Source organism: Mycobacterium sp. (genome assembly GCF_029961025.1).
Taxonomy (GTDB): Bacteria; Actinomycetota; Actinomycetes; order Mycobacteriales; family Mycobacteriaceae; genus Mycobacterium.
The window spans coordinates 457,240-514,910 of sequence record NZ_JASBVP010000007.1; the positions used below are offsets into that span (position 1 = coordinate 457,240).

52 protein-coding genes, 2 tRNA genes and 1 pseudogene (2 of these 55 only partly in view) are annotated in these 57,671 nt (G+C 68.1%); 38 read left to right on the plus strand and 17 right to left on the minus strand.

What is annotated here, in order from left to right:
- From purH to QJR12_RS11840, 4 genes are all read left to right on the plus strand, one after another.
- Positions 1 to 225: the 3' portion of a bifunctional phosphoribosylaminoimidazolecarboxamide formyltransferase/IMP cyclohydrolase gene (purH, locus tag QJR12_RS11825; RefSeq protein WP_300582254.1), read on the plus strand. The gene continues 1,359 nt to the left of window position 1, outside the view; the window shows 225 of its 1,584 coding nt (coding positions 1,360-1,584); the start codon falls outside the window, past its left edge; the stop codon is at positions 223 to 225.
- A 271-nt stretch (positions 226 to 496) separates the two neighbouring features.
- Positions 497 to 1,882, plus strand: coding sequence for an ATP-binding protein (locus QJR12_RS11830; RefSeq protein ID WP_300582257.1), 1,386 nt, complete (start codon positions 497 to 499; stop codon positions 1,880 to 1,882).
- Positions 1,875 to 3,851, plus strand: a complete 1,977-nt coding sequence (locus tag QJR12_RS11835) for a VWA domain-containing protein (protein ID WP_300582259.1) — start codon at positions 1,875 to 1,877, stop codon at positions 3,849 to 3,851. Before QJR12_RS11830 ends, QJR12_RS11835 begins: the two co-directional genes overlap by 8 nt.
- 201 nt (positions 3,852 to 4,052) lie before the next feature.
- Positions 4,053 to 4,511 (plus strand): hypothetical protein, encoded by a 459-nt coding sequence (locus QJR12_RS11840; protein ID WP_300582261.1) that lies wholly within the window; start codon positions 4,053 to 4,055, stop codon positions 4,509 to 4,511.
- Positions 4,512 to 4,757: 246 nt separating this feature from the next.
- Here QJR12_RS11840 and QJR12_RS11845 read toward each other — a convergent pair whose 3' ends face one another.
- From QJR12_RS11845 to QJR12_RS11875, 7 genes are all read right to left on the minus strand, one after another.
- The gene (locus tag QJR12_RS11845; RefSeq protein ID WP_300582264.1) at positions 4,758 to 5,351 is read right to left on the minus strand and encodes a DUF1707 domain-containing protein; all 594 of its coding nucleotides are present in this window, start codon (positions 5,349 to 5,351) and stop codon (positions 4,758 to 4,760) included.
- Positions 5,352 to 5,503: 152 nt separating this feature from the next.
- The gene (locus QJR12_RS11850) at positions 5,504 to 6,295 is read right to left on the minus strand and encodes an enoyl-CoA hydratase family protein (protein ID WP_300582267.1); all 792 of its coding nucleotides are present in this window, start codon (positions 6,293 to 6,295) and stop codon (positions 5,504 to 5,506) included.
- Positions 6,295 to 7,461, minus strand: coding sequence for an acyl-CoA dehydrogenase (locus QJR12_RS11855; protein WP_300582475.1), 1,167 nt, complete (start codon positions 7,459 to 7,461; stop codon positions 6,295 to 6,297). Before QJR12_RS11855 ends, QJR12_RS11850 begins: the two co-directional genes overlap by 1 nt.
- 11 nt (positions 7,462 to 7,472) lie before the next feature.
- On the minus strand, positions 7,473 to 9,464 hold the full coding sequence (locus tag QJR12_RS11860; protein ID WP_300582270.1) for a biotin carboxylase N-terminal domain-containing protein: 1,992 nt from the start codon (positions 9,462 to 9,464) through the stop codon (positions 7,473 to 7,475).
- A 7-nt stretch (positions 9,465 to 9,471) separates the two neighbouring features.
- On the minus strand, positions 9,472 to 11,067 hold the full coding sequence (locus QJR12_RS11865; RefSeq protein WP_300582272.1) for a carboxyl transferase domain-containing protein: 1,596 nt from the start codon (positions 11,065 to 11,067) through the stop codon (positions 9,472 to 9,474).
- Between the two features lie 49 nt (positions 11,068 to 11,116).
- Positions 11,117 to 12,265 (minus strand): acyl-CoA dehydrogenase family protein, encoded by a 1,149-nt coding sequence (locus tag QJR12_RS11870; RefSeq protein ID WP_300582274.1) that lies wholly within the window; start codon positions 12,263 to 12,265, stop codon positions 11,117 to 11,119.
- Positions 12,262 to 13,965 carry an acyclic terpene utilization AtuA family protein gene (locus QJR12_RS11875; protein ID WP_300582478.1) on the minus strand — a complete coding sequence of 568 codons (1,704 nt, stop codon included), beginning with the start codon at positions 13,963 to 13,965 and terminating at the stop codon, positions 12,262 to 12,264. Before QJR12_RS11875 ends, QJR12_RS11870 begins: the two co-directional genes overlap by 4 nt.
- A gap of 276 nt (positions 13,966 to 14,241) precedes the next feature.
- Between QJR12_RS11875 and rpmF the strand changes: the two genes are divergently transcribed.
- From rpmF to QJR12_RS11905, 6 genes and pseudogenes are all read left to right on the plus strand, one after another.
- Complete coding sequence (gene rpmF, locus QJR12_RS11880) at positions 14,242 to 14,415, plus strand: 50S ribosomal protein L32 (RefSeq protein ID WP_300582277.1); 174 nt, start codon at positions 14,242 to 14,244, stop codon at positions 14,413 to 14,415.
- A gap of 72 nt (positions 14,416 to 14,487) precedes the next feature.
- On the plus strand, positions 14,488 to 15,174 hold the full coding sequence (locus QJR12_RS11885) for a response regulator transcription factor (RefSeq protein WP_300582480.1): 687 nt from the start codon (positions 14,488 to 14,490) through the stop codon (positions 15,172 to 15,174).
- A complete protein-coding gene (locus QJR12_RS11890) occupies positions 15,174 to 16,721 on the plus strand; it encodes a HAMP domain-containing sensor histidine kinase (protein WP_300582280.1) in 1,548 nt (515 codons plus the stop codon). The genes QJR12_RS11885 and QJR12_RS11890 overlap by 1 nt, the downstream gene beginning before the upstream one ends.
- A gap of 79 nt (positions 16,722 to 16,800) precedes the next feature.
- The gene (locus QJR12_RS11895) at positions 16,801 to 18,126 is read left to right on the plus strand and encodes a trypsin-like peptidase domain-containing protein (protein ID WP_300582282.1); all 1,326 of its coding nucleotides are present in this window, start codon (positions 16,801 to 16,803) and stop codon (positions 18,124 to 18,126) included.
- Positions 18,126 to 18,667: pseudogene (locus tag QJR12_RS11900) on the plus strand (MogA/MoaB family molybdenum cofactor biosynthesis protein). The gene QJR12_RS11895 and the pseudogene QJR12_RS11900 overlap by 1 nt, the downstream one beginning before the upstream one ends.
- Before the next feature lie 161 nt (positions 18,668 to 18,828).
- Positions 18,829 to 19,254, plus strand: a complete 426-nt coding sequence (locus QJR12_RS11905; protein WP_300582284.1) for an MscL family protein — start codon at positions 18,829 to 18,831, stop codon at positions 19,252 to 19,254.
- A 60-nt stretch (positions 19,255 to 19,314) separates the two neighbouring features.
- On the opposite strand, the gene QJR12_RS11910 is transcribed toward QJR12_RS11905, so the two are convergent.
- From QJR12_RS11910 to QJR12_RS11920, 3 genes are all read right to left on the minus strand, one after another.
- Entirely contained in the window at positions 19,315 to 19,968 is a 654-nt protein-coding gene (locus tag QJR12_RS11910) for an SAF domain-containing protein (protein WP_300582287.1), read from the minus strand.
- A 69-nt stretch (positions 19,969 to 20,037) separates the two neighbouring features.
- Positions 20,038 to 20,349 carry an FmdB family zinc ribbon protein gene (locus tag QJR12_RS11915; RefSeq protein ID WP_300582289.1) on the minus strand — a complete coding sequence of 104 codons (312 nt, stop codon included), beginning with the start codon at positions 20,347 to 20,349 and terminating at the stop codon, positions 20,038 to 20,040.
- 73 nt (positions 20,350 to 20,422) lie between these two features.
- Positions 20,423 to 21,019 (minus strand): 5-formyltetrahydrofolate cyclo-ligase, encoded by a 597-nt coding sequence (locus tag QJR12_RS11920; protein WP_300582292.1) that lies wholly within the window; start codon positions 21,017 to 21,019, stop codon positions 20,423 to 20,425.
- A gap of 74 nt (positions 21,020 to 21,093) precedes the next feature.
- Between QJR12_RS11920 and QJR12_RS11925 the strand changes: the two genes are divergently transcribed.
- From QJR12_RS11925 to QJR12_RS11960, 8 genes are all read left to right on the plus strand, one after another.
- Complete coding sequence (locus tag QJR12_RS11925; protein ID WP_300582294.1) at positions 21,094 to 22,005, plus strand: UTP--glucose-1-phosphate uridylyltransferase; 912 nt, start codon at positions 21,094 to 21,096, stop codon at positions 22,003 to 22,005.
- A gap of 59 nt (positions 22,006 to 22,064) precedes the next feature.
- Positions 22,065 to 23,324 (plus strand): gephyrin-like molybdotransferase Glp, encoded by a 1,260-nt coding sequence (gene glp / locus QJR12_RS11930; RefSeq protein WP_300582297.1) that lies wholly within the window; start codon positions 22,065 to 22,067, stop codon positions 23,322 to 23,324.
- Positions 23,325 to 23,345: 21 nt separating this feature from the next.
- Entirely contained in the window at positions 23,346 to 23,999 is a 654-nt protein-coding gene (locus tag QJR12_RS11935) for a GNAT family protein (RefSeq protein WP_300582299.1), read from the plus strand.
- Between the two features lie 216 nt (positions 24,000 to 24,215).
- Positions 24,216 to 25,094, plus strand: coding sequence for a gephyrin-like molybdotransferase receptor GlpR (gene glpR, locus QJR12_RS11940; RefSeq protein WP_300582302.1), 879 nt, complete (start codon positions 24,216 to 24,218; stop codon positions 25,092 to 25,094).
- 69 nt (positions 25,095 to 25,163) lie between these two features.
- Positions 25,164 to 25,236 (plus strand) — tRNA-Ala (locus tag QJR12_RS11945).
- 288 nt (positions 25,237 to 25,524) lie between these two features.
- Positions 25,525 to 26,517 (plus strand): GNAT family N-acetyltransferase, encoded by a 993-nt coding sequence (locus QJR12_RS11950; protein ID WP_300582304.1) that lies wholly within the window; start codon positions 25,525 to 25,527, stop codon positions 26,515 to 26,517.
- A gap of 1 nt (position 26,518) precedes the next feature.
- The gene (locus QJR12_RS11955; protein ID WP_300582307.1) at positions 26,519 to 27,217 is read left to right on the plus strand and encodes a DUF5642 family protein; all 699 of its coding nucleotides are present in this window, start codon (positions 26,519 to 26,521) and stop codon (positions 27,215 to 27,217) included.
- Positions 27,218 to 27,245: 28 nt separating this feature from the next.
- Complete coding sequence (locus QJR12_RS11960; protein WP_300582310.1) at positions 27,246 to 27,896, plus strand: DUF5642 family protein; 651 nt, start codon at positions 27,246 to 27,248, stop codon at positions 27,894 to 27,896.
- Positions 27,897 to 27,932: 36 nt separating this feature from the next.
- Here the strand turns inward: QJR12_RS11960 and QJR12_RS11965 are convergent, their stop codons facing one another.
- On the minus strand, positions 27,933 to 28,529 hold the full coding sequence (locus QJR12_RS11965) for an alpha-ketoglutarate-dependent dioxygenase AlkB (protein ID WP_300582312.1): 597 nt from the start codon (positions 28,527 to 28,529) through the stop codon (positions 27,933 to 27,935).
- Positions 28,530 to 28,586: 57 nt separating this feature from the next.
- Here QJR12_RS11965 and arcA point away from each other — a divergent pair, with 57 nt between their 5' ends.
- Positions 28,587 to 29,792: an arginine deiminase gene (arcA, locus tag QJR12_RS11970; protein ID WP_300582314.1), complete on the plus strand. Its 1,206-nt coding sequence runs from the start codon at positions 28,587 to 28,589 to the stop codon at positions 29,790 to 29,792.
- 61 nt (positions 29,793 to 29,853) lie between these two features.
- Here arcA and QJR12_RS11975 read toward each other — a convergent pair whose 3' ends face one another.
- On the minus strand, positions 29,854 to 31,413 hold the full coding sequence (locus QJR12_RS11975) for a dolichyl-phosphate-mannose--protein mannosyltransferase (RefSeq protein WP_300582316.1): 1,560 nt from the start codon (positions 31,411 to 31,413) through the stop codon (positions 29,854 to 29,856).
- 76 nt (positions 31,414 to 31,489) lie between these two features.
- Between QJR12_RS11975 and rsmI the strand changes: the two genes are divergently transcribed.
- Positions 31,490 to 32,323: a 16S rRNA (cytidine(1402)-2'-O)-methyltransferase gene (gene rsmI / locus QJR12_RS11980; protein ID WP_300582318.1), complete on the plus strand. Its 834-nt coding sequence runs from the start codon at positions 31,490 to 31,492 to the stop codon at positions 32,321 to 32,323.
- On the opposite strand, the gene QJR12_RS11985 is transcribed toward rsmI, so the two are convergent.
- Together QJR12_RS11985 and metG are read right to left on the minus strand one after the other, a co-directional pair.
- On the minus strand, positions 32,279 to 33,562 hold the full coding sequence (locus QJR12_RS11985; protein ID WP_300582320.1) for an aminodeoxychorismate synthase component I: 1,284 nt from the start codon (positions 33,560 to 33,562) through the stop codon (positions 32,279 to 32,281). The genes rsmI and QJR12_RS11985 overlap by 45 nt on opposite strands.
- Positions 33,563 to 33,710: 148 nt before the next feature.
- Complete coding sequence (gene metG / locus QJR12_RS11990) at positions 33,711 to 35,255, minus strand: methionine--tRNA ligase (protein WP_300582483.1); 1,545 nt, start codon at positions 35,253 to 35,255, stop codon at positions 33,711 to 33,713.
- Positions 35,256 to 35,281: 26 nt separating this feature from the next.
- Here metG and QJR12_RS11995 point away from each other — a divergent pair, with 26 nt between their 5' ends.
- The 4 genes from QJR12_RS11995 (at position 35,282) to QJR12_RS12010 (ending at position 39,396) form a co-directional block, all read left to right on the plus strand.
- On the plus strand, positions 35,282 to 36,130 hold the full coding sequence (locus QJR12_RS11995) for a TatD family hydrolase (RefSeq protein WP_300582323.1): 849 nt from the start codon (positions 35,282 to 35,284) through the stop codon (positions 36,128 to 36,130).
- Positions 36,131 to 36,286: 156 nt separating this feature from the next.
- A complete protein-coding gene (locus QJR12_RS12000) occupies positions 36,287 to 37,414 on the plus strand; it encodes a resuscitation-promoting factor (RefSeq protein WP_300582325.1) in 1,128 nt (375 codons plus the stop codon).
- The gene (rsmA, locus tag QJR12_RS12005) at positions 37,387 to 38,328 is read left to right on the plus strand and encodes a 16S rRNA (adenine(1518)-N(6)/adenine(1519)-N(6))-dimethyltransferase RsmA (protein ID WP_300582328.1); all 942 of its coding nucleotides are present in this window, start codon (positions 37,387 to 37,389) and stop codon (positions 38,326 to 38,328) included. The genes QJR12_RS12000 and rsmA overlap by 28 nt, the downstream gene beginning before the upstream one ends.
- Positions 38,329 to 38,436: 108 nt before the next feature.
- Positions 38,437 to 39,396 carry a 4-(cytidine 5'-diphospho)-2-C-methyl-D-erythritol kinase gene (locus QJR12_RS12010; RefSeq protein WP_300582331.1) on the plus strand — a complete coding sequence of 320 codons (960 nt, stop codon included), beginning with the start codon at positions 38,437 to 38,439 and terminating at the stop codon, positions 39,394 to 39,396.
- A 73-nt stretch (positions 39,397 to 39,469) separates the two neighbouring features.
- Here the strand turns inward: QJR12_RS12010 and QJR12_RS12015 are convergent, their stop codons facing one another.
- The gene (locus tag QJR12_RS12015; protein ID WP_300582486.1) at positions 39,470 to 40,063 is read right to left on the minus strand and encodes a TetR/AcrR family transcriptional regulator; all 594 of its coding nucleotides are present in this window, start codon (positions 40,061 to 40,063) and stop codon (positions 39,470 to 39,472) included.
- A gap of 293 nt (positions 40,064 to 40,356) precedes the next feature.
- Here QJR12_RS12015 and QJR12_RS12020 point away from each other — a divergent pair.
- From QJR12_RS12020 to pth, 7 genes are all read left to right on the plus strand, one after another.
- Positions 40,357 to 40,428, plus strand: a tRNA-Gln gene (locus tag QJR12_RS12020).
- Between the two features lie 38 nt (positions 40,429 to 40,466).
- Positions 40,467 to 41,957 (plus strand): bifunctional UDP-N-acetylglucosamine diphosphorylase/glucosamine-1-phosphate N-acetyltransferase GlmU, encoded by a 1,491-nt coding sequence (gene glmU, locus QJR12_RS12025; protein ID WP_300582334.1) that lies wholly within the window; start codon positions 40,467 to 40,469, stop codon positions 41,955 to 41,957.
- 89 nt (positions 41,958 to 42,046) lie between these two features.
- Positions 42,047 to 43,027: a ribose-phosphate diphosphokinase gene (locus QJR12_RS12030; RefSeq protein WP_300582337.1), complete on the plus strand. Its 981-nt coding sequence runs from the start codon at positions 42,047 to 42,049 to the stop codon at positions 43,025 to 43,027.
- Entirely contained in the window at positions 43,028 to 43,384 is a 357-nt protein-coding gene (gene arsC, locus QJR12_RS12035) for an arsenate reductase (glutaredoxin) (protein WP_300582339.1), read from the plus strand.
- Positions 43,385 to 43,470: 86 nt separating this feature from the next.
- On the plus strand, positions 43,471 to 44,118 hold the full coding sequence (locus QJR12_RS12040) for an LpqN/LpqT family lipoprotein (RefSeq protein WP_300582488.1): 648 nt from the start codon (positions 43,471 to 43,473) through the stop codon (positions 44,116 to 44,118).
- A 227-nt stretch (positions 44,119 to 44,345) separates the two neighbouring features.
- The gene (locus QJR12_RS12045; RefSeq protein ID WP_300582342.1) at positions 44,346 to 45,008 is read left to right on the plus strand and encodes a 50S ribosomal protein L25/general stress protein Ctc; all 663 of its coding nucleotides are present in this window, start codon (positions 44,346 to 44,348) and stop codon (positions 45,006 to 45,008) included.
- 12 nt (positions 45,009 to 45,020) lie between these two features.
- The gene (pth, locus tag QJR12_RS12050; protein WP_300582344.1) at positions 45,021 to 45,596 is read left to right on the plus strand and encodes an aminoacyl-tRNA hydrolase; all 576 of its coding nucleotides are present in this window, start codon (positions 45,021 to 45,023) and stop codon (positions 45,594 to 45,596) included.
- A gap of 39 nt (positions 45,597 to 45,635) precedes the next feature.
- Here the strand turns inward: pth and QJR12_RS12055 are convergent, their stop codons facing one another.
- Positions 45,636 to 47,270: a fatty acyl-AMP ligase gene (locus QJR12_RS12055; RefSeq protein WP_300582347.1), complete on the minus strand. Its 1,635-nt coding sequence runs from the start codon at positions 47,268 to 47,270 to the stop codon at positions 45,636 to 45,638.
- A 371-nt stretch (positions 47,271 to 47,641) separates the two neighbouring features.
- On the opposite strand from QJR12_RS12055, the gene mfd reads away from it, so the two are divergent.
- The 7 genes from mfd to QJR12_RS12090 all read left to right on the plus strand — a co-directional run bounded on the left by mfd (position 47,642) and on the right by QJR12_RS12090 (position 56,950).
- On the plus strand, positions 47,642 to 51,385 hold the full coding sequence (gene mfd, locus QJR12_RS12060) for a transcription-repair coupling factor (protein ID WP_300582350.1): 3,744 nt from the start codon (positions 47,642 to 47,644) through the stop codon (positions 51,383 to 51,385).
- A complete protein-coding gene (locus tag QJR12_RS12065; RefSeq protein ID WP_300582353.1) occupies positions 51,382 to 52,401 on the plus strand; it encodes a nucleoside triphosphate pyrophosphohydrolase in 1,020 nt (339 codons plus the stop codon). The genes mfd and QJR12_RS12065 overlap by 4 nt, the downstream gene beginning before the upstream one ends.
- 222 nt (positions 52,402 to 52,623) lie before the next feature.
- Positions 52,624 to 53,355, plus strand: a complete 732-nt coding sequence (locus QJR12_RS12070) for a lytic murein transglycosylase (protein ID WP_300582356.1) — start codon at positions 52,624 to 52,626, stop codon at positions 53,353 to 53,355.
- 160 nt (positions 53,356 to 53,515) lie between these two features.
- Positions 53,516 to 54,814 carry a phosphopyruvate hydratase gene (gene eno, locus QJR12_RS12075; protein WP_300582357.1) on the plus strand — a complete coding sequence of 433 codons (1,299 nt, stop codon included), beginning with the start codon at positions 53,516 to 53,518 and terminating at the stop codon, positions 54,812 to 54,814.
- 18 nt (positions 54,815 to 54,832) lie between these two features.
- On the plus strand, positions 54,833 to 55,486 hold the full coding sequence (locus QJR12_RS12080) for a septum formation initiator family protein (RefSeq protein WP_300582359.1): 654 nt from the start codon (positions 54,833 to 54,835) through the stop codon (positions 55,484 to 55,486).
- The gene (locus tag QJR12_RS12085; RefSeq protein WP_300582361.1) at positions 55,479 to 55,982 is read left to right on the plus strand and encodes a DUF501 domain-containing protein; all 504 of its coding nucleotides are present in this window, start codon (positions 55,479 to 55,481) and stop codon (positions 55,980 to 55,982) included. Before QJR12_RS12080 ends, QJR12_RS12085 begins: the two co-directional genes overlap by 8 nt.
- A gap of 23 nt (positions 55,983 to 56,005) precedes the next feature.
- Positions 56,006 to 56,950, plus strand: a complete 945-nt coding sequence (locus tag QJR12_RS12090; RefSeq protein ID WP_300582490.1) for a Ppx/GppA phosphatase family protein — start codon at positions 56,006 to 56,008, stop codon at positions 56,948 to 56,950.
- 35 nt (positions 56,951 to 56,985) lie between these two features.
- On the opposite strand, the gene QJR12_RS12095 is transcribed toward QJR12_RS12090, so the two are convergent.
- A protein-coding gene (locus QJR12_RS12095) for a PPE domain-containing protein (RefSeq protein ID WP_300582364.1) crosses the window boundary here: on the minus strand, positions 56,986 to 57,671 show its final stretch. It continues 730 nt past the right edge of the window; the window shows 686 of its 1,416 coding nt (coding positions 731-1,416); its start codon lies off the right edge, out of view; the stop codon is at positions 56,986 to 56,988.

The following is a 57,671-nucleotide window of genomic DNA, read 5'->3' on the forward strand; positions in this document are numbered from 1 at the left end:
GCCGCCAGGCTGGCCGTCGAACGTGGCGGTGGCCGGGTCCGTGGCGCGGTGGCCGCGTCGGACGGCTTTTTCCCGTTCCCCGACGGGGTGGCGACGCTGGCCGCCGCCGGGGTCAGAGCGATCGTGCACCCTGGCGGCTCGGTCCGCGACGATGAGGTGACCGCGGCAGCGGCCGAAGCCGGCATAACGCTCTACCTGACCGGCTCCCGGCATTTTGCCCACTAGCCCGCCACCAGCCCCGCGATCAGCCCGCCACCAGACCGCCACCAGCCCGCCACCAGCCCGCGAAAGTGCGACTGCCGACGGGGTCACTCGAGAAATGCGTCGCCAAACGCACTTTCGCGACAAGACGCGATGCCGGCGCGAGCCGGGGTTGTTGCCGACGCCGGGTGGCGTTAACGGTACCTGTGGTATCGGATACCTTCGGGGTCGGTCGGCGACGGTGGGAACGACCCACCGACGGCATGACGTGCCCGCGTGAGCGTCGTAGCGTGGAGTGGTGCTTGCACCGAGTCATCTGCCCCGCACGGTCGGCGAGCTGCGCGCTTCCGGTCACCGTGAGCGGGGCGTCAAACAGGAAATCCGGGAGAACCTGCTCACCGCCCTGGCCGAAGGGGCGGACATCTGGCCGGGGATCCTAGGGTTTGACGACACCGTGATCCCCCAGCTGGAGCGGGCACTGATCGCCGGCCACGACGTCGTCCTGCTCGGTGAGCGCGGCCAGGGCAAGACCCGGTTGCTGCGGGCGCTGGTCGGCCTGCTCGACGAGTGGACGCCGGTCATCGGCGGCGCCGAGCTCGGTGAGCACCCCTACTCGCCGATCACGCCGGAATCGATCCGGCGCGCCGCGGAGCTCGGCGATGACCTGCCCGTGGCGTGGCGGCACCGCAGCGAGCGCTACACCGAGAAGCTGGCCACACCCGACACCAGCGTCGCCGATCTGGTCGGCGACATCGACCCGATCAAGGTCGCCGAGGGCCGCAGCCTGGGGGATCCCGAGACCATCGCCTACGGGCTCATCCCGCGGGCACACCGCGGCATCGTGGCGGTCAACGAACTGCCCGACCTGGCCGAGCGGATCCAGGTGTCGATGCTCAACGTCATGGAGGAGCGCGACATCCAGGTTCGCGGTTACACGCTGCGCCTGCCGCTGGACGTGTTGGTGGTGGCCAGCGCAAACCCCGAGGACTACACCAACCGTGGCCGCATCATCACCCCGCTCAAAGACCGCTTCGGTGCCGAGATCCGCACGCACTATCCGCTGGAGCTCGAGGCCGAAATGGGCGTCATCACCCAAGAGGCGCACTTAACCGCGCAGCTGCCCGACCACATAGTGCAGATCATCGCCCGATTCGCGCGCTACCTGCGGGAGTCCCGCTCGATCGATCAGCGGTCGGGGGTGTCGGCCCGGTTTGGAATCGCGGCCGCGGAAACGGTCGCCGCCGCCGCGCGCCATCGCAGCGCGGTGCTGGGGGAAACGGATCCGGTGGCCCGGGTGGTCGATCTGGCGACGGTGATCGACGTGTTACGCGGCAAGTTGGAATTCGAATCCGGCGAGGAAGGCCGTGAGCAGGCCGTACTGGAGCACCTGTTGCGCCGCGCCACCGCCGATACCGCCTCGAAACTGCTCGGCGGCATCGACGTCGCGCCGTTGGTGGCCGCTGTGGAAGGTGGATCCGCGGTGACGACGGGTGAGCGGGTGTCGGCCAAGGATGTGCTGGCGGCATTACCCAGGTTGCCGGTCGTCGACAAGATCGCGAAAAAGCTGGGCGCGGCGTCCGACGGGGAACGCGCCGCGGCGCTGGAGCTGGCGCTTGAGGCACTGTACTTGACGAGACGAATCGACAAGGTGTGCGAGGCGGGCGAAACCGTCTATGGCTAAAGGGCGTTCGACGCGCTATAAGGCATACACCGGTGGTCCGGACCCGCTGGCTCCACCGGTGGATTTGCGCGAGGCCCTGGAGCGGATCGGGCGGGACGTCATGGCGGGCACTTCGCCGCGCCGGGCGCTGTCCGAGCTGCTGCGCCGGGGTACCACGACCCTGCCCGGAACCGACCGGCTGGCAGCCGAAGCCAACCGGCGTCGACGAGAGTTATTGCGCCGCAATAAGCTAGATGGAACGCTGCAGGAGATTAAAAAGCTTCTCGATGAAGCGTTGCTGGCCGAACGCAAAGCGCTGGCCCGTGCCCTCGACGACGACGCGCGGTTTTCGGAGCTGAGGCTTGATGCGTTGTCCGCGTCGCCGGCCAAGGCCATCCAAGAACTTTCCGATTACCACTGGCGCAGCAGCGAGGCTCGGGAGAAATACCAGCAGATCAAGGATCTGCTCGGCCGCGAGATGCTCGAGCAACGGTTCGCCGGCATGAAAAAGGCACTGGAGAACGCCACCGACGATGATCGCCGGCGCGTCACCGAGATGCTGGACGACCTCAACGATCTACTGGAAAAGCACGCCCATGGCAGGGACACCCAGCAGGATTTCGACAACTTCATGGATAAGCACGGGGCGTTTTTCCCGGAGAACCCCCGCAACGTCGAAGAGCTGCTGGATTCGCTGGCTAAAAGGGCCGCTGCCGCGCAACGGTTCCGCAACAGCCTGAGCCCGGATCAGCGTGCCGAACTGGATGCATTGGCCCAGCAGGCATTCGGTTCTCCTGCGCTGATGCAGGCGCTGAATCGCCTGGACGCACAGCTGCAAGCCGCGCGCCCGGGAGAGAACTGGTATGGGAGTGAGCAGTTTTCGGGCGATAGCCCGCTGGGAATGGGGGAGGGTGCGCAAGTGCTGGCCGATATCGCCGAACTGGAGCAGCTGGCCGAGCAGCTCTCGCAGAGCTACCCGGGGGCGAGCCTGGACGACCTCGACCTGGATGCGCTAGCGCGCCAACTTGGTGATCAGGCGGTTATCGACGCTCAAATGCTGGCCGAGTTGGAACGCGCGCTGCTCGGCCAGGGATTTTTAGACCACACTCCTGACGGTCGGTGGCGGCTCTCACCGAAGGCGATGCGCCGGCTGGGTGAGACGGCGCTTTGTGATGTGGCACAACAACTTTCCGGTCGCCGTGGTGAACGCGACCATCAGCGTGCCGGAGCGGCCGGCGAGCTGACCGGCGCCACCCGGCCCTGGCGGTTCGGTGATACCGAGCCGTGGAGCGTCAGCCGCACACTGACCAACGCCGTGCTGCGGCGTGCGGGAACCGCACGCACCGACGGCGCAGTGAAGATAACCGTTGATGACGTGGAGGTTTCCGAGACCGAGACGCGCACCCAAGCCGCAGTCGCGCTACTGGTGGACACATCGTTTTCGATGGTGATGGAGAACCGCTGGCTGCCGATGAAACGGACTGCGCTGGCACTCAACCATTTAGTGAGTACCCGATTTCGCTCGGATGTGTTGCAGATCATCACGTTCGGCCGCTACGCGCGAACGGTGACGGCCGCGGAGCTGTTGGCTCTAGACGGCGTCTATGAGCAGGGCACCAACCTGCACCACGCGTTGGCGCTGGCCGGCCGGCATCTGCGCCGGCACCCCAACGCGCAGCCCGTGGTGCTGGTCGTCACCGACGGTGAGCCCACGGCGCACCTGGAAGACCTCGAGGGTGGCGATTTGACGGTATTTTTCGATTACCCGCCGCATCCGCGGACCATCGCCCACACGGTGCGCGGCTTCGACGAGGTGGCCCGCCTCGGCGCCCAGGTGACCATCTTCCGCCTGGGCGATGATCCGGGGCTGGCGCGGTTCATCGACGAGGTCGCCCGCCGGGTCGAGGGCCGGGTGGTGGTGCCCGATCTCGACGGCCTGGGAGCGGCGGTGGTCGGCGACTACCTGCGTTCCCGACGGCGGCGACGGTAGCGATGCGGCATCGGTGGTTTGTGCGGCCGGGTCACGTCCGGGGTGCTGCCGGCACCGTCGGTGAGGGCGCGCCGGCGTGCGCTTACCCGCGATGTTGCGGCCCTGTGCCGTCCCGCTGACATAGAATCGGCATCCCCGGGATAATGTCGGGCAATCCCCATAAGGCTATGAGGGCGCTCTGGAGTTCGAAGGGTAATTTCGATGGAACCCCAGCTGGATGCGTTGCGACTGGAGCTGGCCGGAGCGCTTTTCGACAACGTGGCAAGGCAATTCGAGATCTTCACACAAGACCCTCGGCTGTGGCGGGTGACCGAACGGGATGCCGCTCGCCTTCGGACCGCTGCGCAGGTTCTCACGTGGCTGGCGGAGGAGTTCCGGCGATGCGCGATCAGGTTGCGGGCAACGGACGAGCTGAACGCGGGGATGTTTCGGGGACAGCCGCCCATCCCGGATGATCCGGCGCCCTTTGAGGCGTCGCTGAAACGGCCGCCGCCGCCGCCGCTTCCCGACCCGCCGATCAGCATCGACCCCGCCCGGCTGGATTGGCCACGCGAACGGCTCACCGAGGCCCGCGACGTCCTTCGCTACGGCAGCGGCCCGACCACCCGCGCCGCCGCCGAACATGCCGAGCAACTTCGCACCTGGTGCGGTGGCTACTAAATCTAAATCCGCATTCCCGTAGCCGCAGTGTCGTAGCCCCAGTGCCGTAGCCGACGGGAAGGGCCGTGACCCCCGTGACCCCCGCCCCCGGTGCTCGCGCAGCGGGCCGTGGCCCCGCCCGGTCGGGGAGCCGCTTCCGCAGCCACTGCTGCGCCGTGGGCGCGGATTCTCCGAAATAATGGTCGCGCTTGTTCCTGCCGGCCGCATATCCCCGAATGACGGCCAGTTACCCTGAAGGTCCTGCAGCTAGCGCCCGGTCCGGCGCTTTTTCCGTTTGATACCCACGCTGCCCCACAGCGAGAAACCCCGGATCTTCACCGTGGGCGCGCCCGGCGTGCCCTCACCGGGGACGGTGTGGTCGAAACCGCCCATCACGCCGTGGCCGTGAATTTCGACGTTGACCTCCGGCGGCAGCAGGATGGTCTGCCCGCCCATGATCGAATACGCGTGAATCTCTACCTCGGTGGAGGTGAAATCGGCGTACCGGAGATCGATCACCCCGCCGCCCCACAGCGCGAAGGCGGTCAGCTTTTGCGGAACGTTCCATCGCCCGCGCCGCTCGAACGCGCCCATGATCCCCATCAGCAGGGTCGAGGGCGCCGGTTTGCAGACGCCGCCCCGGCGCGGGCTGACCGCTGAACCGGGTAAATCGGCTTGAAGCCGTTCCAACTCTTGATACGTGGTGGCCGCGTAGGCCTTGGTGAGCCGCTCCTCGTACTCGCTCATCGGCAGGCGGCCGTGCGCAGCGGCGTCGGTGAGCAACTGCGCTACCCGGATACGATCGGTGTCCGCGGCGCGCGACCACTCATCACGTGCGTTTGGCTGCGCTGAATCGCTCATCACACCCGAGACTACGACGAACAAATTTCGGGATGATGCTAGTTGGTCAAACTGGCTCGTCGCTGCCGGGCTTGGCCCAACCACCGGCTCCTTCTCAGCCCGCTCCGCGGGCTGCATCGTCGCCGAGCGGGGTGGGCCGGCCCGGCTCCTTCTCAGCCCGCTCCGCGGGCTGCATCGTCGCCGAGCCAACGCGGGGGGCGTTTCTGCAGGAAGGCGAGCATGCCTTCCCGAGCCTCGTCGGAGACGAACAGCCGCGCCGAGTCCGCGGCGAGCCGGTCGGCATCGCGGTCGAACCCGGTCAGTACCGCCGCGGTGGTCAGCGCCTTGCACGCGGCCAGACCCTGCGGTGAGCCGCGCCGCAGGTCGGCGAGCAGCGAAGCGACTTCGGCGTCGACGTCGTCGGCGGCCACCGTGACCAACCCGATCGCGGCGGCTTCGGCGGCCCCGAACGTCTCGCCCGTCAGGTAATAGCGGGCCGCGGCGCGGGCGGACATTTTCGGCAGTAACGTCAGCGAGATGATCGCCGGCGCCACCCCGATCCGCGCCTCGGTCAGCGCGAAGGTGCTGCGCGGGCCGGCGACCGCGATATCGCAGGCACCGACCAGGCCCAGACCGCCGGCCCGGACATGGCCATCGATCGCCGCGATCACCGGCAGCGGTAACTCGACGATGGCGCGCAGCAGCGCGGCCAGCTCCCGACCCCTTGCCTCGGCCATCTCGAACGCATCGCCGCCGCTGGCCTCGCCCAGGTCCGCTCCGGCGCAAAACGTGCCGCCGGTGTGGCCGAGCACCACGGCCCGCACGCCGGGATCGGCCGCCGCGTCCCGCAACCCCTGGTGCAGCTGACCGACCAGGGTGCTGGAAAGCGCGTTGCGGTTGTGCGGAGAGTCCAGCGTCAGCCGGGCAACCGAACCGGCGCCGGCGTATTTGACAAGCGTCTGCATCAGTAGGACCGCGGTAGGCCCAGCGATGTCTGCGCGACGAAGTTGAGGATCATCTCGCGGCTTACCGGCGCGATCCGCGACAACCGGGACGCGGCCAACGCCGCGGCGATGCCATACTCCTTGGTCAGCCCGTTGCCACCCAACGACTGCACCGCCTGATCGACCGCGCGCGCCGATGCCTCGCCCGCGGCGTACTTCGCCATGTTGGCCGCCTCCGCCGCACCGGCCTCATCGCCGTGGTCGTAGAGCGTCGCCGCCTTCTGCATCATCAACTTGGCCAACTCGATTTCGACGTAATTCTGCGCCAACGGATGTGAGAGGCCCTGATGGGCGCCGATCGGGGTGTCCCACACCTTGCGGTTTTTGACGTAGTCGACCGCCTTGCCAAGCGCAAAGCGGCCCATGCCCACCGCACTGGCCGCGCCCATGATGCGTTCGGGATTAAGACCGGCGAACAGTTGCGCTATCGCGGCGTGCTCGGAGCCCACCAGCGCGTCGGCCGGCAGCCGCACGTCGTCGAGGAACACCTGGAACTGGCGCTCCGGGCTGATCAGCTCCATCTCGATCGGGGTGTAGGTGAATCCCGGCGCGTCGGTGGGCACGACGAACAGCGCCGGACGCAGCTTGCCGGTCTTGGCTTCTTCGGTGCGGCCCACCACCAGCACGGCCTGCGCCTGGTCGACACCGGAGATGAAAACCTTCTGCCCGCGAATGATCCAGCCACCGCCCACGCGGCGCGCCGTGGTGGTGATTCGGTGGGAATTCGACCCGGCGTCGGGCTCGGTGATAGCGAACGCCATGATCAGCGAGCCGTCGGCGATGCCGGGCAGCCAGCGGTCTTTCTGCTCGTCGGTGCCGAACCTGGCGATGATGGTGCCGTTGATGGCGGGCGACACCACCATCATCAACAGCCCGCATCCGGCCGCCGACATCTCCTCCATCACCAGCGACAGCTCATACATCCCGGCGCCGCCCCCTCCATATCTCTCGGGAAGGTTGACGCCGATGAATCCGAGTTTTCCTGCCTCAGCCCATAGTTCGTCGGTGTGTTGGTGTGCCCGGGCCTTCTGCAGGTAGTAGTCTGCGCCGTAGTTGGCCGCCAGCGCGGCCACCGCGCTGCGCAACGCCCGGCGCTCTGGGCTTTCGATGAAGCCGTTCTGGGTCATCGCGTTTTGGGTCATGACGGATCCCCTTCTGCAGTAGGCGCTTCCACCCGTGCTAAAACGATGCCGGCCTCGACCTGTGCGCCGGGGGTGACGTTGAGTTGCACCAGTACCCCGTCGGCCGGCGCGGTGATGGTGTGCTCCATTTTCATCGCTTCCAGCCAGACCAGCGGTTGCCCGGCGGTGACGTGCTCACCGAGCCGTGCACCGACCCGGGTGACGCTACCGGGAATCGGTGCCACCAACGACCCCCGCTCGGGTGCCGAACCCGGCTCGGAAAAGCGTGGCAACGCGACCAGATGAACCGACCCGTTGGGCGAGTCGACATAGATGTCGTCACCGTAGCGCGCGACGGCGAAGCGCCGTGCCACCCCGTCGGCGTCGGCGAGCACCACCGCGTCGGCGGCAAGCGACACCAGTTGCACCGCCTCGTCGCCGGGCAGCATCACCGCGTTTCCGCTGAAGCGATATTCCACCCGCTGCTGGCGGCCGCCATCCTCACGGTAGGTCTTGACCTGATAACCCGACGCCAGGTTGCGCCAGCCGCTGGGTATGGAGCCCAGAACCGGTGCGCCAGCGCGGTTGTGCGCGGCGTCTGCCAGCGCGGCAGCGATCGCCGATAACCGAACCGTGCCGGCGTCGGCCAGCGGCGCTGACAGTCGGGTCAAATCATGGGTGTCGAAAAACGCGGTGTCGGTGGCGCCGTCGAGGAACGCCGGGTGCCGCAGCACGTTCACCAGGAGGTCGCGGTTGGTGCGTATCCCGTGCAGGCGGCTGCGGGCCAGGGCATCGGCGAGCACCATCGCGGATTGCCGGCGGGTCGGGGCGTAGGAGATCACCTTCGCCAGCATCGGGTCGTAGTGGATGGGCACGGTGCAGCCGTCGACAACGCCGGAGTCCAGCCGGATTCCGGCCCGCCGTCCCAGGGTTTCAAAGCACGCCCGCACCCCCGGGACGTCGATGGTGCGCACCAGGCCGGGTTGCGGCTGCCAGCCGTGAGCCGGATCCTCTGCGTACAACCGCGCCTCGATCGAATGGCCCAGGGCGGCAGGGGGTTCAGCAGCCAACCGGGCACCGTCGGCGATCGCCAGCTGCAGCTCGACAAGGTCGAGCCCGGTGGTCTCCTCGGTGACCGGGTGCTCGACCTGCAGCCGAGTGTTCATCTCCAGAAAATAAAGCTCCCCCTCCTCAGAAGACGGGTCGGCGAGAAACTCCACCGTTCCGGCGCCCGTATAGCCGATCGCCGCGGCGGCCAGCCGGGCCGCGTCGAACAGCTTGGCACGCATCCCCGGTGTGCGTTCCACCAGCGGAGACGGGGATTCTTCGATGATCTTCTGATGGCGGCGCTGAATCGAGCATTCGCGTTCGCCGACGGCCCAGACGGTGCCGTGGAGGTCGGCGAGCACTTGGACTTCGATATGGCGGCCGGCGGCAACGTAACGCTCGCAAAACACGGTCGGATCACCGAACGTCGACCCTGCTTCACGACGGGCAGCCTCGACTTCTGCTGGCAGGAATGACAATTCATGGACCACACGCATTCCACGTCCACCGCCGCCGGCCGCCGCTTTGACGATCACCGGCAGCTGTTCCGAGGTGACGGTGTCCGGATCAAGGTCACCGAGCACCGGCACGCCGGCGGCGGCCATCATCTTCTTGGATTCGATCTTGGAGCCCATCGCGCGTACTGCGCTCGCCGGCGGTCCGACCCATGTCAGGCCGGCGTCTTGCACGGCAGCAGCGAAATCAGCGTTTTCGGAGAGGAACCCGTAGCCGGGATGCACGGCATCGGCACCCGCGGCACGGGCAGCGGCGATGATCGCCCCGGCGTTGAGATAGTCGGTGGTCTTGGGGAGCCGCACCCGAGCGTCGGCCTCCGCGACGTGTGGCGCGCCGGCATCCGGATCGGTGTACACGGCGACGGTGCCCAGACCCAGCCGCCGGCAGGTGGCAAAGACCCGCCGGGCGATCTCGCCGCGGTTGGCCACCAGCACCCGAGTGATCAACGCGCCCTCACATCCGGAACACGCCGAAATTCGACGTTCCCTTGATCGGGGCATTAGCGATGGCGGACAGGCACATTCCTAGCACAGTTCGGGTGTCGCGCGGATCGATCACCCCGTCGTCATATAGCCGTCCGGACAAAAACAGCGGCAGCGACTCGGCCTCGATTTGTGCTTCGATCGCCGCGCGCATCGCCGCGTCGGCCCGTTCGTCGAACTGCTGGCCGCGCGCCTCGGCGGCGGCGCGGCTGACAATCGAGATCACCCCCGCCAACTGGGCGCCGCCCATCACCGCGGCCTTGGCGGAGGGCCAGGCGAACAAAAACCGCGGATCGTAGGCTCGTCCGCACATGCCGTAGTGCCCGGCGCCGTAAGACGCGCCGATCAGCAGCGAGATATGCGGCACGGTGGAGTTGGAAACGGCGTTGATCATCATCGACCCGTGCTTGATCATGCCGCGCTCTTCGTAGCGCTTGCCGACCATATACCCGGTGGTGTTGTGCAGGAACAGCAACGGCGTGTCGTAACGGTTGGCCAACTGAATGAACTGGGTTGCCTTCTGGGATTCCTCGCTGAACAAGATGCCGCGAGCGTTCGCCAAAATCCCCAGTGGATAGCCGTGCAGTGTCGCCCAGCCGGTCACCAGTGACGAGCCGTAACGCGGTTTGAACTCGTCGAACTCGGAGCCGTCGACGATGCGCGCGATGACCTCCCGCGGGTCGAACGGGATACGCAGGTCCGCGGGCACGATGCCGATCAACTCCTCGGCGGCATACCGCGGGTCGACGACCGGACCCGGCTGCGGCCCCAGTTTCTTCCAGTTCAGCCGTGCCACAATTCGCCGGCCGATACGGATCGCGTCGGGCTCGTCGACGGCGAAGTAGTCGGCCAGGCCGGAGATGCGGGCATGCATCTCGGCGCCTCCCAGGGATTCGTCGTCCGACTCCTCTCCGGTGGCCATCTTCACCAGCGGCGGGCCGGCCAGAAACACCTTCGAGCGTTCCTTGATCATCACCACGTGATCGCACATTCCGGGCACGTACGCCCCGCCCGCGGTGGAGTTGCCGAACACCAGTGCAATGGTGGGGATCCCGGCCGCCGACAGCCGGGTCAGGTCGCGAAACATTTGCCCCCCGGGGATAAAGACGTCTTTCTGGGTGGGCAAATCGGCGCCGCCGGACTCCACCAGTGAAATCACCGGTAACCGGTTCTGGAACGCGATCTGGTTAGCGCGCAGGATCTTTCGCAGCGTCCAGGGGTTGCTGGTGCCGCCTTTGACCGTGGGATCATTGGCGACGAGCAGGCATTCCACTCCGGACACCACCCCGATTCCCACCACCACGCTGGCGCCAACCTGAAACTCGCTGCCCCAGGCTGCCAGCGGACACAATTCCAGAAACGGTGAATCCGGGTCGACAAGCAGCTCGATGCGCTCCCGGGCGGTCAGCTTGCCGCGGGCGTGGTGCCGCTGCACATACGTCGGACCGCCGCCGGCCAATGCCTTGGCCAGCTCGGCGTTGACCTCGTCGAGTTTGGCGCTCAACGCGGCCGCTGCCTCCCGGTAGGCCGCGGAGGCGGGATCCAGGCTGGATCGCAGGAGCGTCACGAGCACCGCCGACGATGTCGGGCCAAGCGATCAGGCAAAGCTGGTGTGCTCATGACCGAAACCCCAGCGTCTTGGCGGCCAGCGCGGTCAGGATCTCGGTGGTCCCACCGCCAATGCCCAAAATCCGCATGTCGCGGTATTGGCGCTCGACTTCGCATTCGGACATGTAGCCCATGCCGCCAAACAACTGAACGGCTTGGTTGACCACCCACTCGCCGGCTTCCACGGCGGTGTTTTTGGCAAAGCACACCGGTGCGATCAGATGGGTCTCGCCGGCCAGTTGACGCTCCACCACGCTGCGCACATAGACCCGGGCGACGTCGATGCGCCGGGCCATCTCGGTCAGCGTGTTTTGCACCGCCTGCCGGGAGATCAGCGGGCGGCCGAACGTTTCCCGGTCCCGGCACCACGCTGCGGTGAGGTCCAGGCAGCGCTGGGCACTCGAATACGCTTGCACGGCAAGGCCGATGCGTTCCGAGACGAAGGCTTGCGCGATTTGGGCGAAGCCGCTGTTCTCGGCGCCGACCAGATTGGCAACGGGTACCCGTACATCGGTGTAGGACAACTCGGCGGTGTCCGAGGAGCGCCAGCCCATCTTGTCCAGCTTGCGGGTGACCGCAAAACCCGGTGTGCCTTTCTCGACGACCAGCAGCGACACGCCCGCCGCGCCGGGGCCTCCGGTGCGCACGGCGGTGACCACGTAGTCGGCGCGCACCCCGGAGGTGATGTAGGTCTTAGCACCGTTGACGAGGTAGTGGTCACCGCTTAAGACGGCGGTTGTTCGCAGGTGGCCCACGTCCGAGCCGCCGGCGGGTTCGGTGATGGCCAGCGCGCCGATCTTCTCACCGGCCAGCGTCGGCCGCACGAAGGTGTCGATGAGCCGCCGATTGCCCGAGGCCGCCATGTGCGGCACCGCGATCCCGCAGGTGAACAGCGACGCGTAAACGCCCCCCGGGGTGCCGGCCTGGTGCAGCTCCTCGCAGATGATCACCGAGTCGGCACCGTCACCGCCCCCGCCGCCGACCGCTTCGGGGAATCCCGCGCCCAGCAGGCCGGCCTGCCCGGCCCTGCGGTGCAACTCGCGGGGCAACTCCCCGGTGCGCTCCCACTCCTCGACGTTGGGCAGGATCTCGCGCTCGGCGAACGCGCGCACCGCCTTTCGCAGCTGGTCACGCTCGGGCGTGGTCCAGATGCTCACCGCAGGAGCCTTTCCGGAACGTCGACGCAGCGGCTGCGCAGCCATTCGCCCAGCCCCTTGGCCTGGGGGTCGAACCGTGCCTGGTAGCCGACCCCCAGGCCCAAGATGCCGTCGATGACGAAGTTCACCGCGCGCAGGTTGGGCAGCACGTGGCGGGTGATCGGCAGCTCGGCGGTCTCGGGCAGCAGGTCCCTGAGCAACTCGACCGTGAGCGTGTGCGCCAGCCAGCGCCACTGCTCCTCGGTGCGCACCCACACCCCGAGGTTGGCCGATCCGCCCTTGTCTCCGCTGCGGGCGCCCGCGACCCGGCCCAGCGGCATCCGTCGGACCGGCCCGGCGGGCAGCGGCTCGGGCAGCGGTGGCGGCGCAACCGGCGCCAGTTCGAGGGTGTCGGTGGCGGCGGGGATCTCGGTGCGGGTGCCGTCGGCGTGTACGGCGATGTGCGGCACTTGTGCGGCGTCGACGTAGCCGGCAGTGAACACCCCGTAGACCTGGGCATCACCCGGCGGGGCGGTGAGGTGAAAGCCCGGGTAACTGGCCAAAGCGAGTTCGACTGCAGCCGAGGAGAATTGCCGTCCGACATTGGCGGGGTCAGGGTCGCGGGCCACGCAGTGCAGCAACGCGCTGGCGGTTTCTTCGGTACCGGAGTCGGGGTGGTCGGTGCGGGCCAGGGTCCACTGCAACTCGGCGGGCTTAACGCTCAGCGATGTCTCCAGCTGGCGACGCACCAGCGCGGCCTTGGCCTCGATGTCCAGACCGGTCAGCACGAACGTCATCGCGTTGCGGAACCCGCCGACGCTATTCAGCGACACCTTCAGCGTCGGTGGTGGCGGTTCCCCGGTTACCCCGCTGATGCGCACCCGATCGGGGCCGGCGCTAAAGAGCTCGATGCTGTCCATCCGGGCGGTGACGTCCGGGTTGGGGTAGCGGGCGCCGGTGATTTCGTAGAGCAATTGCGCGGTGACGGTGTCCACGCTGACCTGCCCGCCGGTGCCGGGGTGCTTGGTGATCACCGACGAGCCGTCGGGGTGAATCTCGGCCAGCGGAAAACCGGGGTGAAGCAGACCGGGGATCGCCGGGATTTCCGTGAAAAACGCATAGTTCCCGCCGGTGGCCTGGGCACCGCACTCGATGACGTGTCCCGCGACCACCGCACCGGCAAGCCGGTCGTAGTCGGTGCGGGCCCAGCCGAAGTGTGCGGCGGCCGGCCCGACGGTCACCGAAGCATCGGTGACCCGGCCGGTGATCACCACGTCGGCCCCGCGGTTGAGGCAGTCGACGATGCCCCAGGCACCCAGGTAGGCGTTGGCCGCCAGCGGGCAGCCCAGTCCCAGCTCGGCGGCCCGCGCGTGCAGGTCGTCGCCCTCGACGTGAGCGACCCGCGCCGGGATGCCCAAGCGCTCGGCCAGGGCGCGTACCGCATCGGCCAGGCCCGAGGGGTTCAGGCCGCCGGCATTGGCGACGATGCGTACCCCCCGGTCGTGGGCCAGCCCCAGGCACTCCTCGAGTTGGCTCAAAAACGTCTTCACATAACCGCGGCCGGGGTGCTTGGCCCGGTCACGGCCGAGGATCAGCATGGTCAACTCGGCCAGGTAGTCGCCGGTGAGGTAGTCCAACTCGCCGCCGGTGAGCATCTCGCGCATCGCCGACAGCCGGTCGCCGTAGAACCCCGAGCAGTTCCCGATGCGAACCGCAGACACCACGTCGTGCCCTCCCTTCGGGCCGCCGCCGCGCGACCTGTCAACCAACTGGTAGGTTAGCGGGTATCCTCGCGGCCCGTCAGGGATGTCCGGCGCACCTGCGGCGCCGTCGGGGGGTGCCACCACCACCGCTGTCGGCGGCTGTGCAGCGGCGCCGCATTTTGGCGGCCCTCGCATCACCGGCTATCGTTAAGGGTGATCGTCGCGCCAAATCGTCGTGCCAACTTGGCGGTTATCCGCGAGCCGCGACCACGACCCGAGGAGTAAGGCCCAGCTATGGCGGTACCCAAGCGCAGGATGTCACGGGCGAACACGCGCAGCAGGCGCGCGCAATGGAAGGCCGCCCCCATCCACCTGGTGGGTGTGACCGTGGCGGGCCGGCGGCACCAGGTGCCGCGCAGATTGCTCAAGGCGGCCCGCCTCGGGCTGATCGATTTCGACCGTCGCTAGGGTCTCATTGCCGGGTTATCGGCTCGAGCGGCTCTCAGGCCGCTCTCAGGCGATGGGACGACACTGATGGCCGTGCGGATACTCGTCGTCGACGACGATCGCGCGGTGCGCGAGTCGCTGCGCAGGTCCCTTTCGTTCAACGGCTACTCGGTTGCGCTGGCCCAAGACGGTGTCGAGGCGTTGGCCATGATCGCCAACGATCGACCCGACGCGCTTGTCCTCGACGTGATGATGCCGCGCCTGGACGGTCTGCAAGTCTGCCGTCAGCTCCGCAGCGCCGGGGACGACTTGCCGATTCTGGTGCTGACCGCCCGCGACTCGGTCTCCGAGCGGGTCGCCGGCCTGGACGCCGGGGCCGACGATTACCTGCCGAAGCCCTTCGCTCTGGAAGAATTGCTGGCCCGTATGCGGGCTCTGTTGCGCCGCACCAGATCTGACGAGTCCGCGGAGTCGGTCGCCGTGACGTTCTCCGACCTCACCCTGGACCCGACAACACGCGAAGTGACCCGCGGACAACGCCAGATCAGTTTGACCCGCACCGAATTCGCATTGCTGGAAATGCTGATTACCAACCCGCGACGGGTGCTGACCCGCAGCCGTATTCTCGAGGAGGTGTGGGGGTTTGACTTTCCCACCTCAGGCAATGCGCTGGAGGTCTACATCGGGTATCTGCGCCGCAAGACCGAAGCCGAGGGCGAGCCGCGGCTGATCCACACCGTGCGCGGGGTGGGCTACGTGCTCCGTGAGACGCCGCCCTGATGGCCGTGTTCCGCCGACGGCGACGTGCTGCACCGGGGGCCACCACTTCGTTGTCTCTGCGGTGGCGGGTGATGCTGCTGGCGATGTCCATGGTGGCGATGGTGGTCGTGCTGGTGGCGGTCGCCGTCTACGCGGTGATCTCGGCGGCGCTGTACAGCGACATCGATAGCCAGCTGCAAAGCCGGGCACAGCTGCTGATCGCCAGTGGTTCGCTGGCGGCCGATCCTGCCAAGGCTATTGAGGGCACTGCATATTCAGATGTCAATGCGATGCTGGTGATTCCCGGCCGATCCATCTACAGCGCCCACCAGGCAGGCCAAACCCTGCCGCTGGGCCCGCCCGAGAAAGCCATCATCCGAGGCGAGCTGTTCATGTCGCGCCGGACCGTGGGTGATCAACGGGTGCTGGCCATTCACTTGCCCAATGGCAGTTCGCTTTTGATTTCCAAGAGTCTGTCCCCGACGGATGCGGTCATGACGAAACTGCGGTGGGTGCTGCTGATCGTCGGGGGCATCGGTGTTGCGGTCGCCGCGGTGGCCGGTGGGATGGTCACCCGCGCCGGCCTGCGCCCCGTGGCCCGCCTCACCGAAGCCGCCGAGCGGGTGGCCCGCACCGATGACCTACGGCCTATCCCTGTGTTCGGCAGTGACGAATTAGCCAGGCTCACTGAGTCATTCAACTTGATGCTGCGGGCTTTGGCGGAGTCTCGGGAACGGCAGGCGCGGCTGGTGACCGATGCCGGCCATGAACTGCGCACCCCGCTCACGTCGTTGCGCACCAATGTCGAGTTACTTATGGCGTCGATGGAGCCTGGAGCGCCACGGCTTCCGGAGCAGGAGATGATCGAGCTGCGCGCCGACGTGCTCGCGCAAATCGAGGAATTGTCCACGCTGGTAGGTGATTTGGTAGATCTCACCCGAGACGATGCTGGCCAGACGGTGTATGAGCCGGTGGATATGTCCGAGGTCATCGACCGCAGCCTGGAGCGGGTTCGGCGGCGCCGCAACGACATCGAGTTCGACGTCCAGGTGATCCCTTGGCAGGTCTACGGCGACGGAGCGGGGCTCGCGCGCGCGGTGGTGAACTTGATGGACAACGCGGCCAAATGGAGTCCGCCGGGTGGGCGCGTGGGTGTCCGAATGACACAGCTGGACCCCGCGCACGCTGAACTGGTGGTGTCCGACCACGGCCCGGGGATTCCCGCCCACGAGCGGATGCTGGTGTTCGAACGGTTCTATCGTTCGGAGTCGGCGCGGGCGATGCCCGGTTCTGGCCTGGGGCTGGCGATCGTCAAACAGGTGGTGCTCAAACACGGAGGGGCGCTGCGTGTCGAAGAGACCGTCCCCGGAGGCCAACCCCCGGGGACGTCGATCCGGGTGCTGCTGCCGGGCAGGCCGATGCCGATCGTGCCGTATCCGGTGCCTGCGGCGGGCACCCCGGCCGGCGTCGGCGCGGCGGGGGAAGGAGATTCCCCCAAAGATGCGGTGAACTCTGCGGGCGCGACGAACGTTCTCTCAGTGGATTCTCAGTCCACGCGGGCAGGGTAGTTGTGCGGTTAGGGTGGAGTCCGAGCCCGCCGCAGGGCAAGCCACCTAAAGCACCCTAGAGGAAGTGCAACCTAGCGAAATGACGAATCACCCCCCCTATTCGCCGCCGCCGCGGCAGAGCGGATATCAGCCGGCGTCCGGTCAGCCCGCCGGTTATCCCGGTCACGGCCAGCAACAACCGTACCCGCCACAGTACGACTGGCGTTATTCGCCGCAGCCCGGTTATCGCCAGGGGTTCGATCCCTACGGCGGGGCGCCGGCGGGCCCGGCTGGCGGCCGGCCTGAGCTACCCCAAAGACGTTCCCGAGCAGGGCTATTAGCGATCGGCGCGCTAATCATCGCAATGGTTTCGGCCGGTATCGGCGGTGGGGTGGCGTTGCTCGTCGAGCGTGGGGAGCAGTCGGTCGGTGGGGCCGGGAGCACGCTCAACGGCCCGGCTCCGGGGATGCCCGCGGCTAACGCGCCGGCGGGCTCTGTCGAACAGGTTGCCGCCAAGGTGGTGCCCAGCGTCGTGATGCTGGAGACCGACTTGGGCCGTCAGCAGGAGGAGGGTTCCGGGGTTATTCTGTCGCCCGACGGGTTGATCCTGACCAACAACCACGTCATCGCGGCCGCGGCCAATGCCGCTCGCGACGGCGGGGCGCCGAAGACGACGGTGACCTTCTCCGACGGCCGCACCGCGGCCTTCACGGTCGTGGGGGCGGATCCCACCACCGATATCGCGGTGGTCCGTGCCCAGGGGGTTTCCGGGCTCACCCCCATCACGCTGGGCTCCTCGGCGAACCTGCGCGTCGGCCAGCCGGTGGTGGCGGTGGGCTCACCGCTCGGTCTGGAGGGAACGGTGACCAGCGGAATCATCAGCGCCCTCAACCGGCCGGTGTCGACCACCGGCGAATCGGGGAACCAGAACACCGTGCTGGACGCCATCCAGACCGACGCGGCGATCAACCCGGGCAACTCCGGCGGCGCGCTGGTCAACATGAGCGCCCAGTTGATCGGCATCAACTCGGCCATCGCCACTTTGGGCGCCGATTCCCCCGAGGCGCAAAGTGGTTCCATCGGGCTCGGTTTTGCGATCCCGGTCGACCAGGCCAAGCGGATCGCCGATGAGCTGATCAGCACCGGCCACGCGACCCACGCGTCGTTGGGTGTGCAGGTGGTCAGCGACAAGGAAACCCCCGGAGCACGCATCGTCCAGGTGATGCCGGATGGTGCCGCGGCCAGCGCCGGGCTGCCCGCCGGGGCCATCGTCACCAAGCTCGACGACCGCCCGATCAACGGTGCCGATGCGTTGGTGGCCGCCGTGCGATCCAAGGTACCCGGCGACAAGGTGACGCTGACCTACCTGGATCCCTCGGGTGCCACCAAGACCGTACAGGTCACCCTCGGCAAGGCACCGCAGTGATGGCGGCGGGCGCGTCGCGGTCGGACCCCGGATATACGGTGCAACTATGCAACAGCGCGTGGAGCTGATCGGCCGGGCGCTCGTCGTCGTCGTCGACGACCGCACCGCCCATGGCGACGAGGACCACAGCGGACCGCTGGTCACCGAGCTACTCACCGAGGCGGGATTCGTTGTCGATGGTGTGGTGGCCGTGGCGGCCGACGAGGTGGAGATCCGCAACGCCCTCAACACCGCGGTGATCGGCGGGGTCGACCTGGTGGTGTCGGTCGGCGGCACCGGCGTCACCCCTCGCGATGTCACCCCGGAAGCCACCCGCGACATTCTCGACCGTGAAATCCTCGGTATTGCCGAAGCGATTCGCGCCTCGGCGCGCTCTGCCGGCATTGTCGACGGCGCATTGTCACGCGGTTTAGCGGGAATTTCCGGCAGCACGCTGGTGGTGAACCTGGCCGCCTCGCGTTATGCGGTGCGCGACGGCATGGCCACGCTGAATCCGCTGGCCGCCTACATCATCGGTCAATTATCGAGCCTGGAAATCTGAGCGGTTTTCACCAGCGGCCGGGTCCGGAAACCTACGGCATGTTGCCGCCCGATCACACTCCGGTGACGAATAACCCCGTGATTGGGAAAAGTGGGCAATTAGGCGCGCAACAGAACATACTGTTTTCTGTTTTTGCCGGTAATTGCTGGGAGGTAGCTTGGGTGTTTAAAGGCTTCAAGAATTTTTTGATGCGCGGTGACGTGATCACCGTGGCCGTCGGCCTGGTTGTGGCCCTGGCCTTTTCGAATTTGGTCAAGGCCTTCACCGACAGCGTGATCACCCCGCTGGTCGCGGCCGCCCAGCCCGCTGGCCGGCTCGGCCTGGGTTGGCAGCTCGGCCAGGCGGGCAATAAGACGACTTTTGTCGACGTGGGAGCGTTCATCTCGGCGATCGTCTACTTCGTCGTGTTCATGGCGGTGGTGTATTTCCTGATCGTGCTTCCCTACAAGCACATCCAGGCCCGCCGCGGTGTCACCGTGTTCGGCGAGGAGCCGGCGACAAAGGCGTGCCCGGAGTGCTTGTCCGACATTTCGGAGGCCGCGCGCAAGTGCAAGTACTGCGGCAGCCTGCAGTTCACCTCCCCGTGACCCCATGACCCGTTGACCCCTCGCGGGGTGAACGCTTAGCGGGCCGACGCTCGGTGCGGCTCAGTGCAGGATGACGGTCACCGCCTGAGCCAGTGTCGCCCCGGCCACCGCGTTCGCCGCCCCGGCCGGCAGCGCCACCAGCACCAGCCGATCGGTGTCAGCGGCGGGGAGCTGTGGTTTAGCCGAGGCCAGGACCACAACGGCGTTGGCGGCCACCAGCCGCGCGGTCGCTTGTGGGTCGTGAGCCGGGGCGGCCAGCACGTCGACGATATCGCCGGGACGGAGCAGGTCGATCAGCGCGGCGTCGGCCAGGTGCAGCGGCACCAGGCGGGCGCCCGGCCCGGCCGCCGCCCCCGCGAGCCGGCTCGAAAGCAAACGCACGTCGGTGAGGACCTCGCCCCGACGCGTCGGGCCGGCCAGTGTCGAACCAACCACCGCGTGCAGGTCGCCCTGCGACCCATCGGGTACCGCGGTCACCGACCGTTTTTCCAAGCGGACGTCGTCGGGGGTCAACGCGGCGCCGGGGCTCAAGTCACGGGCGGCGACCACCACCTCCACCCGATCGCCCTGCGGATTTGCCCGCAACGCCGCCACGGCCGCCAGCACCACGAGGCCACCGGCCACGGCTCGCCGGGCGCCCACGGTTCGCGTCCAGTCCGGGCGCAGTGCCACGCCTACCCGGCTGAGCAGCGCGGGATTCAGCGATTCCCCCATGGCCCACACCGTAGGCGTGCCGAAAGGCCACCGCCGCCGCCCGCGGCGCTCCTGTGGATAACGCGCCGGCTAGACGGCCGCCGCGGTCTTCGACGCCGGCTCTGCCGGCGCGGCCGACTTCTCCGCTGATCCGGATTTCGTGCTTTCCGACGAGCTGTCAGACGGCGGGGTCTTGGTGGAGCCGCCGGTCGGGCGCTCAGTCGATTCGCGGCTGTCGGTGCGGTAAAAACCGCTGCCCTTGAACACGATTCCCACCGAGTTGAACAGTTTGCGCAGCCGGCCCGAACACCGTCGGCAGGTGGTCAGCGCGTCATCGGTCAACGCCTGCACCACATCGAAGCGGTCACCGCACTGCGTGCACGCGTAGCTGTAGGTCGGCACAGAAAACCTCCGAATGTGGGCGTTTGTTTAGCACTCTAACCTGTTAAGTGCTAAAACCGCTAGGTGACCTATGTCATTCCTGGTAGGTGTCGACGGGCACCAGTCCGCGCGCCGGTGTGAGCACATGGGTCACCCGCACATCGTGCGGTTCGGCCGGAAGCTCCTCGACAAACTCCTCGTCGCGCACCACGGCGACCAACGGCGCCCGCGGGTCGCGGTATCCCAGGGAGCGGTCGTAGAAGCCGCGACCGCGGCCCAGTCGCACGCCACGGCGGTCGACCGCCAGGGCGGGAACGAGCACCAGGCCGGCCGCGGCCAGGGCCGACGCCGGCAGCCAGGGTTCGGGCGGCTCGATCAGCCCGAAGCGTCCGGGAACCAGCCGTCCGGGCCGGTATTCCCCCCACCGCAGCGCCAGCGCCGTGCCGTCGTCCGCGGTGCGGGCGACCGGTAAAAGCACCCGTCCCGCCCGGCGCAGCAACAGCTCGAGCATCTCGATCGACCCCGGCTCGGTCGCCACCGGCACGTACGCGCAGACGGTGCTGCCGGCGGTCACCAGCGGCGCGAGATGCTCGCGGAGAGCCCGGGCCTCGCGGGCGCGCACGTCGTCGGGCACCAGTCGCCGGGCCGCGAGCAGCCGTTCCCGCAGTGCGGGTTTGTCCGCCGTTGTCACCCCGTTAACGATGCCGGTCCCCAAGGGCGCCCTAGCACGCGGGCCGTGCCCGCTGTCCCGCTATCGTGTGAACGATGCCACGCCCACACGTCTTGGTTCCGCGCACCGCGATCGTGCCCGCGGCGGGCCTGGGCACCCGGTTTTTGCCCGCGACCAAAACCGTGCCCAAGGAGCTGCTGCCCGTCGTCGACACCCCCGGCATCGAGCTGGTTGCTGCCGAGGCGGCCGAGGCCGGCGCCGAACGTCTGGTGATCGTGACCTCCGAGGGCAAGGACAGCGTCGTCGCGCATTTCGTCGAGGACCTGGTGCTTGAGGGAACGCTCGAGGCGCGCGGCAAAAAAGCCATGTTGGACAAGGTGCGGCGGGCGCCGCGGCTGATCAAGGTCGAATCGGTGGTGCAGGCCGAGCCGCTGGGGCTGGGGCATGCGATCGGCTGCGTGGAGCCAAGGTTGGCGCCCGACGAGGACGCGGTCGCGGTGCTGCTGCCCGACGACCTGGTATTGCCGACCGGTGTGCTGGTGACGATGTCAAAGGTGCGGGCCAGATTGGGTGGCACGGTGTTGTGTGCCATCGAGGTCACCCCCGACGAGGTGAGCGCCTACGGGGTCTTCGACGTGGAGCCGGTTCATGACAGCGCCGATCCGGATGTGCTGAAGGTCAAAGGCATGGTGGAGAAACCCCGGCCCGGGGACGCGCCGTCGCGGTACGCGGCGGCCGGCCGCTACGTGCTCGACCGCGCTATTTTCGACGCGCTGCGCCGGACAGATCGGGGCGCCGGCGGCGAAGTTCAGCTCACCGACGCGATCGCTTTGCTGATCAAAGAGGGTCACCCCGTGCACGTCGTGGTCCACCACGGATCCCGACACGACCTGGGAAATCCCGGCGGTTACCTCAAGGCTGCGGTTGACTTTGCCTTGGACCGTGACGACTACGGCCCGGATCTGCGGCGCTGGCTGATCGCGCGTTTGGGCCTGTCCGAGCAGTAGCCGGCCAGCCCGGCGGGGCGCCCGGGTCGATCACCCGACACCAGGCAGAAAGGCGTGCTGTGCGTTCGGTAGAGGAGCAACAGGCCCGGATAACGGCGGCCGCGGTGGCCCCGCGGCCGGTGCGGGTCGCCATCGCCGAGGCTCAGGGTTTGATGTGCGCCGAGGAAGTGGTGACCGAGCGCCCGCTGCCCGGTTTCGATCAGGCAGCGATCGATGGCTACGCGGTACGCAGTGTCGACGTGCTCGGCGCCGGTGGGTCGAGCGGTGATCACGACGACGGGAGCGCCGAGGTGGTGCTCCCGGTGATGGCGACCATCGAAGCCGGGGCCCGGGCACCCAGCCGGCTGCAGCCGCGTCAGGCGGTACGGGTGCAGACCGGGGCTCCGCTGCCGGCGTTGGCCGATGCGGTGCTGCCGGTGGGCTGGACCGACGGCGGCCAGTCACGGGTGCGGGTGCTGCGGGGGGTGCCCTCGGGTGCCTACGTGCGCCGCACCGGTGACGACGTCCAGCCCGGTGACGTGGCGGCGCGCGCCGGGACCATCATCGGCCCCGCGCAGGTGGGGCTGCTGGCGGCGGTGGGCCGGGAGCGGGTGCTGGTGCACCCGCGCCCGCGGTTGTCGGTGATGGCGGTCGGCGGTGAGTTGGTCGACATCTCGCGCACGCCGGGCAATGGGCAGGTGTACGACGTCAACTCCTACGCGCTGGCGGCGGCCGGGCGGGACGCCGGCGCGCAGGTGAACCGTGTCGGCATCGTCAGCAACGACCCCGCCGAACTGCGCGACGTCGTGGAGGGCCAGCTGAATCGGGCCGAGATCGTGGTGATCGCCGGCGCGGTCGGCGGCGCGGCGGCCGAAGCGGTGCGGTCGGTGCTGTCGGAGCTCGGGGAGATGGAGGTCACCCGCGTGGCCATGCATCCGGGATCGGTGCAAGGCTTCGGGCAGCTGGGACCCGAGGGTGTCCCGACATTTCTGCTGCCGGCCAATCCGGTCAGCGCGCTGGTGGTCTTCGAGGTCATGGTCCGGCCCCTGATCCGGCTGGCGCTGGGGAAGCGGCGGCCGATGCGCCGGATGGTGCCGGCGCGCACGCTCTCACCGATCACCTCGGTGGCCGGGCGCAAGGGCTACCTTCGGGGTCAGCTGATGCGTGATCAAGACACCGGTGATTACCTGGTACAGGCGCTGGGGGGAGCCCCGGGCACCTCGTCGCATTTGCTCGCGACGCTCGCCGAGGCAAACTGTTTGGTGGTGGTTCCCGCGGAGACCGAACAGATTCGCACCGGTGAGATCGTGGACGTCGCATTCCTGGCTCAGCGCGGCTGAGGGGCATGACGGCGCACTCCCGTGAACTTTTGGCGCTCCAGCTCCCGCCACCCCGGTTGGCCGATGGCGGTGGGGCCGCTGCGGGTCGAGGCGGGGGTGATCCGGTTGCGACCGGTGCGGATGCGCGACGGCACGCAGTGGAGCCGAATCCGCTTGGCCGACCGCGTCCATCTGGAGCCCTGGGAACCCAGCGCCGAGGGCGATTGGATCGCCCGGCATACGGTTTCGGCCTGGCCGGCGGTGTACTCGAGCCTGCGCGCCGAGGCCCGTAAAGGCCGCATGTTGCCGTATGCGATCGAATTGGACGGACGGTTCTGCGGCCAGTTGACCATCGGCAACGTCACCCACGGGGCGTTGCGGTCGGCGTGGATCGGCTACTGGGTGTCCAGCGCGGTCACCGGGGGCGGGGTGGCCACCGGAGCGTTGGCGCTGGGCCTCGACCACTGCTTCGGGCCGGTGATGCTGCACCGCGTGGAGGCGACCGTGCGTCCGGAGAATGCGGCCAGCAGGGCGGTGCTGGCAAAGGTCGGATTCCGTGAGGAGGGGCTCCTGCGCCGCTATCTGCAGGTTGACGGCGCGTGGCGGGACCACCTGCTGATGGGCCTGACCATCGAGGAGGTGTCCGGGTCGGTGACGTCGACCCTGGTGCGCAGCGGGCACGCCAGCTGGGTGTAGCGCCGGCGGATGCGGCGGGGCGGGCAGGCAATCCAGTTACTAGCGTGACATATGTGACTGTCGGTGCTTGTGTTTAGCAAATTACAGGTGTGTAATTCTAGTGTCCGCTTTGACCGCGGTGCCAGCGATCGATCCGTGCGGTGCTGACGCGGCCCGTGCAGCGGCCCCGGGACAAGGCGAGCGCACCCAGCCTGGCGCGGAAAGGAGCAGGTCGCCATGCCAAGCATCCCGCAATCGCTGCTGTGGATCTCGCTGGTCGTGCTCTGGCTGTTCGTGCTGGTTCCGATGCTGGTGAACAAGCGTGACACGGTCCGGCGCACCAGTGATGTGGCACTGGCCACCCGGGTGCTCAACACCGCCGCCGGTGCCCGGCTGCTCAAGCGCACCGGTCCGGCCGCCGGGCATCGCAGCGACCCCGACTGGCGAGCGGAGCGAAGCGAACACCCCGATTCCGGCGACGATCCCGGCGATGGCGGTGAGGACCGGCCGCAGGCCTCGGCGGCGAGGCGCGCGGATCCCGTCCAGGACGCGGTGGAGGACACCGGCGGCGATCGTGCGGCCGATGACGATGACGCCGATGACGATGACCGGGCCGCCGGATTCGACTGCGTCGAGGACACATCGGGTTTGCAGCCGGCAGCCGAGCCGTCGACGCCCACCGCGGTCTCGCGGCGTCGCCGCCACGACACGGATGTCGCCCTCGCGGTCAGTGCCCGCCGATACGCGTTCCGCAAGCGCATGCTGCTGGCGATGGCGCTGATGTTGGTGGGCTCGGCGGCGGCGGCGGTCGCCATAGCCCCGGGCGCCTGGTGGGGGTGCGCCGGTGTCGCCGTTGTGACGGTGCTCTACCTGGCGTATCTGCGCCGCCAGACCCGGATTGAGCAGCGGTTGCGGCGCCGGCGGGCGCAGCGGTTGGCGCGTTCGCGGCTGGGTGTGCACAACACCCTCGACCCAGAACTCGACGCGGTGTCGTCACGGTTGCGACGCCCGGGCGCGGTGGTGCTGGAAGTCGACGACGAGGATCCCGGCTTCGAACACCTCGACCCCGCGGTGCCCCCCCGGGGCTACGACCTGCCCCGGGCCGCCGGCCAGTAGCACGGCGGGCACTTTTTGGCGGCGGCCGCATTCGGCTTCGGCCGGTTGCTGGTAACCTGCTAGCGGCTAGGGGCTATGGCGCAGCTGGTAGCGCGACTCGTTCGCATCGAGTAGGTCAGGGGTTCGAATCCCCTTAGCTCCACCGGGATTGGCGCTCGGGTAGCTCAGGCGCTCGCGCGTGTCGGAGCACGGGCTGCGGCGCGCGCGGGGTGTTGGCCGCCCGATGTCGATACGCCGGCGACCGAGCACAACTGTTTGCAACCTTGCCGCGGTCCGGGGCCAGGCCATAACCTGGGTGGCGACGAGTGGCCAGAGCACGGGCAGGGCCGCGGCCTGCCGTGGTGGTGCCGGACCCAGGGGGGTGGTTCATGGCGATGCGTGCGCCGCAAGTCCCGGGGTGGGGCGGGATCTCCGGGATCTCCGGGATGTCATGGTGGCCGGGCTGACCGGTGCGCGGGTCGACGACCTCGCGGCCATGGACCTCTTTGCCGAATGTTCCCCCGGCGATCTGGCGTCGTTGGCGGCGAGCCTTCAGCCCGTTTCGGCCACCGCCGGGCAGGTGCTCATGCGCCAAGGCGAGCGGGCCGCCTCGTTTCTGCTCATCTCATCCGGAACCGCCGAGGTCAGGCATGTCGGCGACGACGCGGTCGTGATCGTCGAAGACGTGTCTTCGGGCATGATCATCGGCGAGATTGCGCTGCTGCGCGACAGCCCGCGGACGGCGACCGTCACCACGCGTGAACCGTTGACCGGCTGGAGCGGTGATCGCCAGGCGTTTGCCCTGTTGGTGCATGTCCCGGGCGTCATGCCGCGGCTGCTGCGCACGGCGCGTCAACGGCTAGCGGCTTTCATCACGCCGATCCCCATCCGGGTACGCGATGGAACCGAGCTGCTGCTCCGTCCGGTGCTGCCCGGTGACAGCGAGCGCACCCTGCGGGGGCCGGTCCACTTCTCCAGCGAAACGCTCTACCGCCGGTTCCTGACGCCCCGGGCGCCCGGCCCGGCGCTCTTGCACTATCTGTCCGAGGTCGATTACGTCGATCACTTCGTCTGGGTGATGACCGACGCCGACGGGGACCCGGTCGCGGACGCCCGTTTCGTGCGTGACGAAAACGACCCGGCCGTCGCCGAAATCGCGTTCACCGTCGCCGACGCCTACCAGGGTCGCGGGATCGGAACCTTCCTGATGGGTGCGCTCTCGGTCGCCGCCCGGGTGGACGGAGTGCGAAAGTTCTCCGGGCGCACCCTTTCGGAGAACGTGCCGATGCGCACGATCATGAGTCACTACGGCGCCGTCTGGCAGCGCGACGACGTCGGGGTGGTCAGCACCGTCGTCGACGTGCCGGATGATCCGCCTTTCGGGCGTGATCTGGCCGACCGGATCGAACACGTTGCCCGCCAGTTGATCCGCGCGGTGGGTTGACGTGCTTTTCGCCCTGCCGGGACAGCGGCCCGGGATTGGGGCGCTGGTGATTGTGCTGGCGCTCGGTTGCGCCTGTCCGACCGCCTGCTCGACCGCGGCCGAATCGGTGTCCCCGGGCGCAGCCGCAGCCACCGCCCGAATCAACCCGGCGAACATCAGAAGAATCGCAGGCGAACTGCCGCCGGGATACGAAGTCGCCAAAGTCACAGGCGTTTCCGCGCCCGCCCAGCTCTGGGGTCTCAGGCCGGCTGCGACGGTACGCCCGCCGCAGTGTGCGGCGCTCACCGACCCGGCGGACGGCCGCGCGCGATCCGCCCAGGGGGTGTCCGGCTCCGGCGGCGGCGGCATCCTCGACGCGGTGGTGGTGGCGCCCCCGTCGGGCCCGGTGACACCGGATCCAAACGTCGTCACGCAGTGCACCCGGTTCACCATGAGCACCGGGCACACCAGGGCCGGGGTCCGGCTCGTCGATGCGCCGCGCATCGACGGCGTGGCCACCCTCGGTATCGCCGGCGACATCACGACATCCGTGGAGGGTGGCGCCGAAATCGTTTCGCACGCCTACGCCTTTACCGCGTACCTGGGTGATTACTACGCGTTCACCACGCTGATCACCGAACCGGGGTCGACGGATTCGCCGCTGACGCCGCAATTCGCCGCCGATCTGCTGGTGAAAACGGTGTCTGCGTTACGCCGCTGATCGCCGTGCTTCGGGTAGATTGACGGCGATGTTCAGGGCGGTGCTGGTGATCACGTGTGCGGGTGCGCTCGCCGCCTGCGCGCCGCACAGATCTGCCGATTCGGCCGACATCGCCAAGGTCCTCGACGTGAAAGCGAGTTTCGGCCCGCAGTTCCACGTCACCAGCGTCGCGCCGACGGGCATTGACCCGACGTTGTTCGCCGCCCAGAAGCTGCCCCCCGGAATGAAGTTCGAGCCGGCGGCCTGCACGAAATTTGCGCTGGGCCAATCGATGCCGCCGGGGTTGCGGGGCAACATGGCTGCGGTGTCCGCCGAGGGCCAGGGCAACCGTTTCATCACCATCGCGGTGCAGACATCCCAGCCGGTTCCGGTCACCCCGCCCGGGCCGGACTGCCAGAAAGTGGGATTCGCCGGCGGGCAGCTGCGCGGGGTCATCGAGGTGGTCGCCGCGCCGCAGATCGCCGATGCCCAGACGCTGGGCGTGCACCGTGTTGTTCAGACGGTGCTCGACGGAAAGCCCAGTGTCGGTGAGCTTTACGACTACTCCGCGCGCTTCGGCAGCTACCAGGTGATCGTCACCGCCAATCCGCTTGTGGCGCCGGATAAACCCGTCGCCCCGGTCGACACGCAGCGGGCTCGTGACCTGCTCGTGGCGGCGGTAACCGCGATTCGCGGTTGACCGCGCCGGTGGCGGTGAGAAAGGCCCGGCACGGGCTCAGCGCACCTCGCGCGGCCGGAACTGGATACTAACCCGGGGGCCGGTGGCCGCCGACGTCTTGGGAACCGAGTGCTCCCAGGTGCGCTGGCAGGATCCGCCCATCACCAGCAAATCGCCGTGCGCCAGCGGCAGGCGCAACGACCGGCCGCCGCCGCGGGGCCGCAACGCGAAGGTGCGCGTGGCACCCAGGCTGACGATCGCCACCATGGTGTCTTCGGTGCTGCCGCGGCCGATGGTGTCGCCGTGCCAGGCGACGCTGTCGGAGCCGTCGCGGTACCAGCACAGCCCGACCGTGGTGAACGGCTCGCCGAGTTCGCCGGCGTAGCTGTCGTTGAGGCGCTGTCGCAGCCGATCCAGCAGCGGGTGCGGGGGATCCTCGACCGTCAGGTCGTGAAAGCTCACCAGTCGCGGCACGTCGAGAACCCGGTCGTACATGTGGCGGCGCTCGGCGCGCCACGGCACCGCCGAGAGCAGCGCGTCCAGCAGGCCGTCGGCCTCGGCGAGCCAGCCGGTGCGGATCTCGATCCACGCGCCGTCGCCCAGCTGGCGGCGTTGCTCGAGCTGAAACAGCGACCCTTGCACCGCCGTCGTCACGCCAGGCAGTCTATCGCCGAGTCCCCGCAGCCGGCGGCCGGCGTTACCGTTCTAGGTGTGAGTGTCACCGAGTTGGGCTGCAATTCCGAGGTCGGGACGCTGCGCATCGCGATTCTGCACCGCCCCGGGGCGGAGCTGCGCCGGCTGACCCCCCGCAACAACGACCAGTTGCTGTTCGACGGGCTGCCCTGGGTGGCGCGGGCGCAGCAGGAACACGACGCGTTCGCGGAGCTGCTGCGCTCCCGCGGCGTGGAGGTGCTGTTGCTGTCCGACCTGCTCACCGAGGCGCTGGAAAGCGGGGCCGCCCGGATGCAGGGGATCACCGCCGCGGTTGACGCCAGACGGCTGGGATTGCCGTTGGCGCAGGAGCTTTCGGCGTACCTGCGGAGCCTGGAGCCCGCTGCTTTGGCGCAGGTCTTGATGGCCGGCATGACATTTACCGAACTGCCCGATAGCGCGAGCGAGGTCTCGCTGGTGCGCCGCATGCACCATGGCGCGGACTTCGTCATCGAGCCGTTGCCCAATCTGGTGTTCACCCGGGATTCGTCGGTCTGGGTGGGTCCGCGGGTGGTCATCCCGTCGCTGGCGCTGCCGGCGCGTGCCCGGGAAGCCTCGTTGACCGATCTGATCTATGCGCACCATCCGCGGTTCAGCGGTGTGCGGCGCGCATACGAGTCGCACACCGCGCCCGTCGAAGGCGGGGATGTGTTGCTGCTCGCCCCGGGAACGGTCGCGGTGGGGGTAGGCGAGCGAACCAGCCCGGCCGGGGCGGAGGCCTTGGCCCGCAGCCTGTTTGACGACGGTCTGGCGCACACCGTGCTGGCTGTGCCGATCGAGCAAAAGCGTGCCCAGATGCACCTGGATACGGTGTGCACGATGGTCGACACCGACGCGGTGGTGATGTATGCGAACGTCGTCGACACGTTGTCGGCGTTCACCATTCACCACACACCCGACGGCGTGCAGATCGACGAAGAGGCACCGTTTCTGGAGGCCGCGGCAACCGCCATGGGGATCGACAAACTGCGCGTCATCGACACCGGCCGGGATCCCGTCATCGCGGAACGCGAGCAGTGGGACGACGGCAACAACACCCTGGCGCTGGCGCCGGGTGTCGTCGTCGCCTACGAGCGCAACAGCCAAACCAATGCCCGCCTGCAGGATGCGGGCATCGACGTGCTCACCATCGCGGCCTCCGAGCTGGGTACCGGTCGCGGGGGTCCGCGGTGCATGGCTTGTCCCGTGGCCCGCGACCCGCTGTAGACGGTTCGGGCGCGCGACGACGGCCGGGGCCTGTGAACCTAGTTGTGAAAACTACCGGGGCTCAACGCCAGCTGGGCAGCCAAATCTCCATGTTCCAGGTGGCCTGGGAGATCGGCTGACCGGTGAGCACCGGAAACAGCCAGGCGAAGTTCGTCAGCACCAGCGCCACATAGCAGCAGACGACGATCAGCCCCAGCGTGCGGCGTTCGGAGCCTTGATGAGGTTGGTAGAGGATGTCGCCGAGAATCAGCGCGATCGCCATCACCAGAAACGGTGCCATGGTGGCCGCGTAAAAGAAGTACATCTGCCGGTCGATGTCGGCGAACCACGGCAGCCAGCCCGCGCAGTAGCCGACGAGCACCGCGGCGTAGCGCCAGTCGAAGCGCACGAACGACCGCCAGGCGGCGTACCCGAGCACCGGCACCGAGAGCCACCACATGGCGGGGGTGCCGACGAGCATCACGGCCCGCACGCACGATTGCGCACCGCAGCCCGGGACGTTTTGCTGGTCGATGGCGTAGAGCACCGGCCGCAGCGACATCGGCCAGGTCCACGGTTTGGATTCCCACGGGTGGTAGTTGCCCGCGGAGTTCGTCAAGCCCGCATGGAAATGGTAGGCGCTATAGGTGTAATGCCACAGCGACCGGATGGCGTCGGGTAGTGGGATGACACCTTTCTCGCCGATCGATTGACCGGCCTCGTGCCGGTCGATCGCGGTCTCGGAGGCAAACCACGGCGCATAGGAAGCCAGGTAGACCGCGAACGGGATGAGCAGCAGGGCATACCCGGTGGGCCCCAGATCCCGCCGGATCACCCCCAGCCACGGCCTGGGAACCCGGTAGGCGCGGCGTGCCGCCACGTCGAACGCCAACGACATGGCACCGAAGAACAGCACAAAATACAGGCCGGACCATTTTGTGGCGCAAGCCAATCCGAGCAGCACCCCGGCGCCGAAACGCCACCAGCGCACCCCCAACCGCGGGCCCCAGGGGGTCTCGGCGGTACGGCCGTCGGTCAGCACGAGATGCATCCGTTCGCGAACCTGATCGCGGTCGACGATGAGCGCGCCGAAGGCGGCCACCACAAAGAAGACGAGGTAACCGTCCAGCAGGGCGGTGCGGGAGGCGACGAAGCTGACACCGTCGCCGAGGAGCAGCAATCCCGCGATCGCGCCGACCAGCGTCGAGCGGCTGATCCGCCGCACGATCCGGACCGCCAGCGCCACCGTGATCACCCCGAGCAGCGCTCCGGTGAATCGCCAACCCAGCCCGGTGTAGCCGAAGATCGCTTCCCCGACCGCGATCAGCTGCTTACCGACCGGCGGGTGCACCACCAGGCCGTATCCGGGATTGTCCTCCACCCCGTGGTTGTGCAGCATTTGCCAGGCCTGCGGGGCGTAGTGCTTCTCGTCGAAGATCGGCGTGCCGGCATCGGTCGGCGAGCCCAGGTTAAAGAACCGGGTCAGCGCCGCCAGCGCGGTGATCACGGCGGTCACCACCCAGCCGCGCATCCGGTCTACCGGCCCGAAATCCGCGACCGGCACCAGCGGACCTGGGCTGACGACCGGTATGGCGGGTGCTGCGCGGCTCGCTACCGGGGCTTCGCGGGGCGGGGCGGTCATCGTCGGCGCCGCTCCTCCTCCCCTTCGCTCTGCATCGTGGTCGGCGCGCATCACACACGATCGTAGGCTGTCCGCCATGGGTGGTGGATTGTTGCTGGCCGCGACGCCGCTGGGCCAGCCGCTCGACGCCTCGCCACGGCTGATCGAGGCGCTGGGCTCCGCCGATGTCATCGCCGCCGAAGACACCCGGCGGCTGCGGCGGCTGGCCGGCGCGCTCGACGTCCGGATCTCCGGGAAAGTGGTTAGCCTTTTCGACCGGAACGAGGACGTCCGGGTGCCCACCCTGGTGGCCGAAATCCAGGCCGGGGCGACGGTGCTGGTGGTCAGCGATGCCGGCATGCCGCTGATCAGCGACCCGGGCCACCGGCTGGTGACCGCCTGCATTGACGCCGGCCTGGCGGTGACGTGCCTGCCGGGCCCGTCGGCGGTGACCGCGGCGCTGGCGGTGTCCGGGCTGCCGTCGGATAGGTTCTGTTTTGAGGGTTTCGCGCCGCGCCGGCGTTCGGCGCGCCGCAGGTGGCTGGCGTCGTTGGCCTCAGAGCCACGCACCTGCGTGTTCTTCGAATCGCCGCGCCGGCTGGCGGCCTGTCTGCGCGACGCGGTCGAGCAGCTCGGCGGCGAACGTCACGCGGTGGTGTGCCGGGAGCTGACCAAAGTGCACGAGGAAGTGGTGCGTGGTTCGCTGGCGGAACTCGCCGGGTGGGCTGCCGAGGGGGTACTCGGAGAAATCACCGTGGTGTTGGCCGGCGCGCGCCCGCGCCCGGACCTGCACGCCCTGGTGGCCGAGGTGCAGGCGCGGATCGACGCCGGGACGGGTGTCAAGGACGCTTGCGCGCAGGTGGTCGCCGAGACCCCGGACGCGCCGTCACGACGTGAGCTCTACGACGCGGTCGTGCGGTCGCGACGCTGAGCCCAGGGTTGCGGCCAGCGCGGTCCCGACGATCGGCGCCGCCTTGTGCAGGCACTCATCCCATTCGGCGTCCGGATCGGAGTCGGCGGTGATCCCGCCGCCGACTCCCAGCACGGCGTTGCCGGCGGTGTCGAACTCGACGGTGCGGATCGCGACGTTCAATTCACACCCGGCCACCGGTGACGCCAAACCCACTGTGCCGCAATATACCCCGCGACTATTCGGCTCCCATTGCGAAATCAATTGACGGGCACGCAGTTTGGGTGTGCCGGTGACCGAAGCCGGCGGGAAGGCGGCGTCCAGCAGCGCCGGCGTGGACAACTCCGCAGGCACCCGCGCCGACACCGTCGACACCAGGTGCCACACACCGGGTGCGCGCTGCACCACCAACAGCTCGGGCACGGTGACGGTGCCGGTGATCGCTACCCGGCTCAAGTCGTTGCGCACCATGTCGACGATCATGATGTTCTCGGCCACGTCTTTGACCGACTCCTGCAGCGCCGACGGCCCGGCATCCGCCGGCAGGGTGCCCTTGATCGGACTGGATGTCACTGCCTCGCCGCGGCGCCGCAGAAAAAGCTCCGGCGACAGCGACGCCACCGCCCCCCAGGTTCCGGCGACAAAGGCGGCCCGGGCGGGGGCGGTGCGGGCGATGCCCTCGACGAAAAAGTCCAGTGGGTCGCCGGTGACCGTCCCGGCGAACCGCGTGCACACGCAGGCCTGGTAGATCTCGCCCGCGGCGATCGCCTCCAGACAGGCCAGCACCCCGACGCGGTGGGCCAGCCGGTCCGGCGTGCCCCACTCGATGCGGCAGGCCCGTGACGGTCGCACACTGGTCAGCGCGTCGGCCAGCCAAGACGGCATCGGTATGCCGGACAGGCTCTCATACCACCACTGCTTGCCGCGGTCGCGGCGCAGCACGCAGTCCGTCCAGCCGCCGGCGGCTTTCGGAATCCGGTTGGGCCGGCCGTCGGCACCGGCGTCGGGATAGCACCGGTAACCGATCCAGCCGCCGCCCACCGCCCCGCACTCCGAGGCAGCTACACCGGGGGGGACGTCGAATGCCTCGGCGACGTCGACGGGCCGCACCGCCACGCTGGGGGCGATCACCGCGAGCGCGTCGAACCAGTCGCCGGTCAGCGCGGCCGGCGGCGGCAGGTTCAGCCGGCGGGCGGCGTCACCGACAGCGCGCAGCACCTGCGGTGCGCCGCCCAGATCGCCGAGCCGGTCGATTCGCACCCTCCCAGCTTGACAGATTCTTCGGCGGCGGCCGATCCGGTGTGTGCTGCGCCCGCCGGCACGCCGGCACGTCGCGAAAGTGCAACTACCGACCGGGTCACCCGGGAAACGCGTCGGGGGATGCACTTTCGCGGCTGAACTCTTGAACTCAGTCGACCCGGTAGCGCGGGAACACCCCCGTGGGCGGCGGCAGGACGGTGCCGGGGGCCAGACGCTCCCCGACGGCGGCGAAGGTCCGCCGATCGGCGGGCTGGCCGAGCAGATCCAGCAGTCTGGCCGCCGATTCGGGCATGACGGGCTGGATCAGCAGCGCTGCGATACGCACCACCTCGCAGGTGGTGTAGAGCACCGTGCGCAACCGCGCCCGGTCGGCCTCGGACGCGCTCTTGGCCAGCACCCACGGCTGCTGTGCCGAGAAGTATTTGTTGGCGGCGCCGAGCGTCAGCCAAATCGCCTCCAAGGCCAAATGCATTGCCTGCGCATCGTAATCGGCGCGCACCCGCTCCAGCAGGCCATCGGCCATGGCCAGCAGCGCCTCGTCGTCGCCGGCGAACTCGCCAGGCGCGGGAACGATTCCGTCAAGGTTTTTGACCACCATCGACAGCGCTCGTTGCGCCAGGTTGCCCAGCTCGTTGGCCAGGTCGGCGTTGATCCGGGTGATGATCGCCTCGTCGCTATAGCTGCCGTCTTGGCCGAACGGGACCTCCCGCAACAAGAAGTAGCGGACCTGGTCCACCCCGAACCTTTCGATCAACGCCACCGGGTCGATGACGTTACCCACCGACTTGCTCATCTTCTCGCCACGGTTGAGCAGAAAGCCGTGAGCGAAGACCCGCCGCGGCAGCTCGATTCCCGCCGACATCAAAAACGCCGGCCAGTACACGGCGTGAAACCTGATGATGTCCTTGCCGATCATGTGCAGGTCGGCGGGCCAGTAGCGGCAGAACAACTCCGAGTCGGTGTCGGGGTAGCCGACACCGGTCAGGTAGTTGGTGAGCGCGTCCACCCAGACGTACATGACGTGATCGGGATGACCGGGCACCGGCACCCCCCAGTCGAATGAGGTGCGGGAGATGGACAGGTCGCGCAGCCCCCCGGAGACGAAGCTGACCACTTCGTTGCGCCGCACCTCGGGGGCGATGAAATCGGGATGGGCCCGGTAGTGGGCCAGCAGCTTATCGGTGTAGGCCGAGAGCCGGAAGAAATAGGTCTGCTCCTCGGTCCAGGTCACCGGGGCGCCGGTTTCGGTTGCCACCCGAGTGCCGTCGTCGAGCAGCCTGGTTTCAGATTCGACGAAAAACCTCTCGTCACGCACCGAATACCACCCGGAGTAGCTGTCCAGGTAGATGTCGCCGGCGTCGGCCATCCGCTGCCAGATCGCTTTGGACGCCCGGTAGTGGTCGGGGTCGGTGGTGCGGATGAACCGGTCGAAAGAGATGTTCAACCGTTCTTGCAGGCGCTGAAACACATCCGAGTTGCGCCGGGCCAACTCCGCGGTGGGCAGGCCCTCGGCGGCGGCCGCCTGCGCAACTTTGAGGCCGTGCTCGTCGGTGCCGGTCTGAAAGCGCACGTCGAAGCCATCGAGCCGCTTGAACCGGGCGATGGCATCGGTGGCGATGTACTCATACACGTGTCCCAGGTGCGGCGCGGCGTTGGGATAGGTGATCGCGGTGGTGATGTAGTAAGGCCTCATCGACACTCCACCCTATTGTGTGCGGGGTGAGTTCCGATCGGCCCGGTAACCGAGAACCGCCGCCCCTCCCGCAGCCGTTGACGCCATTGGTCGACGCGCACACCCACCTCGACGCTTGCGGCGCCCGGGACGCCGACGGGGTGCGCGCCATCGTCGACCGTGCGGCGGCGGCGGGGGTCATCGCGGTGATCACCGTCGCCGATGATCTGGACTCGGCGCGTTGGGTGACCCGGGCGGCGGAATGGGAGCCACGGGTTTACGCCGCGGTGGCGCTGCACCCCACTCGCGCGAACGCGCTCACCGGCCCGACCCGCGCCGAGATCGAGCGACTGGCGGCCCATCCGCGGGTCGTCGCGATCGGGGAGACTGGGATGGACCTGTATTGGCCGGGCCGGTTGCAGGGCTGCGCGCCCCCGGATGCCCAGCGCGAGGCCTTCGCCTGGCATATCGACCTGGCCAAGCGCACCGGCAAACCGCTGATGATCCACAATCGGCGAGCCGACACCGAGGTGCTCGACGTGCTGCGCGCCGAAGGTGCCCCGCAGACCGTGATCTTCCACTGTTTCTCGTCGGGCGGCGCGATGGCCCGCACCTGCACCGACGCCGGCTGGATACTCAGCCTGTCCGGGACGATCAGCTTTCGTAACGCCCACGAGTTGCGGCAAGCCGTCCCGCTGATTCCGCTGGAGCAGATGCTGGTGGAAACCGATGCGCCGTTCCTGGCGCCGCATCCCTACCGGGGTGCGCCGAACGAGCCGTACTGCCTGCCGTACACGGTGCGGGCACTTGCCACGCTGGTAGGCCGCCCCGCGGCGGAGGTGGCGGAGATCACGACCGCCAACGCCGAGCGAATCTACGGATTGAGCGTTTTCTAAAAATCATTAAGAGAATTCTAAGAGCCAAGCGGCATAGTTGCTCTATCTAGGCCAGTTCGTTACCGTCTTGTGATCGATCGGTGGTCGCACGCCGGCTGCCCGTCGATTGTCGCTGAAGCGCTGTGAAGTGCTGCTGAACCTCGGGGATACACGCGGTTGAACGTACTTGCCAAGCTCCATCAGACTCGATCACCGATCCTGCGTTGTCTCGTCGGCGCGATGCTATTCGCGCTCACCCTCTCCGGTGGCTACGCGGTCGCCGCCCGCAAGACGGTCACCCTGAGTGTCGATGGCGCGCCGTTGACGGTGACGACGATGAAGTCGCGGGTGATCGACCTCCTCAAGGAGAATGGGTTCAACGTCGATGAGCGCGATGATCTCTATCCGGCCGCCGGTGAGCGGCTGCACGACGCCGACAAGATCGTGCTGCGCCGCAGCCGGCCGCTGCTGATCTCCCTTGACGGTAAGGACGCCAAACAGGTGTGGACGACGGCCTCCACGGTCGACGAGGCGCTGGCTCAGCTGTCGATGACCGACACGGCGCCGGTTGCGGCTTCCCGCGGAAGCCGAGTTCCCCTGGCGGGAATGGCCCTGCCGGTTGTCAGCGCCAAAGCCGTTCAGATCAACGACGGTGGCGTCGTGCGCTCGGTGCATCTTGCCGCGCCGAACGTCGGGGAGTTGCTGGCGGTCGCCGGTGCGCCGCTGCAGCAAAGCGACCAGGTGGCGCCGGGTGCGGCCACGCCGGTGGTTGACGGCATGCGGATCCAGGTGACCCGCAACCGCATCGAGAAGGTGACCGAACAGGTGCCACTGGCCCCGCCGGTGCGCCGGATCGAGGATCCGACGATGAACAAGAGCCGGGAAATCGTCGAAGACCCGGGCGCCCCCGGTACCCAGGACGTGACGTTTGCGGTCGCCAAGGTCAACGGCGTCGAGACCGGACGACTTCCGGTGGCCAGCACCGTGGTGACCCCCGCCCGGGAGGCGGTGGTACGCGTCGGTGCCAAGCCGGGCACCGAGGTGCCGGCGGTGCTCGACGGATCGGTCTGGGACGCGATAGCCGCCTGCGAGTCCGGCGGAAACTGGGCGATCAACACCGGCAACGGATATTACGGCGGCATGCAATTCGACCAGGGAACCTGGGAGCGCAACGGCGGACTGCAGTACGCCGCGCGCGCCGACCTTGCCACCAAAGAAGAACAGATCGCCGTCGCCGAGGCGGTGCGAGCCCGCCAGGGGTGGGGTGCCTGGCCGGCGTGCAGTGCGCGAGTGGGTGCGAACTGACCATCCGGCTGCTCGGCCGAACCGAAATCCGGCGGCTGGCCAAAGAACTCGAGTTCCGGCCGCATAAATCGTTGGGACAGAATTTCGTCCACGACGCCAACACGGTGCGCCGGGTCGTCTCGGCTGCCGGGGTGAGCCGGGGTGATCACATCCTGGAGGTCGGGCCGGGATTCGGCTCGCTTACGTTAGCTCTGCTTGACCGGGGAGCCACGGTCACCGCGGTGGAGATCGACCCGGTGCTGGCAGCCCAGTTGCCGAAAACTGTTGCGGCGCACTCGCACAGCGAAATCCATCGGCTGACGGTGCTTCACCGCGACATCCTGTCCGTCCGCAATGCGGACCTTGCCCGCCAACCGACGGCGGTGGTCGCCAACCTGCCGTATAACGTTGCGGTTCCAGCATTGCTGCACGTGCTCGCCGAATTTCCTTCGGTGCGGAACGCAATGGTGATGGTGCAGGCAGAAGTCGCCGAACGGCTCGCCGCCGAGCCCGGAACCAAAGAGTATGGCGCACCCAGCGTCAAAGTGCGCTTCTATGGGCGGGTCCGCCGTTGTGGCACCGTGTCCCCAACGGTTTTCTGGCCGATCCCGCGGGTCTATTCCGGCTTGGTGCGGGTCGATCGCTATGAAACCCCGCCATGGCCCACCGACGACGCCTTCCGTCAGCGTGTCTTCCAACTAGTGGACATCGCATTCGCTCAGCGGCGCAAGACAGCTCGCAATGCCTTCGCCGAGTGGGCAGGCTCGGGGAACGAATCCGCCAATCGGCTGCTCGCGGCGAGTATCGACCCCGCCCGTCGCGGGGAGACGCTGTCCATCGATGACTTTGTGCGACTCCTCCGGCGTTGCGGGGAGTTCGATGCGAACAGCAGTCGAAGCCGAAAGACACCTCAGCAACCCGCCCCGGCCGGGTGAGGGGGCGGGCACGAGCCGGTTCTTTCCCGGGCCGCCACCGGCACGGCTGCCACCCCGGCGTCGTCGGCATACCGTGTGGTTTGGGCGCAGCGGCGATAGTCTCATGCCGTGCCCGCCTCTGACGTAGCCGCCGCCGGCGAGTGGGTGCCCACCGGGTCGGTCACGGTCCGGGTGCCCGGAAAGGTCAACCTCTTCCTGGCGGTTGGCGATCGGCGCCGAGACGGTTATCACGAGCTGGCGACGGTGTTTCACGCCGTCTCGCTGTTCGACGAGGTCACTGTCCGCAGCGCCGATCTGCTCGCCCTCGATATCCGTGGAGAAGGGGCCGACCAGCTGCCGTCGGATGAGCGCAACCTGGCCTGGCAGGCGGCCGAGCTGATGGCGAGCCATGTGGGGCGCGCGCTGGATGTCTCGATCACAATTGAAAAGTCCATCCCGGTGGCCGGCGGGATGGGCGGCGGCAGCGCCGACGCAGCGGCGGTGTTGGTCGCGCTGAACACGCTATGGGAGTTGGGCGTGCCTCGGCGCGACCTGCACGCGTTGGCCGCGCGGCTGGGCAGCGACGTGCCGTTCGCCTTGCACGGCGGAACCGCACTGGGGACCGGCCGCGGGGAGAGGCTTGCTACGGTGCTTGCCCGCAACACCTTTCACTGGGTGTTGGCGTTCTCCCACAGCGGGTTATCCACCACGGCGGTGTTCAGCGAACTGGATCGGCTCAGGAAAACTGGCCGGCCCCCACGGCTGGGCGACCCCGGGCCGGTACTGGCGGCCCTCGCCGCGGGCGATCCGCAGCGGTTGGCGCGGTTGTTGGGCAACGATCTGCAGGCTGCCGCGGTGAGTTTGGCTCCGGAGTTGCGCCGCACATTGCGCGCCGGCGTAGACGCGGGCGCACTGGCGGGCATCGTCTCCGGCTCGGGACCGACGTGCGCGTTCCTGTGCCAGTCGGCAACCGCGGCCGTCGATGTCGCCATGCAGCTGTCAGGGGCGGGGGTGTGCCGCACCGTTCGGGTCGCCAGTGGCCCGGTCCACGGCGCCCGGGTGGTGCCGGCGCCCCTCACCGGGGTGTGACCCGGGCCGCCGTCCTCGGTGCTGGGAACCTGCGATCCTTGATCCGGCGGACCGTTCGATGGATCACCCACGTCTACTCGTCTTGCAGGCGGGGATCGGCTTCCAGGTGAGTCAGGCCGTTCCAGACCAGGTTCACCAGATGCGCGGCGACCACTTCCTTCTTGGGTTCTCGGGCGTCGAGCCACCACTGTGCCGTCATCGACACCGAGCCCACCAGCGCCTGCGCATAGAGCGGTGCCATCTCCGGGTCCAGGCCGCGACGGGCGAAATCACCGGCCAGGATCGAGCTGACCTGGTTGACCGCGTCGTTGAGCAGGGTGGAGTAGGTGCCCGAACTGATGCCCGCCGGAGAATCGCGGATCAGAATCCGAAAACCGTCGGTGCGTTCCTCGACGTACGTCAACAGCGCCAGGGCGACCCGCTCTACCCGCACCCGGGAGCGGTTGTTGGTCAGCGAGGATGTGATGCCGTCCAGCAGCGCCGACATCTCGCGGTCGACAACGACGGCGTAGAGCCCCTCCTTGCCACCGAAATGCTCGTACACCACCGGTTTGGAGACGTTGGCACGCTGCGCGATCTCCTCGATCGAGGTCCCGTCGTAGCCGCGCTCGGCAAACAGCGATCGCGCGATCTCGATAAGCTGATGGCGGCGCTCGCTGCCGGTCATCCTGGCGCGTGGGGTACGCACCTGTTTATCCGGGCCTTTATCCAGCACAGCCACGGCTCCAGGGTATCGGCATCGTCGCCGCGGGTGTGATGGTCCGGCTTCTCGCCGGCCCGCGACGGGCCGGCATCGTCGCCGGACGGGGTGTGATGGTCCGGCTTCTCGCCGGCCCGCGACGGGCCGGCATCGTCGCCGCGGGTGTGATGGTCCGGCTTCTCGCCGGCCCGCGACGGGCCGGCATCGTCGCCGGACTAAAGTCACGTCGAGGCATCAGTGGCGCTGCCGCTGATGGGTGGTCCGTCGTGGTGTAATCGGCAGCACATCAGATTTTGGTTCTGAGAGTTCAGGTTCGAGTCCTGGCGACGGAGCGGGGCTTTCGGCTCGTATCGCCGGCGCAGGAGTGCTTATGACGGCTCAAGGTGAATCCGCGGTGGTTCTGTTGGCGGCGGGCGCGGGAACGCGGATGCGTTCGAACACCCCGAAGGTGCTGCACACCCTGGCCGGCCGCAGCCTATTGGCGCACTGCTTGCACACCATCGCCAAGGTGGCGCCCCAGCATGTGGTCGTGGTGCTCGGCGCGGATCACCAGCGCATCGCGCCGGTCGTCGCCGATTTGGCCCGCACCCTCGGGCGCACCATCGACGTGGCGATGCAGGAGCAGCCGCTCGGCACCGGGCACGCCGCGATGTGCGCGCTATCGGCCTTGCCGGACGACTATGCCGGCATCGTCGTTGTGACCTCGGCGGATATTCCGCTGCTAGACGCCGACACGCTGGCCGATCTGATCGCCACGCACAACGCCCGGCAGGCGGCGGTGACCATGCTGACTACCACCTTGAGCGACCCCACCGGTTACGGCCGCATCCTGCGGACCCAGGATCACGAGGTCATCGGGATCATCGAGGATGCCGACGCCACCCCCTCCCAACGGCGAATCCGCGAGGTCAATGCCGGGGTGTATGCCTTCGACGCCGCCGCGCTGCGGTCGGCGCTGAGCCGGCTGCGCGCCGACAACGTCCAGCGGGAGCTCTACCTCACCGACGTCATCGCGATCATGCGCCAGGACGGCCGGGTCGTTCATGTCCGCCCGGTCGATGACAGCGCGCTGGTAGCCGGGGTCAACAACCGCGTTCAGCTGGCCGAGCTGGGCGCCGAGCTGAACCGGCGCATTGTGGCCGCCCACCAGCTTTCCGGTGTGACCGTTGTCGACCCGGCGACCACGTGGATCGATCTTGACGTGAGCATCGGGCGTGACACCGTGATCCAGCCCGGAACCCAATTGCTGGGCCGCACCCGCGTCGGCGAGCGCTGCACCGTCGGACCGGACACCACCTTGACCGATGTGGTGGTGGGGAGCCAGGCATCGGTCATTCGCACCCACGCCATCTCGGCGGTCATCGGCGAGGGGGCTCAGGTCGGCCCGTTCGCGTACCTGCGGGCGGGCACGGTGTTGGGAGCCGAGGGCAAACTGGGCGCGTTCGTCGAGACCAAGAACTGCACCGTGGGCACCGGCACCAAGGTGCCGCACCTGACCTACGTCGGGGATGCCGACATCGGTGACCACAGCAACATCGGGGCATCCAGCGTCTTCGTCAACTACGACGGCGAATCCAAGCAGCGCACCGTTATCGGCTCTCATGTGCGCACCGGGTCGGACACCATGTTCGTCGCGCCGGTGACCGTCGGCGATGGCGCCTACACCGGTGCCGGCACCGTCGTGCGTCGCGACGTCCCCCCGGGCGCGCTGGCGGTGTCCGCGGGTCCGCAGCGCAACATCGAAGGTTGGGTGCAGCGCAAACGGCCGGGCAGTGCTGCGGCGGAGGCCGCCCGAAAAGCCGCCGCCGACGCGCGCGCCGCCGCGCCGCCGACACCTCCGCGACCAGAACCGGACCGGTGAAGCCGTTATCCGCCAACCCGGCCACAAAATCGGTCCCGGGCTACGTACCATGAAGCGGTCATCAGGAACCCACACGGCGGGGGAGCACGTTGAGCCACGACTGGACCGATAATCGCAAGAACCTGATGCTCTTCGCGGGTCGCGCGCACCCCGAGCTGGCCGAACAGGTCGCTAAGGAGCTCAACGTTCACGTCACCGCGCAGACCGCGCGCGATTTCGCCAACGGCGAGATCTTCGTGCGCTATCACGAATCGGTCCGCGGCTGTGACGCGTTCGTGCTGCAATCGCACCCTAAGCCGCTGAACAAGTGGCTGATGGAACAGCTGATCATGCTGGATGCCCTCAAGCGCGGCAGCGCCAAGCGGGTCACCGCTATCCTGCCGTTCTATCCCTATGCGCGACAGGACAAGAAGCACCGCGGTCGCGAGCCGATCTCGGCGAGACTGGTCGCCGACCTGCTCAAGACCGCGGGCGCCGACCGGATCGTGACGGTCGACTTGCACACCGATCAGATCCAGGGCTTCTTCGACGGGCCCGTGGACCACATGCGCGCTCAGAACTTGCTCACCGGATACCTCAAGGACAATTACACCGGTCACGACATGGTCGTCGTCTCCCCCGACTCCGGCCGGGTGCGAGTGGCCGAGAAATGGGCCGACGCGCTGGGCGGTGTGCCGTTGGCGTTCATTCACAAAACCCGGGACCCGCGGGTGCCCAATCAAGTCAAGTCCAACCGCGTCGTCGGCGAAGTCAGCGGCAAGACCTGCATCGTGGTCGACGACATGATCGACACCGGAGGCACCGTCGCCGGTGCGGTGCCGCTGCTGCACCAGGCCGGCGCCGGTGACGTGATCGTCGCCGCCACCCACGGCGTGCTGTCCGACCCGGCCCCCAAGCTGCTGGCCGGGTGCGGCGTCCGCGAGGTGATTGTCACTAACACGCTACCGATCGGTGAGGAGAAGCGGTTTCCTCAACTCACCGTGCTCTCGATTGCGCCGCTATTGGCCAGCACCATTCGGGCAGTTTTCGAAAATGGTTCGGTCACCGGGCTTTTCGATGGAGACGCGTAGATGCAGCCGACGGCAAACACTATCGTTATCTACCACAATCCCAAATGCAGTACGTCGTGTAAAACACTGAGGTTGTTGCAGGATAAGGGATTCCAACCGACGATCGTTGAGTACCTGAAGACCCCGCCGGCACGCGATGAACTGGTCCGCATGATCCATGACGCCGGTATCCAGGTGCGTGCTGCGGTGCGCAGGCGAGAGCCGCTGTATGCGGAGCTAAACCTGGCCGAGGCGACCGATGACGAGCTGCTCGACGCGATGACCCGCCACCCCATCCTCATCGAACGGCCGTTCGTCATCACCCCGAAGGGCACCCGGCTGGCCCGCCCGGTCGACTGCGTTTACGAGATCCTGTGACCCGCTGGGGCGACGAGGCGGCCCGCAGCGATCCCGCCCGGCGACGGCGCCCCCGGCCCGGGGGCGCACCGGTCAGGTTGCTGCGGATGCGCGCCGTGCAGCTGGCCGCCGGCGCCGGGCTTGCGTTGGCGGCGGTCGCTTGTGGTGGGCCGAAAGTCCCTGACTACCAGTCGATCTGGACGACCAGCAGTACCCCCACCACGACCACGGCGACCACCCGGCCGGTTCCATTCGCGCAGTATCTGCAAGGCATAGGGGTATCCGGGGAACAGGTGGATCCCCGCACGTTGCCCGACCTGACCGTGTCGATTCCCACGCCGCCGGGTTGGGAGAACCGCACCAACCCGAACATCAAGCCGGAGACGGAGATCATCGCCAAAGGCGGTGAGCTTCCGACGGCCATGCTGGTGGTGTTCAAGCTGCGCGGTGACTTCGATGCCGCCGAAGCGGTCAAACACGGCTATGACGACGCCGAGCTGTCCCAGAATTTCAGGCGGCTGGACGCTTCCACGGCCGCCTTCCACGGTTTTCCGTCGGCGATGATTCAAGGCAGCTACGACCTTGACGGCAGGCGGCTGCACACCTGGAGCCGGATCGTCATCGCCACCGGCTCACCGCCCGCCAAGCAGCGCTACCTGGTTCAGCTTTCCATCACCACCCTGGCCGACCAGGCCTTCGCCCAGGCCGCCGACGTCGAGGAAATCATCCGCGGATTCACGGTGGCCGCCAAGTAGCCGCCACGTTCGGGTGGGGCTCGCGGTTGGGCGCTGAGCCGGGGGGAGGGATTTCCCTGCAGGTCATCGGCACCGAATTTCCACCCTGAGCCGCCGATGCGCTACCCTGTGCGGGCGTCACGGCGAGGGTGAGATCGGCAGCAGCGCCGAGCACCGTTATCGACGGGAACCGGCATCTCTGTGGCCGTCGCCATCCCCTCCGGGCCAGGATGGAATCGGAGAGAACTATGGCTACATCTGCGGTTAGGGCGGCCAACCGGCTGAGCGCATCGGTGCGAACCGAGACCGGCAAGGGGGCATCCAGGCGGGCGCGGCGCAACGGCAGGATTCCCGCCGTGCTCTACGGCCACGGCGCACCCCCCCTGCACCTGGAGTTGCCCGCGCTGGAATTCGCGGCCGTGCTGCGCCACTCGGGCACCAATGCGGTACTCACCCTCGATATCGAGGGTGAGCAGCAACTGGCGTTGACCAAGGCGCTGGACATCCACCCGATCCGGCGCACCATCCAGCACGCCGATCTGCAGATCGTGCGGCGTGGTGAGAAGGTGGTCGTCGAGGTGGAGGTCGACGTCGACGGCGAGCCCGAGCCCGGCACCTTGGTGACCCAGGAGGCCGCCAGCCTCGAGATCGAAGCCGAGGCGCTGTCGATCCCCGAACGGTTGACCGTTTCGGTCGAGGGCGCCGCGCCCGGTACCCAGCTCACCGCGCGACAAATTCCGCTGCCACCGGGCGCCAGGCTGGTGTCCGATCCGGACCTGCTGGTCGTCAACGTCGGTTACGCCCCGACCGCCGAGCAGCTCGCGGTCGAGGGTGCCGGCGAGCTGCCCGGGGCCGCGCCGGCTCCCGGAGAGACCGCGGACACCGGGTCCGGCGCAGCCAAATCCGAGTAGCCGGCCGCCGGCGTGGCCGAGCCGCTGCTGGTGGTCGGCCTGGGCAACCCAGGGCCGAACTACGCCCGGACCCGGCACAATCTGGGGTTCATGGTCGCCGACATCCTCGCCGCGCGCCTCGGTTCGACGTTCAAGGCGCATAAGCGTTCCGGTGCCGAGGTTCTCAGCGGTCGGCTGGCCGGCCGCTCGGTGGTGCTGGCCAAGCCGCGCTGCTTCATGAACGAGTCGGGCCGCCAGGTGGCCCCGTTGGCGCAATTCTATTCGGTGGCACCGCCCGACATCATCGTCATCCACGACGATCTTGACATTGCGTTCGGGCGCATCCGACTCAAACGCGACGGCGGCGAGGGCGGACACAACGGGTTACGCTCGGTGGCGACTGCATTGGGCACCAAAGACTTTCAGCGCATTCGCATCGGGATCGGCCGTCCGCCCGGACACAAAGATCCGGCGGTGTTCGTCTTGGAGAACTTCACCGCCGCCGAGCGGCCGCAGGTTCCCACAATCTGCGAGCGGGCCGCCGACGCCACCGAACTGCTCATCGAGCTGGGCCTGGACTCCGCCCAAAACGTGGTGCACGCCTGGTGATCGGCCCGCCGGGCGCCGCGCCGGTCAGCGCCGGGCAGCTCAGGTGACCAGGGTGACGGAGGTAGACCTGCGCAGCTTTCCCGACGGCGTCTTCGGAATGGTCCCGGGACCCAGGACGACCACGTTGCGCGGCCGCACGTCAACCTCGGCCAACACCTCGTGGGCGACTTGGTGCTCGATGCGGCGCACTTCGGCGGGATCCTGCCAGCTGTTGGACTCCACCGCGACCGCGAAACTCTCCCGCGAGTGCCCGGCGTCGAGTCGCACCGCGACCGCGCACCCCGGCCGCACACCCTCAACCCGGCAGGCGGCCCGCTCGATGTCGGTCGGATAGATGTTGCGGCCCGCCATGATGATGACGTCTTTGACCCGCCCGCAGACCACGATGTGGCCGTTTTCCATCTGATATCCCAGGTCGCCGGTGTCGTACCAGCCGTGCTCGTCCTGCGCGGGCAGGAACCCGCCCATGGTGAGATAGCCCGGGGTGAGCGAGTCGCCGCGCAGTTCGATCACCCCGACACCGCGAGGGGGCAACACCGTGCCGTCCTCGTCGACAATCCGGACCTCAAAACCGTCGAGCGGCGGCCCCAGCGAGGCCAGTCGGCGGACGTTGCCTTTGGTGGCGGGCACCGCGCGTCGCAACGCGCTCAGCAGGTCGGCGTCCACTTCGTCGACGATCAACCCCGCACCACACGGCGAGAACGACACCGCCAGCGTCGTCTCGGCCATGCCGTAAGCCGGCAGGATCGCCTCGGGTTTGAGCCCGAACGGCCGACCCGCGTCGATCAGATCCTCGACATCGGCCGGGTCAACGGGCTCGGCGCCCGACAGCGCGAAACGCAACGTGGACAGGTCGAACTGTCCCGGCTTGGCCTGCTTGCGCAGCCGCCTGGCGAACAGTGCGTAGGCGAAGTTGGGGGCGGCGGTCATCGTGCCCCGGTACTTGTCGATCAACTTCGCCCACAACAAGGTGTCGCGCATGAAGTCCATCGGGGTGACCTTGACCAGTTCGGCGCCGAAGTACATCGGCACGGTCAGGAAACCGATCATCCCCATGTCGTGAAAGCACGGCAGCCAGCTGACCATCACGTCGGTCTCGACGTCATACTTGGCGCCGACGAACATGGCTTCGGCGTTGGCGTACACGTTGCGGTGGGTGATCTGCACGGCCTTCGGGGATCCCGTCGAGCCCGAGGTCAGCTGCATCAGGGCCAGGTCGTCCTCGTCGGTGTCGACCGGGTCTGTCGGCTCGGACGCCAGCAACTGCTCGACCGTGAGCACCTGGACACCCTTGTCCGCCAGCAACGGCACCGCCGGCAGGAACGGATCGGAAACGATGACCGCCTTGGCCTCGATCATGTCGATGACGGTGGTGGTGTCCGTCGCCCAGAGGGCCATGTCGGTGCGCGGTGTCGGCTGGTGCAGCATGGTCAGGCTGGCTCCGCGCATCCAGAGCCCCTGCGCGGTCGGCGCGATCTCCACCGGGGCGGCGGCCAGCACGCCCACCGCATCCCCGTGCCCGACCCCGGCCGCGGCCAGCCCGCCGGCCACCCTGCGGGCGCGCTCGTGAACCTCACCCCAGGTGTGCCGGACCGGGTTGTGCGGCTCTCCGGTCACCATGCCCTTGGTGCTCTCGCGGGCGTTGCGGAACATCGTCTCGGTAAACCTGCTCACGACAACCTCCTGTCTGGCACCGGTGGTTTCCCCGGGGCCGGGATTTGATGCTCCGCCCGCTAGAGAGCACTTCGCAGCAGGCGCGCGTACACAATTGGGGAGCGGTTCGGTCTCGAAACGGTGATGAGCGGTGGACCGGCAGGCTCCCGGTGGAATTCCCCGACGGCCCGGCGGGCATACCCGGCGGGCGAGTCGATGGGCATACGCCTTGACCGCTACTCGTCACCGGCGACCATCTTAAACTTCTCTTAAGTAACCGCCAAACCGTCGAATCGTGAGACGCCCGGGGCGCCGGGGCGGCGGTCGCGACGACTGCCGGCCGCCGCCGGGACCGGCTTGGGCGGCGGTGGCCGCCTTACAATGGCGTCATCATGACCGCACCGGGGCCTGCCTGCCCAGATACCCCGATCGCGGGGCTGGTTGATCTGGCGTTGCGGGCGCCGACATTCCGCGAGCTCATGGAGCGCACGGCCGAGCGGCCCGACGAGCTACGCCTGGTCGCCCCGGCTGGTGCCCGGCCGTTCGTTGCCAGCGCCCTGGCCCGCCGCGGCCCGCTGTTGGTGGTTACCGCGACCGGCCGGGAAGCCGAGGACCTGGCCGGCGAACTGCGCGGCGTGTTCGGGGACGCGGTGGCGATGTTCCCGTCCTGGGAGACCCTGCCGCACGAACGGCTCTCGCCCGGGGTGGACACCGTCGGGGTGCGGCTGACGGTGCTGCGCCGCCTGGCCCGCCCCGACCCCGATCCCACCGGGGCCCCGCTGCGGGTGGTGGTGACCCCGGTGCGCTCGTTGCTGCAGCCGATGGCGCCGGGGCTGGGCATGATCGAGCCGGTGACGCTCGGCGTGGGCACCGACACCGGCGCCGACGGCGGCTTTGACGGGGTGATCGCCCGGCTGGTCGACTTGGGCTACACCCGGACGGATATGGTCGGCAAACGCGGCGAGTTTGCGGTTCGCGGAGGGATTCTGGACGTCTTCCCCCCGACCGCGGAGCATCCGGTGCGCGTCGAGTTCTGGGGTGACGAGGTCACCGAGATGCGCATGTTCACCGTCGCCGACCAGCGGTCGATCCCCGATATGCGCGTCGACACCCTGGTGGCGATGCCGTGCCGGGAGTTGCTGCTGTCCGAGGAGGTCCGCACCCGCGCCGCCAAACTGCTCGAAGACCACGCCCGTGGTGATACCCCGGTCCTCGGCAGCATCACCGACATGCTCGCGAAGCTGGCCGAGGGCATCCCGGTCGACGGCATGGAGGCGCTGCTGCCGGTGCTACGTCCCGGGCAGCAGGTGTTGTTGACCGATCAGCTGCCCGCCGACACCCCGGTGCTGGTGTGCGACCCGGAAAAGGTCCGTGCCCGGGCCGCCGACCTGATCAAAACCGGCAGGGAATTCCTCGAGGCTTCCTGGTCGACGGCCGCAACCGGTGGGGGCCCACGGACCTCGGCGCCCATCGACGTGGAGGCGTTCGGCGGCTCGGGCTTCGTCGAACTCGACGCGGTGCGGGCCGCGGCCCGGCGGTCGGGTCACCCGTGGTGGACGCTGAGCCAGCTGTCCGACGAGTCGGCCCTCGAATTGGATGTCCGCGCGGCACCGGCGGCGCGCGGGCATCAGCGTGACCTCGAGGCCGTTTTCGCGGCGCTGCGCGCGCACGTGCTGACCGCCCAGCCTGGCGGCGGCTACGCGGTGATCGTCGCCCCCGGGGCCGGGACGGTGCACCGGGTGGTCGAGCAGCTGGGCGAGCACGACACGCCCGCAGCCATTCTGGAGCCGGGCGCGGCGCCGAAACCCGGGGTTGTCGGTGTGCTCAAGGGCCCGCTGCGCACCGGGCTGGTGGTGCCCGGCGCCAACCTCGTCCTCATCACCGAGACCGATCTGACCGGCAACCGGGCGGTCGCCGCGGACGGAAAACGGCTGGCGGCCAAACGACGCAACACCGTCGATCCGCTGGCGCTTACCGCCGGCGACCTGGTGGTCCACGACCAGCACGGGATCGGGCGGTTCGTGGAGATGACCGAGCGCATCGTGGGTGGGGCCCGGCGCGAATACCTGGTGCTGGAGTACGCGTCGAGCCGACGCGGAGCCGACAAGCAGACCGACAAGCTCTACGTGCCGATGGATTCGCTGCACCAGCTGTCGCGGTATGTCGGCGGGCCGGCGCCGGCGCTGAGCCGGCTGGGCGGCAGCGACTGGACCAACACCAAAAACAAGGCCCGCCGCGCGGTCCGCGAGATCGCCGGCGAGCTGGTGGCGCTGTACGCCAAGCGCCAGGCCACGGCAGGGCACGCGTTCAGCCCGGATACCCCGTGGCAGGCCGAGATGGAAGACGCCTTCGGCTTCACCGAAACCCCCGACCAGCTCACCGCGATCCGCGAGGTCAAAGCCGATATGGAAAAACCGATCCCGATGGACCGGGTGATCTGCGGTGACGTCGGCTACGGCAAAACCGAGATCGCGGTGCGCGCGGCGTTCAAGGCCGTACAGGACGGCAAACAGGTGGCCGTGCTGGTGCCCACCACGCTGCTGTGCGACCAGCATCTGCAGACGTTTCGGGAGCGGATGTCCGGGTTCCCGGTGCGAATCGAGGGGCTGTCCCGGTTCACCGGCGCCGCCGAGTCGCGTGCGGTGCTCGACGGCATGGCCGACGGCAGCGTGGACATCGTGATCGGCACCCATCGGCTGCTGCAGACCGGGGTGCGCTGGAAAGACCTCGGGCTGGTGATCGTCGACGAGGAGCACCGTTTCGGCGTCGAACACAAGGAGCACATCAAGAGCCTGCGCACCCAGGTGGACGTGCTCACCATGAGCGCCACCCCGATCCCGCGCACCCTGGAGATGAGCCTGGCCGGCATCCGGGAGATGTCCACGATCCTGACCCCGCCCGAGGACCGCTACCCGGTGCTGACCTACGTCGGTCCCCACGACGACAAGCAGATCGCCGCCGCGTTACGGCGTGAGTTGTTGCGCGACGGGCAGGCGTTCTACATCCACAACCGGGTCAGCACCATCGAACGGGCCGCGGCGCGGGTGCGTGCCTTGGTGCCCGAGGCCCGGGTGGCGGTCGCGCACGGCCAAATGCCCGAGGAGCTGCTGGAACGCACCGTGGCGGGGTTTTGGAACCGCGACTACGACGTGCTGGTGTGCACGACGGTCGTCGAAGCCGGCCTGGACATCACCAACGCCAACACCCTCATCGTCGAGCGCGCCGACAGCTTCGGGCTGTCTCAGCTGCACCAGTTGCGCGGTCGGGTCGGGCGCAGCCGCCAGCGCGGCTATGCCTACTTCTTCTATCCACCCGATGCGCCGTTGACCGAGACGGCCTATGACCGGTTGGCCACCATCGCGCAGAACAACGAACTGGGCGCGGGCATGGCGGTCGCGCTGAAAGACCTCGAGATCCGCGGCGCCGGCAACGTGCTGGGTGTCGAGCAGTCCGGGCATGTGGCCGGTGTCGGGTTCGACCTGTATGTGCGCCTGGTGGGCGAGGCGGTCGAAGCGTACCGGGCCGCCGTCGACGGGCACACCGTCACGTCGCCTGCGGAGCCCAAAGACATCCGCATCGACCTGCCGGTGGACGCCCACCTGCCTTCGGACTACATCGCCAGCGACCGGCTCCGCCTGGAGGGCTACCGGCGACTGGCCGCCGCGTCGGATGACGCCGCCATCGACGCCGTCGTCGAGGAGCTGACCGACCGTTACGGGGCGCTGCCCGAACCGGCTCGGCGGCTGGTGGCGGTGGCACGGCTGCGACTGCTGTGCCGTGATCGCGGCATCACCGAGGTCTCGACGGTCTCCGCGGCGACGGTGCGGCTCTCGCCGCTGACCCTGCCGGACTCCGCGCAGGTGCGCCTGGCGCGCAGGTACCCGGGGGCACGCTACAGCGCCACCACCGCCACGGTGCAGGTTCCGATTCCCCGGGCGGGCGGTGGTGCCGGGGCGCCGCGAATCCGCGACCTTGAGCTGGTGCGCATGGTGGCCGAGCTGGTATCGGCACTCGATGGGAATCCGCAGCAGCAAATTGATATAACGAATTCCGTGACAACGGGCGACGACGCGAGCCGGGAGGTGGGGCGGTTGCCGCACCCGGCGACCTTCGGTGGGGGGCAACACCCGCGATGACCGTGGTCTTGGTCGATCCGCGCCGCCCGTCGCTGGTGCCCGTCGAAGCGATCGGATTACTGGGGGGGCAGGTGCAATACACCGAGGAAATGCCCGTCGCGGTGCCCTGGTCACTGCCCGCGGCGCGACCGGTGCATTCCGGTGACGACGCTCCCGTGCTGTTGTCGTCTGACCCTGATCATCCGGCCGTTGTGGCGCGGTTGGCCGCCGGGGAGCGGCTGATCACGGCACCCGACCAGCAGCGGGGCGAACGACTGGTCGACGCGGTCGCGATGATGGATAAGTTGCGCACCGCCGGGCCGTGGGAAAGCGAACAGACCCACGATTCGTTGCGTCGCTACCTGCTGGAGGAGACCTATGAGCTCTTCGATGCGGTCCGTCGTGGCGACGCGGACGATCTGCGCGAAGAGCTCGGTGACGTCTTGCTACAGGTGCTCTTCCATGCGCGTATCGCCGAGGAAGCGCCACAGCACCCGTTCACCATCGACGACGTCGCCGACACGCTAGTCCGAAAGCTGACCAGGCGGGTGCCGGGAGTGCTTGCCGGCGAGGCGATCTCGCTTGGCGACCAGTTGGCGCAATGGGAGCAGGCCAAGGCCGTTGAGAACACCCGAAAGTCGCGAAACTCGATTATGGACGGTGTTCCGACGGCTCAGCCCGCATTGGCATTGGCGCAGAAGGTGCTTCAACGGGCAAGCACAGCCGGGGTGCCGGCCGACCTGATCCCTGCCGCGCTGACGTCGGTCACCGTCTCAGCCGAAGTCGACGTCGAGAATGCTCTTCGGGCAGCGGTTTTGGATTTCATGGAGGCGGTCCGGAGCACGGAGAAGGCCGTCGCTGCCGCGCGCCGCGGGGAGGACGTTGCCGAGGAGCTCGATGTCACCCCGCTGGGCGCGATCACCGAGGAAGAGTGGCGGGCGTACTGGCCGCCGCCGGTGGGGGAGATGGTCGACTTGGAGGAAGCCGCCGAGGTTAGCGGCGCGGACGACCCGTCCGGCGCCGCCGAAGCCGAGTGACCGGGGAGCCGCCCCGCTCGCGGGAACCGCGATCCGGCACGCAGCCGCCGGTGCCGGTGAACATCCGTTTCCCGGCAGTGCGCTTGGTCCCCAAAACCACACCCGTTAGGCGGTATGGTCCTGACAATGGCCGATGGGCATGGTGCGGCGCAGAATCTATGGAGGTGGGTGCTCCCGAAGGCGTGCGACGATGGTGGTGACCAAGACGGCTTAGGAAGTGGTGTGTCGCCGGTGCGATGGTTGCGGGCGGTCGCTGTCCTGGGGGCAACGGCGGTGCTCTTGTCGTCGAGTTGCACGTGGCAGCTCGGCGCTGTCATCCCCGAGGGCGTGCCACCGCCGGCGGGGGACCCGGTGCCGCCGGTCGACACGCACCTCAAGGGCCGGCCCGCCGACCAACTGCACGAGTGGGCGGCGCGACGCGCCGCGGCGCTGAAGATCCCGGTGATCGCGCTGGAGGCCTACGGGTACGCGGCGCGGGTCGCCGAAGTGGAGAACCCGAAATGCCATCTCGCGTGGACCACGCTGGCCGGCATCGGGGAGGTGGAAAGTCACCACGGCACCTACCACCACGCAACGATTGCACCCAACGGCGATGTGCGTCCGCCCATTCGGGGAGTGCGCCTCGACGGCACCGGCGGCACCATGCGCATCGTCGACAGCGACGACGGCGGCATGGACGGTGACTCGGCCGCCGACCGGGCAATGGGGCCGATGCAGTTCATTCCGGAGACCTGGCGATTGTATGGGGTCGACGCGCACAACGACGGGGTCGCCAGCGTGGACAACATCGACGATGCCGCACTGTCCGCGGCAGGGTATTTGTGTTGGCGCGGAAAGGATCTTGCAACACCCCGGGGATGGATTACCGCGCTTCGGGCCTACAACAATTCCGGCCCGTACGCGCGGGCGGTGCGGGACTGGGCCACCGCCTACGCGGCTGGTCACCCCCTTTAGCCTCGTCGAACTTGGGTGCCGGCTCCTCGGACCGTCGGTGCGGCATTAGGCTATCGCCAGCTGCGGTGTTCCGCCGGACGGTCCGGGCCCGGGAATTCTCGCCCGTGATGTCCGTAGCCGCGGTGAACACGCAACTCGGTCACGATGCGAGGAGAAGGCAGTGCCCATTATCGAGCAGGTCGGTGCCCGCGAGATCCTTGATTCCCGCGGCAACCCGACGGTCGAGGTCGAGGTGGCCCTGACCGACGGGACGTTCGCGCGGGCAGCGGTGCCGTCGGGGGCGTCGACGGGGCAGCATGAGGCCGTCGAGTTGCGCGACGGCGGTGAGCGCTACGGCGGCAAGGGTGTGAAAAAGGCCGTGCAGGCCGTGCTTGACGAGATCGCACCGGCTGTCATCGGGCTCAATGCCGATGATCAGCGACTGGTCGACCAGGCGCTGGTGGACTTGGACGGCACTCCCGACAAGTCGCGGTTGGGCGCCAACGCGATCCTCGGTGTTTCACTGGCTGTGGCCAAGGCGGCCGCGGATTCCGCGGAGTTGCCGTTATTCCGCTACCTTGGCGGGCCGAACGCCCACATTCTGCCGGTGCCGATGATGAACATCCTCAACGGTGGCGTGCACGCCGACACCGCGGTGGACATCCAGGAGTTCATGGTGGCGCCGATCGGCGCGCCCAGCTTTTCCGAGGCACTGCGATGGGGCGCAGAAGTCTATCATGCGCTCAAGTCGGTGCTCAAAAAACAGGGACTAGGCACCGGTCTGGGCGACGAGGGTGGTTTCGCGCCGAACGTGGCGGGCACCACGGCGGCGCTGGACCTGATCTGCCTGTCGATCGAGCAGACGGGATTGCGCCCGGGCGCCGACGTGGCTTTGGCGCTGGACGCGGCGGCCAGCGAGTTCTATGCGGACGAAACCGGGTACAGCTTCGAAAACAAAACGCTCACCGCCGATCAGATGACGGACTTCTACGCCGGGCTGCTCGCCAGCTATCCGCTGGTGTCGCTGGAAGACCCGCTTGCAGAGGATGACTGGGATGGCTGGGTGTCGTTGACCACATCGCTCGGCGACCGGGTCCAGGTCGTCGGCGACGACATTTTCGTCACCAATCCCGAGCGGATCGAAGACGGCATCGAAAGGGGAGTGGCAAATGCCGTGCTGATCAAGGTCAACCAGATCGGGACGTTGACGGAAACCCTGGATGCGGTGGCACTGGCCCATCACAGCGGATACCGCACGGTGATGAGTCACCGTAGCGGGGAGACGGAAGATACCACCATCGCGGACCTAGCAGTGGCCGTGGGTGGTGGTCAGATCAAGACCGGGGCGCCGGCGCGCAGCGAGCGGGTGGCCAAATACAACCAGTTGCTGCGCATCGAGGAAGCGCTCGGCGATGCCGCCCGCTACGCCGGCGATCTGGCCTTTCCCCGATACACTCCAGAAATGAAGGAAACGAAATAGTCTGGCAGCCGAAACCAGATGCCGGAAGCGAAACGGACCCATCCGAAGCGGCGCTCACCTGCGTCGCGGCCGGGCGCAGCCGGTGATTCGCTCGAGGGACCTCCGCGGACGCCGCCGACAAAGAGCAATCGCGGCTCACCGCGAGCGCAGGCGGCAGCCGTCATCGAGCCCCTCAAGCGGTCGGTCACCGAATCGGCCGAGCAGCGGTCCGAGCAACGGCTGGGATTCACCGCTCGCCGGGCTGCGGTGCTGGCCGCGGTTGTCTGTGTCTTGACGCTGACCATCACGGGCCCGGTGCGCACATATTTCGCGCAGCGCACCGAAATGACCCAGTTGGCCGCGACCGAAGCCGCGCTGCGGCGGCAGATCGCCGATCTGGAGCAGCAGAAAGCCCGGCTGGCCGATCCCGCCTACATCGCGGCGCAGGCGCGTGAACGTCTTGGGTTCGTGAAGCCCGGGGACATCCCGTTTCAGGTGCAACTTCCCGCCACGGCAGCCGACCCCACGCAACCAGGACCCGGGGCAACGCCCGCGGCCAGCAACGATCCCTGGTATACGGCGTTGTGGCACACCATCGCCGACGCTCCACACGGACCACCGGTTGCCGGCTCGCAATCCCCGGTGGCCCCGCCCGCGACCGTCCCGCCGAGTCCCCCCTCGCCCGGTGGTTGATCCAACCGACTGGGAAGCGGTGGCGCGTCAGCTCGGACGGGAGCCTCGCGGGGTGCTCGAGATCGCCTATCGTTGCCCCAACGGTGAACCCGCCGTGGTGAAGACCGCCCCGAAATTGCCCGACGGCACCCCGTTTCCGACGCTGTATTACCTCACCCATGCGGTGTTGACGGCCGCCGCGAGCAGGCTGGAATGCTCGGGTGTGATGCGCGAGATGACCGAGCGGCTGCGGCGCGATCCGGTGCTGGCCGCCGCCTACCGGCGAGCCCACGAGTCCTACCTGGCCGAGCGTGATGCGATCCACCCGCTGGGGACGACAGTCTCCGCCGGTGGCATGCCCGAGCGGGTCAAATGCCTGCACGCGTTGATCGCGCACTCGTTGGCCAAGGGCCCCGGGGTGAATCCGCTCGGTGATGAGGCGTTGGCGCTGCTCGCCTCCGAACCGCGCCTCGAGTTGGAACAGACCGGGATCTTGGTGCCGGGGCGGTGGGCATGAGCCGCGCCGGAGACGCGGCGCCCATGAACCGCGTCGGCGCGATCGACTGCGGCACCAACTCGATCCGGCTGCTGATCGCCGAGGCGGTCGACCGGCACCTGCGCGACGTGCACCGCGAGATGCGCATCGTGCGGCTGGGACAGGGAACCGACGCGACCGGCCGGCTCGCGCCGGAGGCACTGGAGCGGACCCGCTCCGCGCTTGCTGATTACGCGGCATTGTGCGTGAGACACGCCGTGAAGCGGGTGCGGATGGTGGCCACCTCGGCCGTCCGCGACGCCGCCAATCGCGACGCTTTTTTGGCGATGACCGCCGAAGTGCTGGGAGTCGTGGTGCCCGGGGCGGTGGCGGAGGTGGTCAGCGGCGCTGCGGAAGCTGAGCTGTCCTTCCGCGGGGTGGTGGGCGAATTAGATTCCGCCGAAGCACCTTTCATTGTCGTCGACTTGGGTGGTGGCTCCACCGAGATCGTGCTGGGCGATCCCGGGGAGGTGTGGACCGGGGTTTCGGTCGACATCGGCTGTGTGCGGTTGACGGAACGTTGTCTGCACACCGACCCGCCGACGCCCGAGGAGGTGGGGAGCGCTCGCCGGCTGGTCCGCCGGCGGCTGGATGCGGCCCTGCACGCGGTGCCGGTCGAGACGGCCCGGACCTGGGTGGGGGTGGCCGGGACAATGACGACGCTATCGGCGCTGGCGCAACACCTGACGACGTATGACGCTGCGGCTATTCACCTTTCACGTGTCCGGCGTAACGAGCTGCTGGCGGTCTGTGGGCAGCTGATCGGCATGACCCGTAACCAGCGCGCCGCGCTGGGACCGATGCATGAGGGGCGTGCCGACGTGATCGGGGGCGGCGCGATCATTGTCGAAGAGCTGGCACGAATGCTGCACAATCGCGCCGGTGTCGATGAGTTGATCGTCAGTGAACACGACATCCTCGACGGCATCGCGGCCTCAATGGTCGGCTGATCGCCCGGGAGTCACCGCAACGTCGGGATTTAGTTTTAGTGGCCAAGCAGGCGATTTTTTTGTTCGACGAATTCCTCGTTGGTGAGGATTCCGCAGTCGCGGAGCTCGGCGAGCTCACGTATCCTCGCCGCGATTCCCGTTACCACAATGCGGGGCGTGTTTTGCGACCCCTTACCGCTGCCAGAAGGCGGCGCACTGTCACCGGTGGTCATCGCCCGCCGAGGGCGAGCCGCTGCAGGTTTGCCCGCGACGGCCTCGGTGTCCGCGGTGCCCAGTGCCCGGCCTGGAGGAGGACCCCCGGCAATACTGGCCAGTGCCATCTGGCTGAACGCGTTCTTGGAGTCGAGTTCCAGCGGTACCCCCCGGGTAATCCCGGGGCTGGCAGCCGTCAATGCGATGGAGCGGGGATCTGGTTCCGCGACAGTCCATGTCGGTGGCACGGACAGCGGCCCGACCATGTTCGCCTGGCCCAAACTCACTGATGCGGAGGTGGGCAGCACCGTCGCCACAGACGAACCCGAGTTCCCAACGGTCGCTGGCAGTTCTGTTGGGGACATCGGCCCCGTCCCCGGCCAGGGCTCTACCCCCGCCTTCGCGCTGACGACGTCATCGGTGTGAAATCCGGTCAGTGCACCAACTATGCCATAAGGAAGATCCACCGGCCCTGACAAGACCGCTGGCGGTGCGGTGCCGATGGCTGCCAGGTCGCCCGGTGCACCGA

Coding starts and splice junctions, on each gene's coding strand:
- QJR12_RS11925 (WP_300582294.1), top strand. CDS start 21,094: ATGCCACGCCCACACGTCTTGGTTCCGCGCACCGCGATCGTGCCCGCG.
- QJR12_RS12040 (WP_300582488.1), top strand. CDS start 43,471: ATGCGCGCCGTGCAGCTGGCCGCCGGCGCCGGGCTTGCGTTGGCGGCG.
- metG (WP_300582483.1), bottom strand. CDS start 35,255: ATGAGGCCTTACTACATCACCACCGCGATCACCTATCCCAACGCCGCG.
- glpR (WP_300582302.1), top strand. CDS start 24,216: ATGCCAAGCATCCCGCAATCGCTGCTGTGGATCTCGCTGGTCGTGCTC.
- QJR12_RS12065 (WP_300582353.1), top strand. CDS start 51,382: ATGACCGTGGTCTTGGTCGATCCGCGCCGCCCGTCGCTGGTGCCCGTC.
- QJR12_RS12090 (WP_300582490.1), top strand. CDS start 56,006: ATGAACCGCGTCGGCGCGATCGACTGCGGCACCAACTCGATCCGGCTG.
- QJR12_RS12015 (WP_300582486.1), bottom strand. CDS start 40,063: ATGACCGGCAGCGAGCGCCGCCATCAGCTTATCGAGATCGCGCGATCG.
- QJR12_RS11890 (WP_300582280.1), top strand. CDS start 15,174: ATGGCCGTGTTCCGCCGACGGCGACGTGCTGCACCGGGGGCCACCACT.
- QJR12_RS11950 (WP_300582304.1), top strand. CDS start 25,525: ATGGTGGCCGGGCTGACCGGTGCGCGGGTCGACGACCTCGCGGCCATG.
- QJR12_RS11975 (WP_300582316.1), bottom strand. CDS start 31,413: ATGACCGCCCCGCCCCGCGAAGCCCCGGTAGCGAGCCGCGCAGCACCC.
- QJR12_RS12045 (WP_300582342.1), top strand. CDS start 44,346: ATGGCTACATCTGCGGTTAGGGCGGCCAACCGGCTGAGCGCATCGGTG.
- QJR12_RS11910 (WP_300582287.1), bottom strand. CDS start 19,968: ATGGGGGAATCGCTGAATCCCGCGCTGCTCAGCCGGGTAGGCGTGGCA.
- QJR12_RS11835 (WP_300582259.1), top strand. CDS start 1,875: ATGGCTAAAGGGCGTTCGACGCGCTATAAGGCATACACCGGTGGTCCG.
- QJR12_RS11840 (WP_300582261.1), top strand. CDS start 4,053: ATGGAACCCCAGCTGGATGCGTTGCGACTGGAGCTGGCCGGAGCGCTT.
- QJR12_RS11960 (WP_300582310.1), top strand. CDS start 27,246: ATGTTCAGGGCGGTGCTGGTGATCACGTGTGCGGGTGCGCTCGCCGCC.
- mfd (WP_300582350.1), top strand. CDS start 47,642: ATGACCGCACCGGGGCCTGCCTGCCCAGATACCCCGATCGCGGGGCTG.
- arsC (WP_300582339.1), top strand. CDS start 43,028: ATGCAGCCGACGGCAAACACTATCGTTATCTACCACAATCCCAAATGC.
- QJR12_RS11895 (WP_300582282.1), top strand. CDS start 16,801: ATGACGAATCACCCCCCCTATTCGCCGCCGCCGCGGCAGAGCGGATAT.
- QJR12_RS11855 (WP_300582475.1), bottom strand. CDS start 7,461: ATGACCCAGAACGGCTTCATCGAAAGCCCAGAGCGCCGGGCGTTGCGC.
- rpmF (WP_300582277.1), top strand. CDS start 14,242: ATGGCGGTACCCAAGCGCAGGATGTCACGGGCGAACACGCGCAGCAGG.
- glmU (WP_300582334.1), top strand. CDS start 40,467: ATGACGGCTCAAGGTGAATCCGCGGTGGTTCTGTTGGCGGCGGGCGCG.
- QJR12_RS11850 (WP_300582267.1), bottom strand. CDS start 6,295: ATGCAGACGCTTGTCAAATACGCCGGCGCCGGTTCGGTTGCCCGGCTG.
- rsmI (WP_300582318.1), top strand. CDS start 31,490: ATGGGTGGTGGATTGTTGCTGGCCGCGACGCCGCTGGGCCAGCCGCTC.
- QJR12_RS12080 (WP_300582359.1), top strand. CDS start 54,833: ATGCCGGAAGCGAAACGGACCCATCCGAAGCGGCGCTCACCTGCGTCG.
- QJR12_RS11845 (WP_300582264.1), bottom strand. CDS start 5,351: ATGAGCGATTCAGCGCAGCCAAACGCACGTGATGAGTGGTCGCGCGCC.